This is a genomic window from Acinetobacter sp. YH12129, assembly GCF_013418685.1.
Lineage (GTDB): Bacteria > Pseudomonadota > Gammaproteobacteria > Pseudomonadales > Moraxellaceae > Acinetobacter > Acinetobacter amyesii.
The window spans coordinates 1-57,671 of the sequence record NZ_VPBP01000016.1 but is presented as its reverse complement, the minus strand read 5'-3'; the positions used below and the strand labels follow the sequence as shown (position 1 = coordinate 57,671).

The window sequence follows — 57,671 nt, the reverse complement described above, 5'->3', positions numbered from 1 at the left end:
TTGAACTAAAGCCGGTGTATTTGGCATGACACGAACAATACGCTCTGTGCCTAATAGTTTTGAAATCGTTGCAATTTCTGCACCTGCAACAATTGAAATCACCAACTTCCCTTCTAGCAAACCTTGTAATGGTGCCAAAACTTTTGCCAACACCTGAGGTTTAACCGCAAAAAGAACAATGTCAGCATCTCGAATTGCCGCAACATTATCATCGGTCACATGCAAATCTTTTTCAGCCAAAAGCTCACGTACTTTTTCTACGGGATCTGAAACTGTAATACGTGTAGTCGGGACACCACGTGCAATTAGGCCACCAATTAAAGCCTGTGCCATGTTGCCGCCACCAATGAAACTGATATTACAATTTAGAATTGCGCTCATGATTGAAGATCCGATATTGCAGATTTAGCGTTAAGAGATAATGTTGGTTGCCAGCCAGCTTGAGTACAAAATTCAGACTGCGCCAACCAAAAGCCCTGAGGCGTAAAGACGCCTAGCATAACATTATCTCGGCTTAATATTTGAATAGTATGACGTCGCCATGGAAAAATTTGCGCCTGCTGAATGGCTTTTTTCAACGGCCAACTTCCGACACGGCCATATAAATGAATTTTTTCACCGCCAAGGCGTGGGCGAATCTGCAGTTGCTGCCCCAATAATTCAGGTGATAAACCAACCTTTGAGGGTTGAATCACAAAATGGCCGGCAGGCAACTTGAGGCACTGACCTGCAACACAAGTTACAACCTCAACCTCTTGAATGGGTTCAGTTGGCAGATATTCCGCTTTGGCAATCCGATGAAGTTGCTGTTGAAAGCGCAGATAGTAAAATCCATTCCAGTGTAATGCCGCTTGCGAGTCTTCGCGTGAGCCAATCACTTCTGAAACTAAACGCTGTACCATTTCAAAACTTGGACGATATTGCCCCTCACCTTTCATCCAGTGCGATAACAACTGACGCTGACGTGCCAGACTGAGCTGTTGTAAAGCCGCCAAAGATAACACTTGCGATGAACCACAAGCCGCTAAATCTTGTTGCAACACCTCAAGTAAAATTTCATCAGCATCTTGCATCAAATAACTGGTTCGACTCAGAGCTTGCTGCATTTTAGGAAAACGCTCACTGAGTAGTGGCCACAAAATTTCACGACTCCACGCACGGTCATAGTCGGTATCAAAATTGGTGAGGTCTTGAATATTTTGCACATGTAGCTGTGCTGCCCATTGGCAAATTTGCTCACGTGAAAGATCTAATAGCGGACGCCATAAAGTAAAATCTTCACGTACATCGAATTTTTTCATCGCAGCAAGGCCATGGACACCCGCACCTGAAAGTAGCCGCAACATCAGTGTCTCGGCTTGATCTTGCTGATGATGCGCGAGTACCAATATTTCATCTGCTTGTAAATGTTGGGCAAAAGCTTGATAGCGGGCTGAGCGGGCTTGATTTTCAAGATTACCTTGCGCAACCTGAACTTTTTGTATAATGAATGGAAGATTCAGTGCTGAACACTGAGCGCGTACAAACTCGCCCCAAGCATGACTACACGCTTGTAGTTGGTGATCAATATATATCACCCGTATTTTTTCAGGGCACAAAAACGACATAAGATGCAGCAGCAACATGGAATCCATGCCACCACTACATCCTATTAAAAATCGGCTTTGTTCAGGCAGCGCCTGAATTTGACTTAAGCAGTCAGCCCTAAATTGTCGCTGCCAAACTTCATTAAACGCTGATAACGCGCTTCGCATCGTTCGTTTGCATCCATTGGTTGTAGTTCTTCTAGAGCTTGCTTCAAGACCACTTTCAAATCCTGCATGACTTTTTCAGGGTTTAAATGTGCGCCTTCCGCTTCGTCCACCACGTATTCTACAATGCCCATCTTCTGCAATTTATCCGCCGTCAATGCCAATGCTTCACTTGCTTGCTCTGCTTTTTCTGCAGTTTTCCACAAAATAGATGCACAGCCTTCCGGTGAAATTACTGAATAAATACTGTGAGATAACATAATCACACGGTCAGCTACGCCAATACCCAGCGCACCACCCGAACCACCTTCACCCAATACCGTTGCCACTACAGGCACTTTAAGTGAAGAAAGCTGAGCCAAACTGGTTGCAATCGCTTCAGCTTGACCACGTTCTTCTGCACCCACGCCTGGGTACGCACCCATGGTATCAATAAAGGTAAAGACAGGCAGATTAAAACGCTCCGCCATATCTAATAAACGCTGTGCTTTACGGTAACCTTCTGGGTTACTCATACCAAAATTATGCTGTAATTTTTCACGTGTACTACGACCACGGTGCTGACCTACGATCATCACAGGCTGACCATCTAAACGAGCCAAACCACCAATCATCGCGCCGTCATCACCAAATAGGCGGTCACCGTGCAAAGCATCGAACTCTGTAAAAATTTCGCCAACATAATCCAAAAACTGCGGACGTTCAGGATGACGTGCGATCTGAACCGTAGTCCAGGCTTTAGATTGAGCTGCTTTATTTTTCATAGGTCGATCATTATCCCTAACTTAACTGGTCTGTTAATTGATAAATTGTTCCGACTGGATATTCAGTTCAATATCCCAATGCTTAAATTGCACTTGCTCATCATGCAAGTCTGCAACCAACAAAGGCCACTGTTTGGCATCACCAGAAACACTAAGTTGCCATTGTTGCGCATTGTCCACGCTTAATTCAATGGCAGGAAGCATCTCATCGCTGCGACTATGATTTAATAAAACTGCTAAACGAAGCAATAGACATAAGTAAACAAGTTTGTTACCACCGACTTTCATCACATCGACACGTGCATCACTGCGCAACTTACGACGATGATGCGCCACTAAATGTGACAAATGGTTTTGATCAATTTGCGAGAAACCCGGAATATCCGAATGTTGCAACAAATAGGCACCATGACGATGGTAACCACTATGACTAATCGCTAAACCAATTTCATGCAGATATGCCGCACGACGCAGTAAATCACTGTCATCACTGGTCAAATTCAGTGCGGTCGCCACACCATTAAACAGTTGTTGCGCGGTATTGACTACACGCTCAGCTTGTTTCACATCTGCGTTGTAGCGACCCATCAACGCATGTACAGAACGATCTCGAACATCTTCATGTTGGAAACGACCCAAGAGGTCATACATCACGCCTTCACGTAATGCGCCATCCGAATAGACCAATTTATCGATATTCAGCACATCAAAGACGGCATATAAAATGGCAATACCGGCTGGCAAAACTGCTCGACGGTCTTCTTTTAGACCATCAAATTCCATTTCATTGACATGCTTATATTTAAGCAATTTATCTTTGAGTTTAAATAGACCGTCACGTGTCAGTTCTTCCTGATCGTTACTCCAGCCCATATTGACACAAATCTGACGACACGCTTTGATCGTACCGCTTGAACCGACAACAGTATCCCAGCCCGCAGCTTTATAAGTGTTAGCAATACCTGCAATTTCCTTGCGAGCAGCATTTACCGCTTTATCAAAACTTTTCAGGTTAATTTCACCATCGGCAAAAAACGCTTTGGTAAAAGCGACACAGCCCATTTGCACGGATTCAGTATGAATCGGTTCAAACTCTTCACCAATAATCAGCTCTGTAGAACCCCCACCAATATCAATCACTAGACGACGACCACTGTTTGCCATGGTATGTGAAACTCCCAAATAAATGAGACGGGCTTCTTCACGACCAGCAATGATTTCAATCGGCTTGGGTAAAATTTCAGCGGCTTTTTGAATAAATTCATGACCATTTTTTGCTTGGCGCAAGGCATTGGTCGCCACAATACGTAAACGGTTGGCTTGGACAGGATTTAAACGCCCTACAAAACGTGCTAGGCAGGCTAATCCTCGTTGCTGTGCGGCTTCGGTCAAATTTTTATTTTCGTCTAGACCTGCGGCAAGCTGTACTTTTTCTGACATTGATGCAACTTTTTTCACTTCACCATGGTCTACACGTGCGATAGCCAAGTGGAAGCTGTTCGATCCCATATCGATAGCAGCAAGTAATTCTTCATCAATCAAAAAATCAGACATTATTCAAAAAAACCTGTTCAGAATTGTGCTTAGATTAATTCACATACATGCAATTTAAAAGCCATTTATGAGCAGTTCGAACGGAACTTATCGTTTTTTTATCTGAAGCAATGATAGTCATACACGATCATCGGCATCGTGATCATCCATTAGACAAACTGACCATTCAGGTCGAAAATTTACATAACCCCCTACATTGTTATAGTTGGCTATGTAATACTTATAAGCATAGAGTCAACTTAAAAATTAAATCCGGAGCAAAATCCATGTCTGGCAATATCGTAAATACAACTGATGAAAACTTCCAAGCCGATGTACTAGAGTCTGATACTCCTGTACTTGTAGATTTCTGGGCAGGTTGGTGTGCTCCTTGTAAAGCCATTGCACCTGTACTTGAAGTACTTTCAACTGAGTTTGAAGGCAAAGTTAAAATCGTTAAAGTAGACGTAACTTCTTGCGAACAAACAGCTGTAAACTACAACATCCGTAACATTCCTGCATTATTAATGTTTAAAAACGGCGAAGTTGTAGCAACCCAAGTCGGTGCAGCACCAAAATCTAAATTGACAGCTTTCATCGAAGAAAACATCTAATATTTTTCCGATAAAAACACTCGAAAATACGCTGTTTTACACAGCGTATTTTTTTGGTTGATAAATTGACAAATGCTGTGTTCTCTCTTATATTGTTTACTCAAGAAATTAAGGATCTCAAATCCTGTCATTTTCTTACAACACAACACATAAAATGCCGCTCGGCAACAGAATTGTTTTTCACATCTCTCTTCATATAACGAATCAGATCTCTGAATTGTTTTGTGCAAACCAATTGCTATCGTTTCTTGCATGATCGCGGCACATTTGTTGCTCCCTTTTCCAACCTGTACCTCAGAATTTTAGATTCTATCTGACCACCTATGAACTTAACCGAACTCAAGAAAAAACCGATTGGCGAACTCATCAAGATTGCCGAGTTTATGGGCCTCGAAGGAATGGCTCGTAACCGTAAGCAAGATATTATTTTCGCCATCTTAAAGCGCCACGCAATGAACGGCGAAGAGATTTTTGGTGATGGCGTTCTAGAAATTCTGTCGGACGGCTTTGGTTTCTTACGCTCTGCAGCGGGTTCTTACCTAGCCGGCCCTGACGATATCTATGTGAGCCCATCACAAATCCGTCGCTTTAACCTTCGTACTGGTGACACCATTACAGGTACGATTCGTCCCCCTAAAGAAGGCGAACGTTACTTTGCATTATTAAAAGTTAATCAAATTAACTACGACACACCCGAAAACTCACGTAATAAGATTCTTTTCGAAAACTTAACACCTTTATTTCCAACCGAACAATTGGTAATGGAATTAGGTAATGGTACAACAGAAGACTTAACTGCGCGTGTCGTTGACTTGGTTGCTCCGATTGGTAAAGGTCAACGTTCAATTATCGTTGCACCGCCAAAAGCGGGTAAAACCATGTTGTTACAAAACATCGCTCAGTCGATTGTTCGTAACAATCCTGAATGTTTCTTGATTGTCCTTCTGATTGACGAACGTCCTGAAGAAGTAACAGAAATGGAACGTACTGTTCGTGGTGAAGTGGTTGCTTCAACATTCGATGAATCACCAGCTCGTCACGTACAAGTTGCAGAGATGGTGATTGAAAAAGCGAAACGTCTTGTAGAACACAAAAAAGATGTAGTGATTTTGCTTGACTCAATTACTCGTTTAGCCCGTGCTTACAACACCGTGATTCCGTCATCTGGTAAAGTTCTTACTGGTGGTGTGGATGCCCATGCTTTAGAACGTCCAAAACGTTTCTTCGGTGCAGCACGTAATATCGAAGAAGGTGGTTCACTGACAATTATCTCAACTGCGTTGATTGAAACTGGTAGTAAGATGGATGAAGTGATCTACGAAGAATTCAAAGGTACAGGTAACCAAGAAATTACCCTAGACCGTCGTATTGCTGAAAAACGCGTGTTCCCTGCGATGAACATCAAAAAATCAGGTACACGTCGTGAAGAGCGTTTGATGTCTGAAGATAACCTACGTAAAGTTTGGATTTTACGTAAATTGCTTCATACACAAGACGAACTTGCAGCGATGGAATTCTTGCTTGATCGCATGAAAGAAACCAAAACCAATGATGATTTCTTCGATCAAATGAAACGTAAAGCATCCAACTAAGTTGAATGTTTGACTGAAAAGGCCATCTATAACGATGGCCTTTTTATTTGGTTGACTTTAGTTACACAAAGAAACATTTAATAGATCTCCATGTAAACTTATTTTCAAGTTGATGATTATAAAAAATATATGTTAAAAAACCCTATTCTTTTTAGTAGTTTATTTGCTATTTCGCCAATATAAAACTTTCTCTTAATTGTTATTTTCTGTTAAAAAATGGCCGTTTTTCACCTATTTTTAACGGTTTTTTCAAAGTCACTAGTAGCATTTCAAAATACTCAGTGATAGCATACACGCAGACCAGTTAGACTGCTCTATGCATTTTTAATACCTATTCAAATTAGGCATAATAAAAGCACACAACAGACTAACGCAGGTTATTTTTTAATCTCATATTTTAGAGAGTGATGCCATGTTATTCAAAAAAATCGCTATTGCTGCTGCAGTTGCTACTACTTTAGCTTTCGTTGGTTGTGCTAAAAAAACTGAAGAAGCTGCTCCTGCTGCTGCATCTGAAGCTGCTGCTTCTGAAGTAGTTGCTGCGTCTGACGCTGCTGCTGTTGAAGCTTCTGCTGCTGCATCTGAAGCTACTGCTGCTGCTTCTGAAGCTACTGCTGCTGCATCTGAAGCTACTGCTGCTGCTTCTGAAGCTCAATAATCTAACCGATTATTCAGCACAAAAAGAGAGCCCTATGGCTCTCTTTTTTATTGCCTCAAACTTTAAACCCTAGTTCATAAAAAGAGCTAAAATTCAAAATACTAAGCCTATGCTTATTGAAAAATAAAAACTGACAATTTAGCTAAAGGAAAGCCACAATCAACCTCTACGACAACTCAACTCAAGTATATCGTCTCACTTTAAAACGAATATTCTTCAACATGAATTGTGCGATAGATGATGAGCACTGCGCCTCCTAAATCAAAGAAAAAAAAGCAGATCAATTGATCTGCTCATTTCCAACACGTTGACGGAATTTTTGTCCCGCACGGAAGGTCACTACACGACGGGCAGAAATCGGAATTTCTTCACCCGTTTTCGGGTTACGGCCTGGGCGTTGACGTTTATCACGCAACTCGAAGTTACCGAAACCTGAGAGTTTAACTTGTTCCCCAGAGATTAGCGCTTGGCTAATCTCATCGAAGAATAACTCGACCATTTGTTTTGCTTCACGACGGTTTAAACTCGTGAGCTCACTTAAATGATCAGCCATTTCTGCTTTTGTTAATGCTGTCATGAAGCCCTCAATGTCGCCTGGTAAGTGTTTTCCAACACCTGAAGTATGTTATCCATACCGGTTTTGATTTCAGCATCTTCTAATGTACGTGTTGGATGTTGCCATTGAATTGCAAATGCCAATGAGCGCTTGCCTTCTTCGACACCTTGACCAGTGTACACATCGAATAACCAAACTGCGTCTAAAAGCTCACCGCCTGTTTTTTCGATAAGTTGCTGAATTTCACTAACATTAATCTTATCACTAATTAAAAGCGCAATATCACGTCGAACCGACGGAAAACGTGATAATTCTGTAAAATTAGATACATAAGTTTGCAAAACAGCCGATTGATCTAATTCAGCGACCCAAGTAGTCGCCAAATCCAACTCATCTTCTAAAGAAGGGTGTAAACGACCGAAGTAACCAATTGATTGACCATTGACTAAGATTTCAGCAGATTGACCTGGATGCAACCACGTACGCTCTGAACGTACATATTCAACATTTAAACGTGCAGAATTTAAAATCTCTTCTACATCGCCTTTAAAGTCAAAGAAATCCATTGGCTGTGCTTTACCATGCCAAGATTCAGTCGTACGCGAACCTGTTGCAACCAGTGCAAATGTTGGGATCTGTTTAAGATCATGAATGCTGTTCGCACCTTGATAATCAAAACGTAGACCAAGCTCATAGAAACGCACACGGTTTTGTTGACGGTTCACGTTGTATTGCACACATGGGATCAAACTTGATAATAAGGTTGAACGCATCACTGCAAGGTCGCTAGAAATCGGGTTTGCAAGCGCTAGTGGTTGAACCTGTGGATTCAATTGTTTCTCTAGTTTCGCATCTGCAAAGCTAAAGCTAATCGCTTCTTGATAACCCAAAGCCACTGCAGTTTGACGTAACTGAACCAATTCAAATTGGTCTTGGTATTTCGCTAGTTTGACATCAATCACCGGCAAGCTAATTTGAATATTGTCGTAACCGTGAATACGTGCTACTTCTTCGATGAGGTCTTGATAAATCGCCATGTCAAAACGATGTGATGGTGGTAAAACAGTCCACTCACCTTCTGCTTTCACAGTGACATTGCAACCCAAACGCGTTAAAGCATCGGTAATAAATGCGGATTCAACTTTATAACCAAGCAGTTGATCGACTTGCGCTTGGTTCAGTTCAATGGCTTCACGTTTTGGTAATAGCTCTACTTTTTCAGCAACAGTAATTGGACCAAACTCACCACCAGCTAAATCAGCGATAAGTTGAGAAGCACGGTGCATTGCCGTCATCGGCAATTCAAAGTCTACACCGCGTTCATAACGCTGAGATGCATCAGTATGCAAACCAAAACTACGTGCACGACCTGCGATATAGAGTTGATCAAAGAACGCCGACTCAAGGAAAATTTCAGTGGTATCATCAGAAACCGCTGAACTTAGGCCACCCATGATTCCTGCAATCGCCAAAGCTTTTTGATCATCCGCAATCACCATCACGTTTTCAGATAATTCAACTTCTTGTTCATTCAACAACGTTAATTTTTCTGCTGCTGTTGCTTGGCGTACACGAACAGAACCTTCAACTTTACCGCCATCGAATGCATGTAAAGGTTGACCCAATTCCATTAAAACGTAGTTGGTAATATCGACCAAAATACTGTGCTGACGAATGCCTGCACGAGCTAATGCACGCTCCATCCACTCAGGAGTTGGTGCTTTGGTATTGACGTTTTTGATCACTCGACCTAAATAGCGTGGGCAACCATCAGTTTCAACAACAATTTTCTTCTCATCAGTAATTGTTGCAGCAACTTCTGTAATCACTGGTGCAGTCACAGGGAGTTGGTTAATCACACCAATTTCACGTGCAATACCACGAATACTGAAGCAGTCACCACGGTTTGGCGTGATGCTGATATCAATCACATTGTCATCAAGATCTAAATATTCACGCACATTTACACCAACAGGTGCATCGGCAGGAAGCTCTAATAGACCGTCGATTTTGTCTTCAAGATCAATTTCAGACGCACCGCACAGCATGCCTTGCGATTCAACACCACGAAGCTTGCCTTTTTTGATTTTGAAATCGCCCGGAAGTACTGCACCAATGGTTGCTACAGGAGCTTTCATGCCTACACGTACGTTTGGAGCACCACAAACGATTTGTAACGGCTCGCCTGAACCGATGTTTACAGTAGTGACACGTAAACGGTCAGCATCGGGATGTTGAACCACTGTTAAAACTTCACCGACTACTACACCAGTAAATGGTTTTGCAGCAGGAGATAAATCATCAACTTCTAAACCTAACATGGTCAGTTGGTCAGAAAGTGTATCGCTATCAATGGCTGGGTTAACCCATGTACGCAACCAATTTTCGCTAATTTTCATTGTATAAAAACCTATTAATTCTAAATTTCTAATCCCCTCTAGCGCCCCTTTAAAGAAAGAGGACGAACCCTAAGTCATGATGGACACCCCCTCTCCTTTTAGGAGAGGTTAGGGAGAGGTATAAAACTGTTTAAGCAAATTGGCGTAAGAAACGCACATCATTTTGGTAGAACATACGTAGGTCATTAATGCCATAACGCAACATGGCAAAACGCTCTACACCTAAACCGAAGGCGAAGCCTTTGTATTTTTCTGGGTCGATGCCAGCGGCTTGTAAAACGTTTGGATGCACCATACCGCAGCCCAAAACTTCCAACCATTTACCACGTTCATCCATGATATCCACTTCCGCACTTGGCTCTGTGAATGGGAAATAAGATGGACGGAAACGTACTTTCAAATCTTTTTCAAAGAATTCATTTAGCAAGTTCACCAACAAACCTTTAAGTTCTGCAAAGCTAGTGTTTTCAGCCACATACAAACCTTCGATTTGATGGAACATTGGAGAATGCGTTTGGTCCGAGTCACAGCGATAAACACGACCAGGACACACAATACGGATTGGTGGCTGACTCGTTTCCATGGTACGAATTTGCACGCCTGAGGTGTGCGTACGAAGTAAATGATTCGCATCAAAATAGAAAGTGTCGTGCATCGCACGTGCAGGGTGATGACCCGGAATGTTCAATGCTTCAAAGTTGTGATAATCATCTTCAACTTCAGGACCAGTTGCAACGGTAAAACCAGCTTTGGTAAAGAATTGGCAAATACGTTCTTGAACTTGAGTCACAGGGTGAATACTACCCACCGTTTGACCACGGCCGGGTAAAGTAATATCAATCGTTTCGCTAGCAAGCTTTTGTTCTAATGCAGCTTTTTGTAATTCAGCTTGACGAGCAGTCAGTGCGCCAGTAATCGATTCACGAACGGCATGAATTTGAGCACCAAAAACTTTACGTTCTTCTGGGTCCATTTTACCGAGCGACTTCGATTGTTCCGCGAGCTGGCTTTTCTTCCCTGTAAATTGCACTCGCACTTGGTCGAGTGTAGCAAGGTCCTCTGCTGCTGCAATCGCAGCGAGCGCTTCAGTGGTCAGGGCTTCCAGTGACATAGTAACTCTCAAAGCAACAATTTAAAAAAATAATATAAACCCCTTATTCTAACAGTTTTTAGCCGTTATGATGAAGCGCATTCACAAGTTAAAATTGCATTAGCATCAAGTTTTAAAAAAAGTATAAGATAAACACAATATCAATGGGATCCAATCTTTATGGCACTCGATCCAATCTGGAAACAACAGCTCACACTCGTCACTTATGGCAATGAATTTCTCAACCAAGGTTTGAGTTTTCAACGTTGGTTGAATCACCACATTTTTGATCAGCACAGTTTCCATTTTCGTGATTTGCTATCACAGCATTTATTGGCTCAACATTTCCAAATTTGGCTAGAAGGCTTAAAAAAACACGGGGTACAACGCTTAAGCTTACATAGCTCTAGCTTGCTAAATGATGAACAAAATCCGAATGCTAACGTTGAACTTCTTCCCTTTGCCCATTTTATTGTGAGCCACGAACAAAATAAAAAGCAGGCATGGATTTTTGGTAAAGAACTTGCCGAGTGGTATAACGCAGAAAATGACTATGAAGCACCTGTATCCCAACAACTACAAATACGTCGCGAAACTTTTTGGCGCTATGAGCTGAACCATAAACTCATTAAACGCATCGAAGCGGATATGCAGTTACCAAAATGGGATGATATTCATAACTTCACTGAAGCAGAATTATTTTTGCAAAAACCGGCGGAAGGTTTTATTGAGCCGGAGGTGTTAGGCACACCTTATTATGGTACGCAGCCTGATCTAAGCAGCGAATCGAATGAATCCGCAAAACTTGCACTCTTGCCAACGGATGCACAAGCGGATTTCGCACATGACAGCTTACATCGCCTAGAAGCATTAAACCGCCATATTCAGTCTAAAATTCAGCATCCCTATCACACAGATGGCAGCATCTATACACCTGAAGAACAGTTAAATTTGCGACATTTTGCTCAAAAAACTGAAGATTTAACGGCAAAATTTATTGTGAAAGTCGCCAATCACTATAAAACTGCACGCTTAACTCCTGTGGTCGAAAGCTCTCCTCTGGATGGTTTTAAAACTGAGCAAAGAAAATCAAATCCTCAGCATGCACACACGCCAAATCCAACCCATAAACCCGGTGCAGGTGGAGTGATTACCTTAATTATTATTACGGTAGTGATTTGCTTATTGGCTTATTACTTCGGACTTTAACTGTATAAATGTGATCAACACTAAAAAGCCCTTCTTATGGAAGGGCTTTTTTTATGAACATGCTTATGTATAAAAGACCTCAAAATTATGAGGTAATTAAATAATTAAATGGACGAATTTCTAATCGAACGCGATGCTGATCGGCATGTTGATTAATATAATGACTGACAGAGACCACTTCCCCCTCAAGCTCTGCATCTGCACCATACATGATTTTGACCGACTCACCTTTGCGGGGGATCATTTCAAGTTCTACTGTAATGCTACCTTGACCCATACCAACTATTTCAGCCAACATTTTATTTTCCTTTTGTTCTTTTCTATCCATACATTAGGCATGGCGCAAAGCGAGGTATAAAGATTATTTCTGTAACTTAACTGCACTTTTTATTGATAAAACATCAAAACTTAAACATCAAAAACATAAGAGTCCAATTGTTCTAAAAATGCATCAACTGCATTTGCAGACTTTAAACGAATCCATTGAATATGTTGATATTCAGGTGCATTCATCATCTGTAGATATTTTTCACGATTCGTTTTATGGGTTTTAATCATCCACCAGACAATGGAATCTCGACCAAACATCCGCCACAAACTTTCCTGATTATTTGAATCTGGCCAAAGATCTTGTTTGGACTTAGCCCGAGAAAATGCGCGCTTTACAGAGCGGTATAAATTGACTGGAAACGGAAGGTCTAACCATATCACCGTATCTATTTCAGACCATTTAACAGGAATCGCCCGAGTATAATTGCCATCAATAACATAACCATTTTTCGCTTTAGCAATTTCAGCTCCGATACGTGCAAAAAAGATTTCGTCAGGACACTCCTGCCAATCATCCAACCAAAATAGATTATCCAGTTCTATATAATTTAGTCCTAATTTGTCCGCCAAAGCTCTGGAAAAGGTTGATTTTCCAGTGGCCGATGTACCGACTACATTTATTCTTTTCATTGCCATGATGATCTACTTGAGTCTGGTGAATCTACTCCAAGATAACAGCATTGGATCTGTAGGTTAACTTTTATTCTTCATGATAATCCAAAAGATCTGCATCGATATTGATAAAGTCAGGTTCAATTGCAGTATAAAAACACACTTTTCACAGACTATATTGATCCAATAATTTTTCAGTTGGTATTTATCCATTCATTTATGGCCGTCCCCCCTATCTGCACGCCTTATAAAAAAAACAGATTCTAGCTGTCCCCAGATGAATGAATTAATTCTGCCCGCAATTATGATGAACATGCGCAATATAAATACCTTCCCGTTCTGAGCGAAAAGCACCGTGTGCATGTGCGGGCCTTCAACTGAGCATTAAACAAACCGGCCAGGCAACAAGATCGAAGCTAAACATTGAAATCACGACATAATACGCACAAACCGTGGCTCGGGGCGCAGCACCTACCTAGCCTATTCATTTTCAGATATAATTTAGCGCTAAGCATCGATCAAATATTCAAAATTTAAATATAGTAACCAAACACTTAAATATAAAATTTCAACATAATTATTATGAGACTTTATGAAAACAGAATTTGACATTTATGCTAAAAAACCGCTGATTTCATGGCCAACAATTTTAATGCTTATTTTACTAGGCATTGCGATGGTCTTTATTATACCTTTTTTCAAATGGTTTAGAGATCAAGCTCAACCGCTTAACGTCAGCATAGTGATTGAATACCTGCAATTCACCCTAAAAAATTTCCCGATTTACAAGCTGCAAGCCGATCATGCCCAGCTGATCCTGCTCTACATCGTATCTATAATTGTCATTGATTACTTAAAAACGCAGATTAAATTGGTCATTACGCCTGATAAAATTTATTACCGCTTGTGGAAAATACCTCTCAGCACATTCATTCAGCGGCAGGAGGTAGAATACTGTCAATTTGCCATTCTTGGTATAAAACGCCCAAAACGGATCTCATGGCTGCAGCGTCCTATTTATCAGACTGCCAACAAAGAAAATCCACAGCTTTTATTCTTCCCCCTTAAAAATGTTCAATCTCAACTGCACCTTGCATGCTTAAGTGAACATGAAAAAGGGCAGCTGATTCAAATACTCAAACAATATTATAATTTTCAGGATGAGATTGCGGCGCTGACGCTTTCTCAAGAAGATCTGCAAAATTTAATTCTGCAAACCAAGATCAGCCCGCGGATCGCCTACCTGATTATCGGCAGCGTTCCTATTGGTATTTTGGGCTTATATTTAAACGCGCAAGCGCAGTTCTTTTACATTTCCAATTATCCGGTTTTGCTGTGTTTGGCCATTATTTTTCTGCTGATTTTCATTCCAAGCGTATTGTGGATACAAAAAGATATTCCCAAAATGGCGTTTACAGGAAGCGTGCTGTCCAGTACATTTTTAACGCTGAGCCTGAGCTTTTTTCTAATGCCGGTATTGCATAGTTATTATGCTTTGCATTTTGGCACTCATAAAATGACCGATGCGCAATTACTCTCAATGGATGCAGATGGTCAGAAATGGTTGTTATTAGACAACCAGCAAACTTTTCATATTTTACCCAAAACACCTTTCTACAACACGCACTTTAAAATAAATGCAATTTATGAATTTCCCATTTATTATCATTGGCATAACTATCATTTTCAGCACCGAGACCTTGCTTATGTCCAGCTTAAAACAAAAACCGATTAATATTGGTTAAGCTTACATAAGAATTTAAAGCCCAAAAAAAGACCGCTAAAAGCGGTCCCTTTTTAAGTCATAAAGACTTATGCAGCTAATGCATCTTTAGCTTTAGAAGCTAAAGCAGCAAACGCAACTGCGTCATGCATAGCGATGTCAGCAAGTACGCGACGGTCGATAATCACTTGAGCTTTTTTCAAGCCAGCGATCATACGGCTGTACGACAAACCATTTTGACGAGCACCGGCATTGATACGCGCAATCCATAGAGCACGGAATTGACGTTTCTTTTGACGACGGTCACGGTAAGCATATTGACCTGCTTTGATTACTGCTTGGAACGCTACGCGATATACGCGTGAACGAGCGCCGTAGTAACCTTTAGCACGAGCAAGAATTTTTTTATGACGGCGATGAGCCTGTACACCACGTTTAACACGAGCCATTTATAATCTCCTTAGATGTATGGGCACATACGGCGAACTGAAGCAACGTCACTTACGTGAACCATTACACAGCCGCGTAATTGACGGATACGCTTAGCAGATTTTTTGGTCAAAATGTGTCGTTTGAACGCTTGGTGACGTTTAAAACCGTTTGCAGTTGGCTTGAAGCGTTTAGCTGCACCACGGCGAGTTTTCATCTTAGGCATAAGAACCTCTTTTGAACACCTGTTCGGCACGTCTGCACCATTGCAAAGACGCCCTGCAGGTAAGGGAGCGAGTATTCTAAAGCATCTTTGCTCAAAACAAAAGCGAATCTTTCTACCGAATATCGAACTTAATTAATTTTCTGATATAGATTTTCCGATGATTTTATAAGCGATGCCCAATAAGGCTTATATAATGTCGGCACGCCAACTATTAATGTCCATTATGAAACCTGCACAGGATGCTTTTGCAGCCCTACGTTATCGGGATTTCTCGATTGTTACGCTTAATCAATTTTGTCTGACCTTAGCCATTTTGATTCAAGAAATTATTGTTGCTTACTCACTGTATCAAATCACTAAAGACCCGCTAACACTGGGCTTAATTGGTTTAGCTGAAGCAATTCCTTTTATTGCTCTCTCTTTGTGGGGAGGATACTTTGCAGATCGTTTCAATAAACAGACCATTATGAAAATTTGTCTGTTTTTTTCTGTACCTATGCCACTAATTCTTTGGGGGTTATTTCACCAATATGGTCTCGGCCAAATTGATGTCACCCAACTGTCTTGGGGAATTTATGCGGTCATTTTTGGGCTTGGAACGATCCGTGGTTTCTATAATCCCTCGGCAACGTCGCTTAAACCTTTTTTAATCCCGCGGGAGCTCTATGCCAATGGTGCAACATGGACAACGATTGGTTGGTAAAGTGGGGTGATTATTGGGCCAATGCTTGGCGGTTTTATGTTGGCATTTTTAGGCCGTGAAACCAGCTTACTCAGTGTTGCGGCGCTACTAACGGTCTGCTTCGTTCTCATTAACCTACTCAATAAACGCAGTTTTCCTAAAATTGAATCTGACAATTTAAAAGATAGTTTAAGTGAAGGTTTTCGATTTATCTGGAAAACCAAAATTGTCCTTTGGGCGATTTCACTCGATTTAGTTTCTGTGCTTTTTGGTGGCGTGATTGCCCTCTTACCGATTTTTGCCGAAGATATTTTAAAAGTGGGGCCTGAAGGTTTAGGCTACTTACGGGCAGCACCGTCTATTGGCGCCCTGATCACTATGATTGCATTGACCAAATTCCCTCCAACTCATCATGCATGGCGTAATATGTTATTGGCTGTAGCGGGTTTTGGTGTATTTACCATTTTATTCGCATTTTCAAGCAATCTTTGGTTATCACTCTTTGCACTGGCAATGACTGGGGCATGTGACAGCGTGTCTGTGGTGGTTCGTCAGACCATTTTGCAACTTTATCCACCTGAAAATATGCGAGGTCGTGTTGCTGCGGTGAATGGCATGTTTGTTTCTAGCAGTAATGAACTTGGAGCTTTTGAATCGGGACTTGCAGCAAAATACATGGGCACGATCATGGCGACACTTTTTGGTGGTTGTATGACCATGGCTGTTGTTGCAATCAGCTGGGCAAAAACCCGTGACTTGTTTGGGATCGACATTACCCATCAGTCAAAAAAATAATGGCATATTTTCCATTTAAACCTTGCCAGTATTTCCAATACAGGAAATACTGCGCAGCAATATCGACGCATTCATCACTCACATTGTGATCTTAGAATAGACTTATGAAACAATATCTGTGCTTAACCCTTTTGGCCTGCGCTCCATTTTCTACAGCGTTTAGTGCTTCAACCAAAACCCATCAACTTCCGGCACAGAATATTGAAGTTGCTCCTGCGCATTTAACCACGCGTTTAAATTGGTCGGTTTTTCCAAAACCAGTATATGCCAATGAAGACCTCAAGCAACGTGACCGCGCGGCCATTATTCGTGTCACAGCGAATGCAAAAGGTACAATTACCGATGCAAGTGTTGAAGAAAGTACAGGTGTCGATCAACTCGACCGAATCTTAATTTCTGCTGTCAAAAAAGCTAAAGTCAAACCACATTTAGAAAATGGTGAAGCCAAAGCCATTATTGGCTATCAAGCGTTTAATTTGAGAGTTAAAGGCAATACACCTGAATGTGATTTCAACTTTGATTCAAAAGTTTGGAATGCACAAAGTGCAGATAAGAAAACGCCATTCCAATATGTATCTCAACCAAAATTAGATCTCACTAGTCATGAGTTGAAACAGCATGATCGTAAAGTCAAATTTAACTTTAAAGTGGATAAACACGGACAAGTAAAAAAGGTCAAGATCAAGCAAGGCTCTGGCATTTATGCACTCGATCAGAAAGTCGTTGAAGCACTAAGAAATAGTCAGATCTCGGTTAAACGTACTGCGAGCACCCTTTGGATCTATAAAAAGTCGAACTTTAAAGATGAAATTCAATTTAAAGTGAATGGCTGCTCATAATCTCAATTTTTAGCGGCATTAAAATAATGAATTGGCGTGCCGCGCACTGATGGAATGACTATGTTGAAACAATATACAGCAATAGGTCTAATGCTCTGTGCAAGCACAGTGATGTGCACGCAGTATGCTGCCGCTGAGACTGCGCCCGCCAGCGAAGTAAAAATATTGCAAGACAGACCTGTCAGCTGGATGCGCGCACCCAAAGTTAAATTTGAGCCAGGAGATCTGGAAGGACGCCCTAGATTTGTCAATGTCGCAATTGATGCAGACAACTCGGGCAACATTACCGCAGTCAAAATCATCACCAGTTCAGGCTTGCCAGATTTGGATGATATGGTCATTAACGCGGTAAAAAAGGCACGCTTCAGGCCTTATATAGAATCGGGCATCAGCTATCCCTTCCGAGCGACGCAGCCATTTGAATTTAATGCTGATGACTATTCATCGACACGTAAAACACCAAAAAGAAAGCCCATCAAAACCTGCTGGGCTGATTTTGAGCCCGAGGGCTTGCAGCTCCAACAGTCTGGCCAACATAGAACATTTCAATACAAAGACGTCCCCGCAATGAAGCTGCCGATGACGGAATCTGAAGCAAAACAATTCAGCATAGATTTTAGTTTTAGCGTAGATCGTAAGAACCAAATTTCCGATATTCGTTTAATACAAAGTCCAAGTGATCCAATTGCCCGCTTGCTATTAAAGAAATTTGAACTGGCAAAAATCGAAGCGCCACGTAAGTTTTATCAGATCTTTAAAATTCAATTTAAAGAGCGCATTCAGCTGAAAAATATTCAATGTAATTGAAAAAATAGCCCGTAGATAAACAGATAACGTCCAATTTTGGCGATACTGACCAGTGTGAAAAATCGCCAGAAGTTTTCTTTCATTAAACCCGCGATTAAAGTAATTGGGTCTCCAATAATCGGCAGCCAACTCAGTAGCAAAGACCAATAACCATATTTGTGATAAATACCCTGTGCCTGCTGCATTTTCAGCTCTGACACGGGAAACCATGTTTTATTTTTATAATGTTCTATTTTTAAACCGAGCCACCAATTTACACAGGAACCGAAGATATTTCCGATACTGGCCACCAAAATCAGCAGCCATGGATTATGTTGACCATAGGTCAGCAAGCCGAGCAATACGGCTTCGGACTGTAAAGGAAGTAAGGTCGCAGCCCCAAATGCCGCGAAGAATAAAACTAAAAATGACCACATCGAAACGAATGCTTAGAGACCTAATTTTTTCTTCGACTTCAAATATTCAAAATTTGACCAAAGCACTGCTGCAACAATTACAACGATTCTCGACCATTTATATTGTGAAGAAATCGGTTCAATCGCAGCCCGCATCAAGTTTTGATCTTTGGTATGTAAATCTGCAAGAATATTTTGAACATGCACAATTTCAGCGACAAATAGCACTAAGCAGCCTGCAATACCAAAAATAATACTCCAATAGATTCTTGGGTTATTTTCAACAATACGGGTAAAATTTAAGAAAAAGTCTTTCATCGCAAAATCGTCCAACTAAGCCGTCAACAACGCGTTCTTTTCGGCAGCGCCGCATTCTAACACAGCGTTAGAATTTTCTTCCGTCCTATCTAAAATCTTAAGGGGAGTCTTTCCGCACTTTACTTTTATACATGAGACTTCTAATCTGCCACGCAAATATTGAATAATTTTAACTCACTTTATGAAAAAAATTCTTTGCTTAAGTTTTATCGTGTTATTACAAATTTTGACCGCTTAATATGCACAAAGTCCTTCTGAAATTGCCAAACAACACTTGATTACACAAGATCAAATGATTTGGAAAAAGCGACCTATTTTTAACTTCAACAATGACGATCTGGGCAATCAAAATCGTGACCTCAGTTTCAAACTATATGTTTTAGCCACCGGCGAAGTTCAAAAAGCTGAATTAATCAAAAGCTCTGGACTTACACACATTGATAAGCGGGTTGAGCAGTCACTTTTACGTGCCAAGTTCAAACCTTATATCGAAAATGGTGTAGCCTCCCCCTTTGTTGCCGTACAGCCCTTCTCACTCAAGACCCTGAAAGAAAACCAAAGACCTTGGTGGAAAAAGCTTCTATTTATTTCGTAAAAAAAGAGCATGTTTCCATGCTCTTTTTTTAAACGTGTATTGCTAAGGCTTTTTGTACCGCTGGACGGGCCGTCAGTCGATCGATATAGTCTTTCACGTATGGATAATCTTCCAGCTGAATTTGCTGCCATTCATGACGCAGTGCCCAAGGCAGAATAGCCATATCTGCAATCGAATACTCTCCAGCCACAAATTTTTGACCAATCAACTGATGGTTCAAAACTTTATATAAGCGTTTAGACTCATTTACATAACGTTCAGTTGCATACGGAATACGTTCAGGTGCAAAACGACTAAAATGATGATTTTGTCCTAACATGGGCCCAAAACCACCCATTTGCCACATCAACCATTGTTCAACTTCAACGCGCTCAAACTCATCTTCTGGATAAAACAAACCTGTTTTACGTCCAAGATATTGCAGAATCGCACCAGACTCAAAAACTGAAATCGACTCTCCTCGTGGGCCATTCTGATCCACGATTGCAGGGATTTTATTGTTCGGAGAAATTCTCAAAAAGTCTGGCTGAAATTGATCATTTTCCAAGATATTAATCGGAAAAATTTGGTATTCCAAACCCATTTCTTCTAAAGCGATGGTAATTTTATGTCCATTGGGTGTACCCCAATAGTAGAGATCAATCATCTATATTCCTTTTTAATTTTCAGTAAGGCAGTCTCATTTTGCTTTATGTATAACATGTTTAATCCAGTGAAAGCTTGTCAGTTTTTCTGAAAAGTAACGTTAAAATGTGAATTATCACTTTGCTTTTAAAATCACTTAAGGTACAAAAATTCAAAAAATATAATTTTTTTATAAAAATCCCTTGAAAAAAATCAGCACAGACCGATATTGATACATGTACAAGGATCAAACGATCTTGTTAGTGAACAGTGGATGCCAAGCATCACTGAACATTTCTTATTGTTACAACTTTGCTTATTAAAGAGAGTTCTAATTATGAGTAGTTTAAATCTTAACCCACTTTTCCGTCGTAGCATTGGTTTTGATCGTTTCAACGATTTATTTGATTATGCCATGCAAAGCGACACACCAAATTACCCGCCATACAATATTGAAAAAACGGCTGAAAATAGCTATCGCATTGTGGTGGCAACCGCAGGTTTTACAGAAGATGAACTTTCGCTAAACTTAGAAAATCAAGTGCTAAGCATTTCAGGTAAACCAACTGAAGCGCAAGATACAACTGTGGAATTCCTGCATAAAGGCATTGCTCGTCGTACATTTAAACTGTCTTTACGCTTAGATGAACATATAGAAGTGCAACAAGCCCTATATGAAAATGGTTTATTGACAGTGGACTTACAGCGTATTATTCCTGAAGAAAAACTACCACGCCAAATTCCAATTGGCAAAAAGGCATTGATAGAAAGTCCTGTCCAAGAAAATAGCGCTGAGTAAACCCTCATAAAAAAAGACCCTTCGGGGTCTTTTTTTTGAAAAAATAGTTAAATTCGTAACATGATAAAAAAGAATTAAAATCATCCCATCTCAAAAATATAGTGTCTAGATTGCAAATTTTATGTTCTGATTTTTTATTCCAAACTAAATACTCCATATAGGTGTTTTTAATGAATCCTTGGTGGGTCTGGCTTACAAGCTGCTCATCTACTCTTTTTAAATTTTGGCGTATCTTGCAAAAAATAATCCTACTCTGTATTACTATCTATTTATATGAAATGTACTTTGTTCTGATTGCTTTTATGACATGGAATATACGACCTAATATTACCAAGATGAAAATCTATTGGAGGGTACTGAAAACCCCTATTTCACGGCCTGTTTTATGTAAATAGATCTCACATAGTTAGCTCAATAAAAAGCTTTGCTCACTTTATACCTACATTAAAACTAAATTAAAGCATTTCAAAACGTCTGAATCGAAACAACGATTGAATATCAATTAAAATATAATCAAATTTGTCTTTCTTAAAGAAACTTACTTAATACTCTCAGACATAAGTTCGCATTCATGAATTTTGCTCTATTTTCCAATCAATACGCAGCAAAAATTATTTGTGCCCTTGAACATCATTGAGATTAAAAACCAAAATATAGGCAAAAAAAAGCACTGCAAATGCAGTGCTTTTTTAATGGATACTTACTTTTTCTTTTTAGGACCAAGTAGCATACCCATTTGACGGCCTTCCATTTTTGGTGTTTGTTCAACAACACCATAGTCAACCACGTCAGCTTCAATTTTTTGCAATTGAGCCAAACCTAACTGTTGGTGTGCCATTTCACGACCACGGAAACGAAGCGTGATTTTTACCTTATTGCCTTCTTCAAGGAACTTGATAATGGCACGTAGTTTAACGTTGTAGTCACCAACATCAGTACCAGGGCGTAGCTTGATTTCTTTCACCTGTACTTGATGTTGTTTTTTCTTCGCTTCTTTTTGCTTTTGTTTTAGATCAAACAAATGCTTGTTGAAATCCATGATTTTGCAGACTGGTGGCTCAGCATTAGCAACAATCTCAACAAGGTCAAGATCTACTGCTTCTGCAGCACGCAAAGCGTCAGCAAGAGATACAATCCCTTTTTGCTCGCCATTTTCGTCTACTAGACGGACTTCTTTTGCACGAATTTCATCATTCAAGGCAGGACGGTTTGACTTTCCGCCCTGTTGATTACGGTCAGGCTGTTTAATCGCTTTTACTCCACAATGTACCGGCCGCGTTCGGCTACGGCTGCTTTTACTAAGTCAATGAATGCATCAATTGACATAGTACCCAAATTTTTTCCAGAGCGAGTACGGACGTTTACAGTACCTTCCTCAACTTCACGGTCTCCAAGAACCAATAAGTAAGGAATACGCTCTAAAGTACGTTCACGAATCTTAAAGCCGATTTTCTCATTTCTCAAGTCTGAAATCGCGCGGATACCGCTTTCTTTAAGTTTAGCGACGACTGACTCACATGCTTCAGCTTGTGAATCAGTAATGTTCATCACACATGCTTGAATTGGAGACAACCAAGGTGGCATGAAACCAGCATAGTGTTCAATAAGTATACCAATAAAACGCTCGAAACTGCCAAGTATTGCACGGTGCAACATTACAGGCTGATCACGGTCGTTATCTTCAGTCACATAAGATGCGTCAAGACGTTCTGGTAAGTTAAAGTCACATTGAATTGTACCGCACTGCCATACACGACCTAAGCAGTCTTTCAATGAGAATTCAATTTTCGGACCGTAGAATGCGCCTTCACCCGGTTGAAGTTCCCACTCTAGGCCTGCAGCATCTAAAGCATCTGCTAAAGATTTTTCCGCCATGTCCCAAAGTTTGTCATCACCCACACGTTTTTCTGGACGTGTAGACAACTTCATTTGTACTTCTTCAAAGCCGAAGTCTTTATATACATCTAATGTCAGTTTAATAAAGTCTGCAACTTCAGTACCGATTTGTTCTTTGGTACAGAAGATATGCGCATCATCTTGCGTAAAGCCACGTACACGCATAATGCCGTGTAATGAACCTGATGGTTCGTTACGGTGACATGAACCAAACTCAGCCAAACGAATTGGAAGATCACGGTAAGATTTCAAACCTTGGTTGAAGACTTGCACGTGACATGGGCAGTTCATTGGTTTTACTGCATAGTTACGGTTCTCTGAGTGAGTCGTAAACATGTTTTCAGCATAGTTTGCTGCGTGACCTGATTTTTCCCAAAGCGTGAAATCAACCACTTGCGGTGTACGGATTTCTTGGTAACCGTTGGCTTGTTGAACTTTACGCATGTATTGTTCAAGCACTTGGTAAATCGTCCAGCCGTTTGGATGCCAGAACACCATACCCGGCGCTTCTTCTTGCATATGGAACAAGTCTAACGCTTTACCAATTTTACGATGATCGCGTTTTTCAGCTTCTTCAATACGTTTGATGTAGGCAGCTAACTGTTTTTTGTCCGCCCAAGCTGTACCGTAAATACGTTGTAGCTGTTCGTTTTTCGCATCACCGCGCCAGTAAGCACCAGAGATTTTAGTCAACTTGAACGATTTTAAGAATTTGGTATTTGGAACGTGCGGACCACGGCACATATCCAAGTAGTCTTGATGGTAGTACAAGCCCATTTCAGTTTCTTCAGGCATGTCTTCGATCAGACGCAGTTTGTATTCTTCGCCACGTGCAGTGAACTCTTTAATCACTTCATCACGTGGAGTCATTTTTTTGATGACATCGTAGTCTTGGTCGATGAGCTTTTTCATGCGCTCTTCGATTGCTGCCATGTCGTCTAAAGTAAACGGACGTGGCATCCAGATGTCATAGTAGAAACCTTCTTCAATGACAGGACCAATGACCATCTTTGCTTCTGGGAACAATTGCTTAACGGCATGACCCACCAAGTGCGCACAAGAGTGACGAATGATGTGAATACCATCTTCATCTTTAGGCGTGATAATTTGTAGGCTTGCATCTTCTGTAATTAAATCACACGCATCAACTAAACGATCGTTTACACGACCCGCAACTGTATTTTTTGCTAGACCAGGACCGATGCTTTGAGCAACTTCCATCACAGACACGGCATGATCAAATTCTTTTTGATCGCCATTTGGCAAAGTGATAATTGGCATATAAAAATCCTTAAGGAGTGATGCCCCGTACAATGGAGCATGTCACCGCGAGATTATGATCGAGGGAGACCCCCCAAAAGATAAAAACGGTGGATAAATAAAATTCGACCTAAATTTTACACGCCCTGCCAACTTTAATAAACCTCTAATCCCATGGAAGTTGATTTTTCTACCGCCTTTTACAAGACTCCTGATAATTCAAGCAGATTTCAACTGAAATGCGCTTTATGCTGTCAACATAATAATCACGTTCTCATTTATAACTGATGTTACGCACGTAAAAAAAAATTGCGAAACAATTGAACCAAAGAACGTAAGGACGCTTTTTTATTCTCTGAATGTCTCTAAGGCGATCAATTGATCTGATTGATACAACCAAAGCTGTGCAAATTGAGGGATGATCATTTCACTTTGCGCAGGGCGTAAAAAAATATAATCATCTATGTCTATGCTACTTGTCTGCGGAATTTGCACAAGTTCCTGATTACTACTTCGACCATATAATGCATGGGGCTGACTGCCTTGAGGATAAACATAGTCCCCTCGCCAATAGCCTCCATAAATAAACACAGCCTGAGATTTTGCCCAACGACTGAGCCATTCTAACTGTGGTAATTCAGTCCGCGGCAACACTTTTAACACTGGTGTGGCGAGCCACAAGGCACTTTGGAAAGCTTGTAAATTTTTCAGTTCAAAATCTGCGGGTTTTAATAACATCGAGCCAAACGAGACTTCGTTACAGACGCTCTGCTGATAATGAAAACTAAAACTAGGACTACCACCACCATTCCAACAGGTGTGTTCATCACATAAAGTTGGATAGCGCTGTTGTACATAAGCTTTGAATTGTTGATAACTTTTCTGGGATTGTTGATAAGTCTGTTCAGCAGATTGAATCAGTCGTGGAATCTTCGCCACATGTGCGTCATAGCCCATCAATCCTGAAAATTTTAAATGTTGAGGATGTTGAACGATTACATCCAAAACAGCCTTTAGCTCATCGATCGTTTTCAGACCTCCACGGTGTAGCCCCACATCGATTTCAATATTGATGCGTAGACACAGTTGATGCTGCTCAGCAAATTTGAGGTATTGGGCTAAACGCTGTTCACTATCAATCAGCCATTGCACTTGCGATTGCGTGGCCTGCAAAACTGCCTTGTCTGCATGCTTCAAGGCCTGAATTGGCATCGGTTTTCCAAACAACACATCGGCTTGTGGCATCGACTCGAAAAGTGTTTTCAGATGTGCAAAATGAAATAGCATGAAACGCTGTGTCTTGAGCTGTGTAGCACAGTGTTGAAGCAATGCCATGCACGCCAAGGATTTCACTACCAAGCGCGGATGCAGACTATGTGGTATTTGCTGCTGAGTGATCACCAAGTTGTGATTTAATGCATCAACATCCACGATTAACTGGGGCATCCCCGTCCCGTTTTGCTTTAACAGCGTATTCAACTGTTGAAAATATGCATCCATGCCATCCCCTTTTTCATATCGTTCAATTGGTCTTCAGTGTTTAACCTTCCACGACGCTTATTCAATCAGTAATTGCTGTAGCTCTGGACTGAGCCACTTTTGCTGAGGATCTAATTCTTGTCGAATATTCAAAAAATCTTGCCACTTGGGGTACACATTTTGAAGCTGCCGCGCATTTAGGCTATGCAATTTCCCCCAATGCGGACGCCCGCCATATTTTAAAAAAATCGGCTCCACGAGCTTAAAGATGACTTGATAATCTTGCTTATAGAACTGATGCACCGAAATTGAGGCCGAATCTTGCTGATAAAACGGACTGAGCCAAATATCATCCCCACGTACAAGTCGATATTCTAGCGGGAAAAACATCGGAACCTTATGTCGTCGAAGGGTATGCAAAATTTCTTCTAAACAATTCATCCCGTGTTGCAGCGGAATCTGGTATTCCATCTCATTAAATTTGGTACTTCGAGCAGAAGGAAAAATTCGACTTGACCAGTCTACGCTCATCGAAGGTTTGACAAAAACACCTAATAATTTTTGTAGCCATGGATTCAGTGGTGGAAAAATTCGCGTCAATTCTGCACAAAGTTTGAGTAATACGTCGTCATCTAACCACTGTTCTTTTCGAGGTTGAAGGTTATCTTCCGTCTCATCTAAGGTTTTTAAAATGACCTGATCAGCATGACTAAATGCCCAGAACTCAATATGTCGATGTTTATATTGCCATTGCTGCATATTCTGCATGACATCTTTCAGCGGACATAATCGCGTCTGTTCTTTAAGTTTATACATCGGCCGATTTTGCAGCTGTACATGCGTCAGCACGCCTAAACTCCCGAGTGAAACACGCCCTGCTTGGAAAATTTCGCTGTTCTGTTCAGCACTACATTGTAGTAATTCACCCTGCGCGGTTAATAATTCAAACCTCGTAACCAATGCCGATAAACACGGTAATTCGAGTCCGGTACCATGCGTCCCTGTTGCAATAGCTCCAGCCAAACTTTGACGATCAATATCACCTTGATTAATCAGTGCCTGATCAAAAGACGCGAGCTTCTCACCCAAATCAAATAATCGTGTGCCAGCTTGGACGGTACTTTGGCAGCGTTCAGCATCGATATCTAGAATGCCTTTGAGATGATCTAAACGTACTAAGGTATCTGTGGTTTTTGCCAAAGGGCTAAATGAGTGCCCTGCGCCAACCAAGCGAATCTTAGGATGGTATTGCACCACATCCATTAATTGCTCAAGATTTTGCGGTTGTATAAATGACTTCGGGATCGACTTCTGAGCACCTGACCAATTTTCCCATGCAATGTCGTGTTGAATTGTCATATTCATCCTTATCGCCATACTTTTTATTGTATTCAGCCGTATTGTTTTATTTTTGATTTCCGCTTTTGCAATGTTAATGCACAAGCCATCTTGATTTTTTACTTAGATTATACGAAGTTCAGCATCTTCTCAAATTTAAGTTTATTGTTATAAAACAGCAAATAAGCCACGATCAATTAAAGAAAAAATCATTCGTTTATACCCCCACACAGACTATTCAAAGTGCTCTACATTATTCGTTAAGCATCATTCAAACCTGATCAATAAAAAAGATCACACACGGAAATATCTGCCAAATCAGTATAAAAAACCAACAACATCTGTATATTTTTCAACTAAATTATTTATGCTAAAAAATCAATTTTGAGAACCATAGGGTTCATTTTCTTCACCTTACTGTTTTTATTTTATTCAATTTCAATCACTTAAAAATTTAGTATAAATACTCGACTAAAGCATAAATGCAGAGAAGCTAAGGACTGAATTATTGTTAAGTCAGATTTAAAACAAATATACATGGACTTGGAGTACCACGATGGTTAGCGCATACGATGAATTGCCACGGACCCCGGCAAATTTTGTGGCACTTTCGCCTCTACGTTATTTAGAGCGTGCAGCCTATATTTATCCTGATCAGAATGCCATTATCCACGGCAATCGTCATATTTCATGGCGCCAAACGTATAACCGCTGTCGTCAATTTGCACATCAGTTGCAACAATTAGGCATTGGCAAAAACGACACTGTGTCTGTGTTATTACCGAACGTTCCAGCTATGGTTGAAGCACACTTTGCCGTACCAATGGCCGGTGCTGTACTGAATACGCTAAATACACGTCTTGATGCGAAAACCATTGCCTTCATGCTGGAACATGCTGAAACCAAAGTCCTGCTGGTTGACCCTGAATTCACTCAAGTAGCCACAGAAGCTTTAGCTTTAATCGATCAAGACATTTATGTCATTGATGTGGCAGATGCTGAATTTGAAGGTACAGCACAACCGATTGGACAAATCGAATTTGAAGACTGGTTGGCGCAAGGTGATGCCAACTTTGAATGGCACTTACCTCAAGATGAATGGGATGCCATTAGTTTAAGCTATACCTCGGGTACCACAGGGAATCCAAAAGGCGTGGTGTATCATCACCGCGGCGCATATATCAATGCAGCGAGTAACATCATTGCTTGCGGCATGACGCCACGTGCAACGTATCTGTGGACGCTTCCTCTATTCCACTGTAATGGCTGGTGCTTTGCATGGACGATGGCAGCCAATGGCGGAACCAATATTTGTCTACGTAAAATCGACCCTGAACTGATTTTCAAACTGATCGCAGAGCACAAAGTAGATTATTTCTGCGGTGCGCCAATCGTACTTTCAATGATGATCAATACGCCTGAAGAGAAAAAAGCGCAATTTGACCATCGCGTTGAAGTGATGGTTGCTGGTGCAGCGCCACCTGCTGCGATTATTGAAGGGATGCGTAATATTGGTATCAATGTCACACATGTTTACGGTTTGACTGAAACCTATGGTCCATCAGCACTTTGCGCATCGCAAGCTGGTTGGTCTGATCTTTCCATTCAAGAACAAGCACAGTTGCATTCTCGCCAAGGTGTGCCATACCCGCTTCAAGATGGCATGAAAGTCATTGATCCTGAAACCATGTTACCTGTTCCGCATGATGGCCAGACCATGGGTGAAATCATGTTCCGTGGCAACATCGTAATGAAAGGCTATTTGAAAAACCCAGAAGCAACGGCTGAAGCCTTTGCCGGTGGCTGGTTCCATACCGGCGACTTAGCAGTCTGCCAACCTGACGGTTATGCCAAAATTACTGATCGCTCTAAAGATGTGATCATTTCAGGGGGTGAAAACATTTCATCGCTCGAAGTAGAAGAAATTCTATATCAACACCCTGCTGTACTGACCGCTGCAGTGGTTGCAAAACCTGACCCTCGTTGGCAAGAAGTGCCTTGTGCCTTCATTGAATTGAAAACAGGCAAAGAGGCAACACCTGAAGAACTGATCGAATTCTGTAAACAACATCTTGCACGTTTCAAAGTGCCAAAAGATGTGGTGATTACCGAAATTCCAAAAACCTCGACAGGTAAACTTCAGAAGTTCGTTCTCCGTGAATGGGCTAAAGAGCGCGCTGTTGGTGAATTTGGTTAATATTAAAACTCAAAAGCCAAGCTTGAATTTTTCAACACTCAAACAAAAAAAAGCGACCTGATCAGGTCGGTTTTTTGATGTGAAGTCTATAACTTCACATTTGCATCAATGATCAGATCATGTTGAAATCTCTGATCATTGAGCTATCTAAGCACTTGGCTATCTAATCATGCATTAGTTATCAGACAATAAAGCCACTTGTTGAATGTAGTTAAACAATTTCAATTTCGACGCAGTCAGTTCTTCTTCACTTACATTTTTTGCCATATCACGTTGAATACGCAAAATATGCTGACGAATAGGATGATGTTCAGCAGCATTATGCGCTTTCATGAACTCTTTAATGACTGGATCACCTTGGGCAATCATACGTTCAGTCCAGCGTTGAAGCTGCGCTGTTTTTTTCGCACCTTGCTGCGGAGTCAAATAAGATAAAATCATGGTTTCATCTTCATTACGCAGCAATTTACCTACACGTTGAAACTGACGACGTCGTGCTTCATGTGAAGTAATGGTTTGTGCATCAAGTAGTGCTTCGATCAGACGCTCTTCAACAGGAAGATTTTTAATCTGTTTAGGATTCAGTTTTGCAAGTTCCTCGCCCAAAGCAGCCATACGTTGTACAGCTTTCTTTTGCTCAGTTTTACTTGCACGTCCTTCTAAGGATTCAAAGTCTTCTTCGGTATAGCGGTTCGGTCGACGTGCCACGTTTAATCTGCCTCGTAAAATTTTGCTGCAAACAGTGCTTGAATTTCAGATAAAGCTTTTTCTTCATCTGCACCTTCAATCACTAAGCGTAAAGTTGTGCCCTTGCCTGCGCCAAGCATCAGCAAAGACATAATATTTTTGGCATCTACTAATTTTCCACCCTTACCAATTTGAATCGACGAGCGAAATTTGGTCGTGACTTCGATTAGCTTGCCAGATGCACGCGCATGTAAACCCAGTTTATTAATTACGTCAACAGTTGTGTCGATCATGACCAGTGCTTCATTTCTCTATGTAGAACCTGAATAGACCATTTTGCCTCAAGTGCTTTTTTTAGTCTATCTACGATATATACCGAACGGTGTTGCCCACCTGTACAACCGATCGACACCGTCATGTAATGACGATGTCCTTCGGCAAATGCCGGCAGCCATTTATCCAAGAAATGATAAATATCTTGGAACATTTCATTGGTTTGTTCACTTTGTTGTAAAAACTGACGAACTGGCTCATCTAATCCTGAATACTTGCGTAATTCCATATCCCAGTGCGGATTGGGCAAATGACGGACGTCAAAAACATAATCTGCATCGAGTGGAATACCATGCTTATAGCCAAAAGACTGTAAGATCAAAATTAAATTATCTGCCTGTCCAAGTTTAGACAGCAAGGTATGTTTTAAATCATGTACACTCTTATCTGTAGTATCAATATGTACTGTCGAACGTAATTGAATCGGCAACAGTAAAGATTTTTCTTCCTGTATGCACTCATTTAAACTTTTGAAACGACTTGCCAACGGATGGGGACGTCGAGATGAACTGAATCGCGCAATCAATTCCTGATCACGCGTGGTCAAATAAATAATATCGACTGAGCCATGGCGTTGTAGCTGTTGAAAAACCAAATCGAACTCTTGTAAATCTGCACGTGTACTGCGGACATCCACACCCAGTGCCAGTTGTTCAAGATTATTTTCTGAATCGAGTTTTTCAACAATTTCGGGGAGTAAGGCCAATGGCAAATTATCGATACAGTAATAACCCAAATCCTCAAGTATCTGTAATGCAGATGACTTTCCAGATCCAGATTGTCCTGTAACAATTAAAATGCGCTTCATCGCTTGCTACCCCATAGCCGTTTTAAACTGCAGTATATTTAACCTGCATATTATCAATAAGACGTGTTGCGCCTAATTTAGCCGCAATAAACAACACCACGTCTTGATCAAATTCTTCAATTTTCTGTAATTCAGGTGTACGTGCTTCAACATAGTCCACAACAAAACCCGCTGCTGTCAATGTTGCTTTAATATTCGCTAACACATCTGCCAGTTGAGTTCCAGCATGTAATTCTGCCTCAGCCGTTTTCAAGCTTTGGTAAATCGTTGGTGCAATCGCACGATTTTCCGCACTTAAATAACCATTACGTGAGCTCAATGCTAAACCATCTTCGGCACGAGTAATCGGCACACCAATCACTTCTAGTGGAATATTTAAGTCACGTACAAACTGACGAATCACTGCAAGTTGCTGGTAATCTTTTTGCCCAAAGAATGCAAAATTCGGTTGAACAATATTAAAGAGTTTTGTCACAACAACAGCAACACCGTCAAAATGACCCGGACGCTGTTCGCCACACAAATCATTGGTAATGCCGCCCACGCTAATATTGGTTAAGCGCGGTTTGTTGCCATACATTTGTTCAACAGTCGGCGCAAACACGATGTCACAACCCACTTCAGCCAATAAGTGCTGATCTTGTTCCAAAGTACGTGGATAGTTGTCAAAGTCTTCATTTGGACCAAACTGAATTGGGTTAACGAAAATACTCACCACCACGACATCACACAGTTTACGTGCTTCACGAACTAAATTAAGGTGACCTTCATGCAAGTTCCCCATCGTTGGTACAAAACCAATGATTTTGCGCGCAGCACGTGCTGGATTTAGCGATGCACTTAAACCTTGAATCGTTGTTTCAGTTTTCATGTCTTACAGCTCAATTTGGAATGTATGTTCTTTGGCAGGGAAGCTACCATCTAGTACGGCAGCATGATACGCCTTAAACGCATCCACAATTGCCGTTTCCCCTGCTTGCTCTTTCATAAAGTTGCGAACAAATTTCGCCACGTGACTAAACGTCAGTCCCAACATATCTTGTTGAACCAAGACTTGAGCATCCGTATCTGCACCGGCACCGATCCCAATCACAGGTGTATTTGGGAATAATTCACTAATTTCTTTACCCACTTGGGCAGGAACACATTCCAAAAGTAAAAGTGCTGCACCTGCATCAACCACAGCTTTACAATCTGCAATGAGTTGATCCGCGGTTTCGCGTGTACGTGCTTGCACTTTATAACCGCCAAACACATGAACCGATTGCGGAGTTAACCCTAAATGCACACACACCGGAATACCATTACGGGTCAATACTTCAACTGTTTCTGACAACCATGCGCCACCTTCCAATTTGACCATCTGCGCGCCTGCTTGCATCACGATCTTTGAATTTACTAAAGCGTCATTCAAAGTGGCATAGGTCATAAAGGGCAAATCAGTCAAAATAAAAGCATGTTTATTGCCACGACGCACTGCTGCAGTGTGATATACCATATCTTCAACAGTGACAGGCAAAGTTGAGTCATTCCCTTGAATGGTCATCCCCAATGAATCACCAATCAGAATACTATCGACTTCAGCAACTTCCATTGCTTTTGCCATGCTCGCATCATAGCAAGTCAGGCAGGAGAATTTGCGGCCTTCCGCTTTAAATTTTTTCAAGTCACTTAGACTAATCATTTCAATATTCCTCAGATGACGGCTTTCTCAAGTGGTCATACAAAAATTAAAGATGGGCCCAGTTTCCTGCATCCAATACAGTTAAATTTGGATTATTCAAAATAGGTAAATCTTTTAATGGTTGTCCTTTAATCTGTAGATTCTCATCTAAATCCAACAAAGGTTTCAACACAAAATCACGCTCTAAAACACCAACATGAGGCACCGTCAAACGTTCATTTTGAATGTGCTGTTCACCATAAATCAGTAAATCTAAATCAAGTGTACGCTCCCCCCAATGACGTAGGCGTACACGCCCCGACTCTTGTTCAAAGCGTTGCAATTCATCCAACAAAGCCAAAGGCGCTAGATGAGTTTCTAATGCAACCGCTGCATTTAAATAATTCGGCTGATCTTGTGGCCCCATTGGCGGGCTTTGATACAGTTTTGAGACTTTCACTTTTCCGAGTGTTGCAAGTTTATGCACCGCTTCACTAAGGATCTGTAGAGAATCACCTAAATTACTGCCTAAACCAATATATGTCAGCGTCATTGTGTTGGCCCAAAAATAACCTGAGTCAAATCTCGTTTCACACGTTTACGTTTTAAAATCGGATGATCTGCACCAATTTCACCACTGGCTGACGCTGCCACGATTGACACTGTCGCTGGACTGTTGGCATGTGATTTAGGCTTACGTTGACGGCGACTTCTGCTTTCTGGTTCATTCACCAGCGGTTCAATTTCAACTTGCTGATGAGTAGAAGTTTTGGCTTCCACATCTTCATGCGCCGCTTTACGACGACTCTTGGCACGTTGACGATTGTATTGGCTAATTGCCAGTTCTTTTTCGTCAGTGCTCATCTGCTGATAAGCATCCCACCACTGGCCCATACCTTGCGTGCTTGTATCGCCCGATTTTTCACGCAGCAGCAGAAAGTCAAAGCCTGCACGGAAACGCGCATGACCTGATAGTGCTTCAATTTGCTGTGGTTTTGGATTCAGCAAACGGGTTTGCATTTCCCAAACTTCACGAATAAATGTTTCTGCAAAGCGTGGAATAATGGTTCGTGTAGCCTGACGTTTCAATACATCTAAACCAGCTTGAGCACGCGCTTCAGCAGGAACTACACCTTTATTCAGATAGAACGTACAACGTTCTTGGAACGGGATCCACAATAACACGGCATAGAAAAATGCAGGGTTAATGGTTTTCCCAATCGAAATACGTTGATCGGTATTTTTTGCAGCCAACTCAATAAATGGGGTTACGACCGGTTTGATATCTGCAAATAATTGATACCAAATACCAAAATCGATCAGCATCGGTAAGACGCGATTGAGATGCCCCATGGTAAAGAGCTTTTGTGACTCATCGTATAAACGATGTGGAGACACATCACGCAGCAATTGAGTGAGTTCTGGAGTAAAAACATCCAGAATTTTTTCATCAATATTAAAGTTTAATTTGGCTGCAAAACGTAAAGTCCGAAGCATCCGCACAGGATCTTCTTCAAAACGTAATTGTGGATCACCCAATAAACGCAACGTTTTATGCTTAATGTCATCTACTGCATGACAAAAATCTAGCACTTCACCTTTGCGTGGTTGGTAATACATTGCATTGATCGAGAAGTCACGACGTGCAAAGTCTTGCTCAATCGTACCCCAATTATTATCACGTAAAATCATGCCCGCAGCAGAAGTCACGGCTTTTTTAGGTGGCGCACGAAAGGTCGCAACTTCGATCAGTTCACGTCCTGAGTAGACATGCGCCAGCTCAAAACGACGACCAATAATTCGGCAACGTCGCCCGAAGACTTCTTTCACCTGAGCTGGTGTCGCATTAGTTACGGCATCAAAATCTTTAGGTGCATAACCCAACATTAGGTCACGGACACCGCCACCCACGATATAAGCTTCATAGCCTGCCTTAGTTAAGGCATCAATCACATCTAAAATGGAAGAAGGTAATTGTGCGGTTGATAAACCACATTTGGACGCGCGCAAAGTTTGCAAAAGACGCTGTCTCCTACGTCTGAACGTAAAATTCTTAAGATGTCGCTAATGATATCTCTAACACAATCAAAGGGCAATTTGATTATCTCGATGCTCAAGCTGAGCTTAACCTAATTCTTTTTTTTACACTTCACTTAAAGTGCCAATTTTGCTTTATTTTTAGCAAACAGCGCAGGACCGATGCCCTTAACCTGTTGAATATCATCAATGCTTTTAAATAAGCCATTACTTTTACGATATTGCACAATGGCTTCTGCTTTTTTCTGACCAATCCCATGTAATGTTTGCAGTTCATCAACTGAGGCTGTATTTAAGCGTACTTGATCTGATCGGCTATTTTGCTGAGTGCTGGGTCGTGACAAATAATAGTTGGTATTGCTCGGTGCAGTTGTCGCTTTGGACTTAGTGGCCTCAGATTGCTTTTTTAATTGCTGATCTTGAGCTTGCTGCATGGCTTTCCATTCCGCGTAGCCCGAAGGGCTTTGAGCATAAGTCAAATCTGCCATTAAACCCAAAACCAAGACAAGTAGTTGCGTAAAGTATTTATTCTTTAGGATGCGGTACATATTTAGCCTGTTGTTTTAATTGTTGTTTTGCCTGTTCCCACAACTGATCCATTTCAGTCAGAGACAGGTCTTCTACATGTTTTTGTTGTAATGTGGCTTGTGCTTCAATATAAGCAAAGCGGCTTCTAAATTTATGAATGGTACTTAAAAGTGCCATCTCACTTGAGATGCCAATCTTACGTCCAACATTCACCAGAGAAAATAAGCAATCACCAAATTCATCAAATATTTCGTCGGATTTTTTGCCTGCCAAAGCCTCTTTTAATTCCCCCAGCTCTTCCTCAAGCTTGCCATAAGCCCCTTCAATATCTGGAAAATCAAAGCCAATTTTCGCCACATTTTTTTGAATTTCATCTGCTTGGCTTAATGCAGGAGCATGTTTAACCTCATCTAATCTTGATGCTAATTTCCCTCCTTTTTCTTGTTGTTTAATCTGTTTCCATAGTGTTGCCACATCATCCGCATTGAGTGCTGAGAACTGCTCTGCCTGAAACACATGGGGATGACGGCGAATTAATTTATCTGTAATGGCTTGCACCACATCTTGAAAATCAAACGCGCCTTGTTCGCTATACATCTGCGACTGAAAAACCACTTGCAGCAACAAATCCCCCAGTTCATCTCGCACATCGTCAATCTGACCTGAACGAACCGCCGCTTCAACTTCATAGGCCTCTTCTATAGCATAACGAGTCAGACTTTCTGGGGTTTGCTTTTGATCCCATGGACATTTTTCACGTAATTCTTTCATCACTGCTAATAATTGTTCCATGTGAACTCCAGCTATTTACTCATCAGTACATTGTTTCGATTACAGAATTTGATATGCTCAAAATTCACTCAGGGAATGAGCAACTCAATTCAGGGAAGCATAACATGCAAAGTATTTTTATTAGCGGTGCAGGACAAGGGATTGGCGCAGCAATTGCACGACTGTTCATACAACAAGGCTATAAAGTTGGGCTCTACGACATTAACCAATCTCAAGTCACCTCATTAGCTGCTGAACTCGGTAGCCATGCCAAAGCTGGGCTTTTAGATGTGACACAACCAGAGCAATGGCAAAGCGCTTTAGCTGAATTTGTTGCATGGGCAGGTCAGCTGAATATCTTAGTCAATAATGCCGGAATTCTGTATTCAGGTAGCTTTGAACATACGGAACTGTCTGCACACCACCGTACGATTGATATCAATGTCAAAGGGGTGATAAACGGTTGCTATGCGGCATTTCCCTATTTAAAACAAAGCAATTTTGCTCGTGTGATTAACCTCTCTTCGGCTTCAGCAATTTATGGACAAGCGGATTTAGCCAGTTATGCTACATCTAAATTTGCTGTCCGCGGGTTCACTGAAAGCTTGGATATTGAATGGCAAAAATACAATATTCGCGTTTTAGATGTGATGCCTTTATTTGTTCAAACCGCGATGGTGCAAGACATGGATGCACAAAGTGTTAAGAAAATGGGCGTCAATCTTCAACCGAGCGATGTCGCTCAGCAAATTTATGCCTTGGTACAAAAACGGGATTCGGTCTTAATGGCCACACATACACCTGTAGGGATGAAAGCTAAATTTTTATTTAATTTATCGAAGTTTAGCCCGCAATTTGTCAACCGCTTAAGTAATATTTGGATTGCACAAAAACCCAAATAGCAACGTGTTACTAATCATTTAATTTTGCAATCATATTTGTACGCAAATTACACAAAGTTACACAATTGTCACATTTTAACAGGACAAAATTCCTTTTTTTGAATAATATTCACCCGCCCATTACTTTCGGGCGTTTATTTTCTAACAATAAAAGTGAATTATTTCATGAAAAAATTACTTGTTCTTGCAACTGTTACTTCTATTTCAATTTCTGCTTTTGCTACAACTCAATTCGCATCTTCAGAATTAAAAGCGATGGATTGTGCAACTCTTGCTGTTGAAAAAGCGAATGCTAAGCGCTCTTTAGAAGCTGCTGACAAAAACATTGCAAACATCCAAGCATCTGCTCAAGCGCCAGGCAAATCATTGAGCAAATTTGCTGGTTTAGCGGGTGGCGCTCTTGCTGCTTTCGGTGGTAACTCTGAAAAAGCTGCTCGTGCAGGCAACATTGCAAACAGCTTGGCTGGTGAGCAAGATACTTCAGAAGCAGGTAATCTTGAACTTCAACAAGCGAACAAATCTGCTGCTCAAGCAAACATCGACAACATTGGTATCTACCAAGGTTCTAAAAAATGCAAAATCTAATCTAAAGCCAGTTTAGATTAATTTAAAAAAAAGCCCTGTTCAGCCAGAACAGGGCTTTTTTCATGATGATTTTATTTCATACCGATTTATAAGACATTCAACTCAATATTAGGCAAATGAAAGCCTCGGCAAGATTGTTCACTTTGCCATGCCACCGTCAACATCACATGCGGCAGTTGAATATTCTGATAAGCAAAAGTGCCAATAGCGGGGTGACTACACATCCCTACATTGTGCTCAGGATGACACTGCGTATTCAGTTCATTCAGGTTCACTCGGATCCCTAAACCTGATGCTTTAAGTACCGCCTCTTTAGTGGTCCAAACTTTAAACCAAAAATCAGGATCATGCTCACAACTGTCCCAATTAAGCAATTCTTCGGGATGAAAGCTGTGTTGAGCCATCGCTTCAAAACGGACTTTTCGATTTAAATCCTCAATATCCACACCAATATTGGCGATTTTTTCACTGCTGGCCAAAACATAATGCTGCTGGCTATGACTATGATTAAAATGAAAGTGTGGAAACTCAGGAAGAAAAGGCTTACCAAACGCAGACTTTGAAAAATCTGCATTTTCAACTGACTTATTTAACTGCTGCCCAAGTAATTGATTGCGATATTGGTAAATGGCTTGTTTACGCACGGCAATTACCTCTTGACGACTCAAGCCATGCGGCTCCACAAAGAAGTCAGTAATTGCACTATATTCGAGCTGAATTTTCGCCATAAGTTATTGATCCAATATCTTTTACACTACATCCATGACGCTATATTTTATGCGATTCACCCAAACAAAATACACCACAATACAGATGAGCGCATCGGTCCTTTGACTCATCGAGATTTTAAAACTCAGTTTAAAAATATTTAAAACCACTTAAGAAATACTTAATATTATAAATATATTCAAATACTTAAGTATAATAAATATTTCAAATACATCTTCAATTAGATAAAATACTCTAGATTCTTATAACTTTAATTTAAAATTCGGGGTAAACCAGATGCTAAGAAAAATCACGTTAATCAGTTCACTTTGCGTCCTACCATGTTTCGCTCAGGCAGGATTATTGGATGCAGCCGTTGCAGTAATGGGTGCCAAAAATGGCGCGATTATGGACCAAGCTGAAGCGCGTATGAATCAAAGCCGTCAAGAAGCTGCCTATGCCGTAGCTCAAGCAGACCGTGGCTATGCCTCAAATTTCAATCAAGCTAACCAAACCAACAATAGTGTTTATAGCACCAGTTATTTAAAAACCTTAGATTGCACTGATCTGAGCGTTGAACGTAAAACTTTCGAACGCACATTGGAAGCATCGCAACTGGCATTAAGCCAAGCGTCTGCACAGCAAAATAATCAAGTTTCAAAATGGGCGGGGCTTGCTGGCAACGCGCTATCCGCATTTTCAGGTCAATCTGAAACAGCCGCGCGTATGGGACAATTTGCGACAGCTTTTTCTGGCAATAAAAATACACAACAGGATAGCAGCAGCGCACAGCAAGCCATGGAAATTGCTCAAACTAATCTGGATAATATTGATATTTACCGCCAAGCTAAAAAGTGTAAAAACTAATTTCTACATCTTTTTAGATAAATAAAGTGAAATAAAAAAGCCTGCATATCTGCAGGCTTTTTTTGTTCATCTAAACTTAGCGTTTGAATTTCTTTTCCGCCTTTTTGAACTTCTGAACATAACGGCGTTTACGTGCAGCCGTACGCTCATCGATTTGGGATTTACGACCTTCAAATGGGTTATCAGAGGTTTTAAATTCAATTTTGACTGGCGTACCTTCAAGTTTATAAACTTTACGGAACACGTTTTCTAGGTAACGACGATAGTCATTTGGCGTTTTATCGACTTTGTTACCATGAATCACAATCGTCGGTGGATTTTGTCCGCCCATATGCGCATAACGCATTTTGATACGACGACCTTGAACCATTGGTGGTTGGTGCGCATCAGTTGCATCATTCAAGATCTGAGTGATTTTCGCAGGTGATACTTTCAAATGCGAAGAATCATAAGCACGGTGGATCGATGGATAAAGATCACCAACACCTGTACCGTGAAGTGCAGAAATTAAGTGAATTTTTGCCCAAGGAATAAAGTCAAAACGACGTTCAACATCTAATTTACACTGTTTACGGTCGTAGTCAGACATGTTGTCCCATTTGTTGATGGCAATCACCATCGCACGGCCTGCTTCAAGCGCATAACCGATCAAATGCAAGTCTTGCTCAACGATCCCTTCACGTGCATCGACAACAATTACCACAACATGCGCATCTTTCATCGCTTGTAAAGTTTTCACAATCGAGAATTTCTCGATCATTTCGTCCACTTTACCTTTACGACGTACACCCGCAGTATCGATTAATGTGTATTTACGACCATCACGTTCAAATGGAATATAAATTGAGTCACGTGTAGTACCCGGCTGGTCAAATGCAACCACACGGTCTTCACCCAACAAACGGTTCACTAAAGTCGATTTACCTACGTTTGGACGACCAATAATCGCTAAACGTAAGCCAGTGTCTTTATCGTGTTGTTCTTCACTTTCATCTTCAGGCACTTCAGCTAACACTTCTTCAAGCATTTGCTGAACACCACGACCATGGCTGGCAGCCACTTGAAGTGGTTCACCCATACCCAATTTGAAGAATTCAACTAAAGCTGCTTCGGCATGAACACCATCAACTTTGTTGGCAACAAGATAAACTTTTTTACCTAGCGTACGTAAGTCACGTGCAATTTGCTCATCAGATGCCAATAGGCCTGCGCGCGCATCAACAACGAAGACAATAATATCTGCTTCATTAATGGCAGTTTTTGACTGTTCTGCCATGTACGAGTCGATACCACCTTCAGTTTCGCCAATACCCCCAGTATCAACGACGATGAAAGATTTATTTTGATAAGTCGCGTCACCATACTTACGGTCACGAGTCAGACCGGCAAAGTCAGCAACGAGAGCATCACGGCTCTTGGTTATCTGGTTAAACAACGTTGATTTTCCGACGTTCGGACGACCAATGAGCGCAATTACGGGTTTCATAGATTAACCTTTATTCCAGATCAGCCAGTTTGGTCTGGTCTGAACATCAGAAAGCTTAGGAAGAATGGAAATAGGATAAATGCCTAAAATAAATAAAAACACGGGGCATTGATGATTCAATCCCCCGCGTTCAAAAATACGGTTTGGCTTATTTTAACATAAGCCGCAGAAAAATTAACGGTTCTGCCAAATGCTTAATGCACCCTTACGTGTCGATACATATAATTGGTTGTCAATTACACGTAGTGAACGTACTTCACCACTGGTTTTAGAACGACCAACCAACTCACCTGTCGCTGGGTTGATTAAGTGAAGTACACCATCCAGATCACCAACCACAAGGTCTTGACCTAACATCACTGGGTTACTCAAATTACGATTAAGCAATTGGTCATTTTCCCACAATGTTTGACCAGTGGTAATTTCGTAAGCCACAATTTTACCATCAGTTTGTGTCACAAAGACACCATTGCCCGCAACTTCAGGACGCTGAATGCTGCTCGCATCATTGCTCCAGATCACTTGTTGTGAGGCAAGATCAAGCGCTGTCACTTGGCCTTGGTAACTGGTGGTAATTAAAAATTGACCTGCTACAGTCGGTTCACCGTCAATATCAATGAGACGTTGTACATCTGAACGACCGTCTGACACTGCAACACGACGCTGCATTTTCGGGATACCGCTCAATGCATCAATCACATAAATATAGGCATTTGAAGAAGCGATGAGAACATGACGCGCATCGAGTGATACCGGTGCTGCCATACCACGTAAACTAAACTGCACATTTGGCAAGTTATAGGTCCAAGTTTGTTGACCCGTTGCCACATCGTTTGCGTATACCGTACCATCATTGGTGACTGAAATAACACGACCTGCTTGAATCAACGACGGTGAAAGTAACGCGCCAGTTAATTGTGCAGTCCACTTTTGCTCACCTGTTGCCTGATCTAATGCAAATAATTGACCTTTTGCATTACCGACAACCACGATACCGTCAGCAGCTTCAACACCTGCAGTCAAACCTTGCTTAGAGATTTTCTTCTGCCATAAACGCTCTTTACCTTTGTAGGCTTGAACTTCACCGTTAGGGTTTACGCTAAAAACAACGCCATTATCTGCATCCATACGTAAACGCAGTGGATCTGCTTCTTCAGTTGAAGCCACACTGTTTGAAAATACAGGTGCTAAAGTTTTTGCCTGTTCCAATTTTGGTAAAGGATTTGGTTTTACTTTTTCTACTTTTCCTTTATTTGCACAACCAGCCAAAGCAAGTGTTAAAACTGTCAGCGCACAGGTAATTTTGTATTTTCTATTCATTCAGTTGCTTCCACTTGTGTATCTATAATCGGACGTTCAATTTCAGGATCATCAACTAAAACGCCTACACTTTCGAGTTTAATTTGTAAAATTTGACGTTCTTCTTGTCGCTCAACCAAAGCATCCCATGCACTTTGATAAACTTTCTTTGCATTTTCGATATCATTTTTCGCAACATAGACGTCGCCACGGGCTTCATCTGCAGTCGCTTGAAAAGCAGGTTCTTTAACTGCTTCTAAGGTTTTTAATGCTTCATCAAATTTCTTTTGCGCCAATTGTGCATACGCTAAACGTAATTTCACCAATTGAACTAAGCCTGCATCGTCAACTTTCGAATTTTCAACTTTTTTCAAAGCTTTTTCAGCGTTGGCATAATCTGCTTTATCATACGCCAATTTTGCCATAAGCAACTGAGTTTGAATGGCTTGTGGCGAATCTGGCGCTTCTTTTACAATTTTATCTGCAGTCGCAGAAAGTTGTGTAAAAGCATCGCCAGTCGCCGCCTGAGCATCATCCATTAACTGCTGTACTTTGGCTGTTTGCATTTGCGATTCAGCCAAAGTTTTCTTCTGCCAGTATTCCCATCCGAAAAAGGCAATCAACGCAATTAAAATGCCGCTAACAATGGCAGAGCCATATTTTTTAGCAAACGATTTTAAATTATCAAGTTGTTCTTCTTCACTCAATGCGCTCATGAAATTACCTTTTCCTTATGTTATAGGGATTATTTTGAAGAAATTTTTCCGATAATGAAGGCAACAAAGTCTGCCACATTCACTTCGTGTTGTTCTGCAATCGCTAGCTCTTTTACCAGCACTTGCCCTGCTGCTTGCTCACGTTCACCATAAATCACAGCAAATAAAGCACCCGATTGGTCGGCTTTTTTCATTTGCGATTTCATTGAACCTTGTGAACCAACTTTTAAGCGAATGTTGCTACCCGCTGCTTCAAGTTGATCACGAATTTGTTCAGCAAGTACCAACGCTTTACCTTGAGTTGCAGGATCTGAAACCAAGAATAGCTCACAGTCACGCACTGGGGTATTGTCTTCCACTTGTTCAAGTAGAAGAAGCAAACGCTCCATACCCATTGCAAAACCAACAGCGGGCACTGACTGGTCTGCTTTACCTTTAAGCTGACCGACTAAACCGTCATAACGACCACCAGCACATACTGTTCCTTGAGAACCTAAGTGTGTAGTTGTCCATTCAAAGACCGTTTTATTGTAGTAGTCGAGACCACGAACCAATTTTTGATTGATCACAAAACCAATACCAGCATCAGTCAAATACTGCTGCAATTGGGCAAAGTGAGCCAACGTTTCTTCACCCATAAAGTCGTGAAGTTTTGGCGCATTTTCCAAAATGCTTTGTGTTTTTGCATCTTTAGAATCCAAAATACGCAGTGGATTCGTAGTTAGACGACGCTGTGAATCTTCATCTAAGTCATTTTTATGTGACTCTAAAAATTCAACCAATGCTGCACGATAAGCTGCACGTTCATCAGACTCACCTAAAGTATTGAGTTCTAATTGAACTTTATCTGCAACGCCCATGCGTTTCCACAAACGCGCAGTCATTAAAATCAATTCTGCATCTTGATCTGGTGTTGCAACACCAAAGGTTTCTACGCCAAATTGATGGAACTGACGGTAGCGACCTTTTTGTGGTTTTTCATAGCGGAACATTGGGCCGACATACCATACACGCGGTGTAGCACCACGAAGTAAGTTATGTTCAAGCATTGCACGTACACACCCTGCTGTTCCTTCTGGACGCAAAGTCAAAGACTCAGGCGGATTACCTTTGTCTAAGAATGTGTACATTTCTTTTTCAACGATATCCGTTGCATCACCAATAGAACGTTTGAACAGATGAGTCTGCTCCACAATCGGCAAGCGAATTTGCTGATAACCATAAGCATCCATCAGGCTAGATAGATGCTGTTCTAGACGTCTCCATGCAGGACTTTGCGTAGGGAGAATGTCATTAAAACCTTTGATTGCGACGATTGAACTCATGATCTACTCAGAAAAACTTGTGCGAATAATCTCTTTAGCTTTAGCGTCTTCAAGATCGCTAACACGTTGACGAACCATCGCTTCGATTTCGTCAACCAACTGATTTGTGTCAATTAAATGGCTCTTTTCGCCATTACGATACACCAGTGAACGCGGACTTGCACCTACTACACCAATATCGGCTTCTTTGGCTTCGCCCGGACCATTTACTTTACAACCAATCACCGATACATCCATTGGGGTACGAATATCTTCTAAACGCTCTTCCAATGTTTGCATGACTTTGATGACATTAAACTCTTGGCGTGAACAACTTGGGCATGCAATAAAGTTAATGCCGTTTGAACGTAAGCCCAATGATTTTAAAATATCAAAGCCAATTTTGATTTCTTCTTCAGGCTCTGCTGCCAATGAAATACGCATGGTGTCACCAATGCCTTCCATCAACAAACCGCCTAAAGCGATAGCAGATTTGACTGAACCCGTGCGGTAGACACCTGCTTCAGTCACACCTAAGTGTAATGGGTTATCAATTTGTGCAGAAAGTAATCGGTAAGCATCCATAGTCAGGAATACATTCGATGCTTTGACTGACACTTTAAATTCATGGAAATTTAAACGGTCTAAAATATCAATATGGCGCATTGCAGATTCAAGCAAAGCCTGACCTGTAGGCTCACCATATTTCTTTTGAATATCTTTTTCGAGCGAACCTGCATTGACACCAATACGCATAGAGATGTCATTATGTTGTGCAGCAGCTACCACTTCACGGATTTTGGCTTCAGAACCAATATTACCCGGGTTAATACGCAAACAATCTGCACCAAGGTCTGCAACACGTAAAGCAATTTTATAATCAAAGTGAATATCGGCAACCAGTGGCACTTGCACACGTTTACGAATTTCACCAAAAGCTTCAGCAGCTTCCATACTCGGTACAGAAACACGCATGATGTCCGCACCGACGTCTACACAGCGCTGAATCTGTGCCACGGTCGCTTCGACATCACAGGTTTCAGTATTGGTCATACTTTGGATGCTGATCGGCGCATCACCACCGACATACACCGAACCTACTTTAATTTTACGCGTTGGACGGCGCTTAATTGGATTTTCAATCATTGTTCAGTCTGCTCTGTTGTCCCTTAACGTGATAAACGGAAATCTGCTTTGCCGTTTACGGTATATGGTGACAATGAAATATTTTCATTATTTAAGCTTAATGACACTGCTGTTGCATCATCCAAACGAATTTGGAATGGTGTTTCACCGTTTAAGTTGAGCGTCGATGCTTGACGACCTGTCGCCAACACCTTACCCGTAGAATCCACAATATGTACTGAAGTTGGGCTACTGAAGGTCAATGTCAATTGATCGCCACTGACCGCTGCATTTCCGCCATTCATGTCGAGGACTTGAACTTCTGAAGCGACATCACTGGTCACAGCGTCTTCATTATCGCTGCCCGAGGTCATGCCTTGAATCGCTGCCACGATCGCACCAATGACCACCAACACCGCCAATGCAATCAAACCACGTTTGATCCATTTACGATTACGGTCACGGTTAGAACCGGGTAATTTACCCATAATTTTAATCGGTGAATTATTTAACGCGTGATTTGGCAACAATCCCGTATCGTTGGCATAAATATCATCAAAACGTTGAATGATATTGGTTGCATCAACTTTTAAATATTTGGCATAAGTGCGGTAGTAACCTTTAATAAAGGTCGCTTCAGGCAATGACTTATAATCATCTTGCTCAAGTGCAGTCAGTGTTTTTAATGGAATATTGAGTTCTGATGCGACAGCTTCAAGTTCCAGTTTTTGCGTAATACGTACTTGACGTAAATACTCACCTGGGCGTTGTACATTTCCTAATGCATTTGGAGCTACGCTCGAACCATTCGATTGCGGTGAATTAGGATTTACTTCCATACGGCCTCAGTACTGTACTGTAATTGCAAATAGCGTTGGTATTCAGGACTTTCTGGGAATAAAGCACGTAACTGGTTAACCAGTACTTGCATACCCAAATTGTCGCCATTGGCACGCGCTGTTCGAATGCCAATCCAGAGTGCACGCGCACCCTGATTTTTTTGTCCTACTGCACGTACAAATTGTTCATACATTTGTGTGGCAGCAGGGAACTGCTGATTCAAATAAAAGATTTCAGACAACTCTAACATTGAAACATAGGAATCACGATTAGCCTGCAAAGCTTGTTTGAATGATTTTTCAGCATTCGCCACATCCCCCACTTTCAGGTAAATTCGACCTAAATTTTCCAATGCTTTGAAACGTTGATCATAACCTAAAGTTGAACCTGCGATGCTGAACTGTTCAATCGCGTCATTATAGCGCTCAACTTGGTATAAATACGTACCGTAGTTGTTACGTGCTTGAGAATTTTTTGAGTCTACTGAAATTGCACGCTTAAAATAACTATCTGCTTTTTCTAAGTTGGCTGGGCTGCCTTCTCGTTGTAGTAAGACACCCATCATCATATTGGCTTGGGAATCGCGAGAATCCACCTCTAAAGCCTGATCTAATGCACGTTTAGCAGAGTCCAAATCCCCTGCTTTCAGATGTTCAACAGCCAATTGCGTTCTGATTTTTACGGCTTTCTCTGGGTCTTTTTTCCCAATCTCAGGCGTTTGACATGCTGTTAATGCCAAAACCGATGCACATAAAGCTGAAACGAAAGTGAACTTATACGTTAACTTTTTCAATTGGCTGCCTCTTTATTATCCTTGTGAGCGCAGTATCTCATTTTGCTGCGCAACTTTCTTTTTCCATTGCTCCGCACGACGAGTACGGTCAGCAACTTGCCCCACGAGTTGTCCACACGCAGCGTCGATATCATCACCACGTGTCTGACGAATCGTACACACAAAACCGGCATCAGACAAAGTTTTTTGGAAAGAAATAATACGGTTACGGCTTGAACGACCGTATGGCGCATGCGGAAACGGGTTAAACGGAATTAAATTAATTTTGCTTGGGAGGTTTTTCAACAGCTTTAACATTTGCTGTGCATGTTCAGGATGGTCATTTACACCATCTAACATCACGTATTCGATAGTCACGTGTTTACGCGAACTTTCATTACCATCTTTGGCGATATAACGCTGACACGCTGCAATCAACTGTTCCAACGGATATTTTTTATTGATCGGAACAAGTTCGTTACGTAGTTCATCATTTGGCGCATGGAGTGAAATTGCCAAGGCTACATCAATGTCTTGTGCCAATTGGTCAATTTTAGGCACCACCCCTGAGGTTGATAAAGTCACACGACGCTTCGACATGCCATACGCAAAGTCATCCAACATGATACGCATTGAATTCAATACGGCATCATAGTTCAACAGTGGCTCACCCATGCCCATCATCACCACGTTGGTCACTGAACGCTCACGATCAGCAACTGGCACATCTTCCATATAAGAGAAGTTCGCCATCCAAAGCTGTCCAATAATTTCAGCTTGGCTCAAGTCACGTTGAAAACCTTGTTTCCCAGTTGAACAGAATGAACAGTCCAGAGCACAGCCCACTTGTGATGAAATACACAAGGTCTTACGTGCGCCGGTTTTATCTTCTGCAGGAATGAGCACGGTTTCAACCAATGAACCAGCACCATCACCTACACGGAACACCCATTTACGAGTACCGTCTTTTGAATAATTTTTATGCACCACTTCAGGCGCTTTAATTTCACAAATCTTTTCTAGTTTTTCACGCAATTTACCAGAAATATTGGTCATTTCAGCAAAATCAGTCACGAAGAACTGATGAATCCATTTCATCACCTGCCCAGCACGGAACTTTTTCTCCCCCATTTCTTCGAAGAATTTTTCCATTTGCGGACGTGACATGCCCAGTAAATTCACTTTCTCCACAGTATTTTGCTGCGTCGGAGCGGATGGAGATTGTTGCTGTGCATCAGAAACAGCTGATGTAGCGACTACTTCAGTACTCATGTGTAATTACCTAAACCATGTCTAAAGATCAAAGGAGAAGCTCAGTTATTGAGCAAAGAATTATTCAGAGAATAAAAAAACCAGACAAGCAGTATACCACTTATCTGGTTTGAATACTTCGAATTAACGAGTACGTGGAGCGATCTCAGTTTGAGCGAAGAAGTAGTTAACTTCACGATCAGCAGATGCTACAGAGTCAGAACCGTGAGCAGCGTTTTCGTCGATGCTTACAGCGAAGTCTGCACGGATAGTACCAGGAGCAGCTTCTTTAGGGTTAGTTGCGCCAAGGATTTCACGGTGAGCAAGAACTGCGTTTTCGCCTTCAAGAACTGAAACTACAACTGGACCAGAAGTCATGAATGCAACTAGGTCACCAAAGAAACCACGTTCTTTGTGCTCAGCGTAGAAGCCTTCAGCTTCAGCTTGAGTCAAGTGTTTCATTTTAGTTGCAACGATTTGAAGACCAGCTTTTTCGAAACGAGCAAAGATGTCGCCGATGTGGTTTTTAGCAACTGCGTCTGGTTTAACGATAGATAAAGTACGTTCAATAGCCATGAGAGGCTCCTTAAGTCAATTTGACGTGAAAAATTTGCCGCATTATACCGAATAATGCGCTATTTTCTGCTTTTGCTATACAAAAAAATTGCTTTTTTCGATGTAGGGATTAACTTGCCTCATCAATCCAGGCCATCTGAATTCCCTCAAGCAGACCTTCAGTCGACTTTTCAGGGTCATCAGTGAAATTTGGCAATGCACATACCCATGCATGTAGGTCAGTAAAGCGAATCCATTGCGGATCAACATCAGGGTGAGCTTCATACAGCTCAATTGCGATATCAATGGTATCTGTCCAGCGTAAACCCATGGGTCTTCCTAACATCGTCTATAGAATGATGGCTTACTTTAACAAATTTCGGCAATTGGACGTGATAAACCCTTTTAATTTTTTTATTACCAGATTTTGCAATTAAGATCTCCACATCAAACTATAAAACCAAACCTAAAAGAGGTGCACAGAGAATCATTGCGGCACCCACTGCAGCGCCTATTGCAGCACCGACGGCAACATCACTCGGGTAATGCAATCCTAAGATCATGCGGGATAATGCCACCAATAAGCTAAAGGGCAACATTAAGACCAACAGCATGGGTTGAATATAGCCCAGCACAGTTGTTGCCATCACTGCATGTAGAGTATGCCCTGATGGAAAACTAAAATGATCTAGAGGGCGTTCACCTAAGCGAATCACTTGATGCACTTGATACGGTCTTGGGCGCACAGTTTTCTTTTTGAGGAGTTTATAGATCGAGGTGCCGACGAAACCACCCAGTAATACATAGACGATTTGCACACTGTAGGAGATGCCCTGCACGATCCAAACCGTCACCAACATGACATACCAAAACACACCATCACCAAGTCGACTCACCATTTTAAATATGTCAGCGACAACTTGTTGATGTGAAAAATGATTGAGATAAATACAGCCTTTTAAATCGAGATGCAGCATTCTTGTTTTTGCATTTTTAAAATTCATCGCTAATCTCCTATCTACAGTCAAAGTCTGACTATGTTGGGGTTGAGCTAGATTTGTGTTGTTATTTTTACAAGTTTAGTTCTGTGTTTGACTCAGCTTAAGTTGTCTTTTTGACAGTGCAATGATGCTTTGATGACAGTTCAATGAATATTGGTTATGAGGATGCTCAACCAGTATATAACCAATAGCGCTAGCTCCATTGGCTCATCATGGCTTGATCCACCACGCGATATAGCGCTTGCTCAAATTGCTGTACGGGATATTGCCATCCAATTTTAGCAGCGTCTTTTGCCGCCTCGATGCCCATGGTTTTTAATTTAGCGCGTTGCGGCAATTGCTGCATAAGACGTATAAATTTATCGGTTCGAGATAAATGACATAACCATCCCGTTTGCTGATTTCTCACGTGCAGTTGGGCACATGCAGCATTATATGCAATCACAGGCAATCCGCTAGCCATCGCCTCCAAAACCACATTACCAAAGGTCTCAACCTGACTTGCGAAAACAAAAACATCCGCACTGGCATAGGCTTCCGATAAAGCCTGACCACTTAAACTTCCCATAAAAATAACATCTAGGGATTTTGCCAGTTGCATTAGTCGTTCACGATCAGGCCCATCACCCACAATGACCAATTTCGTTCGTGCATCCATAGCCAACATCGAACGATAGGCAGAAATTAAAACATCCACTTCTTTTTCAGGAGATAGCCGTCCGACATAGAGCATCACGCGGGTATGTTCATCTGCTTGCCACTGTTGTCTCAGTTTTGCTCGATAATGTGAGGGAGAAAATCGACTATGGTCCACACCTCGTCCCACCACCACCAATGGACAACTAAAACCTAATCGATGCAAGGCATCTGCAGTATCTTGGCTCGGTACACAGGTAAGTTGAGTATTGTTATGAAACCATCGTAAATAATGTTGTACAGGCTTCATTAAAAACGCTAAATCAAAGAAGCGACTAAAATCATGAAAGGCCGAGTGAAAGCCACTGGAAACAGGAATCTGTAATGAACGCGCCAGTTGGAGCATAGCAAAACCCAAAGGCCCTTCAGTGACTATATGCACAATGTCGACTTGGGCTTTTTTTAAAGCTTTACTGAGTTTGATCAGTTGCGGCCAGCCAAATTGTAAACCTGAATATTTAGGAATCGACTGCGCTCGAACCAAACACTCTTGATCAGGTCGAAAATCCTGACAACTTTCGGACTGTTCTGGGCGTATTAAAAAAATGGAGTTGCCTTGTTGCTGCAAGCCCTTACACAGTTGCAATAAAGAATGTGCAACACCATTAATTTCTGGCGCCCACGTATCTGTAACAATGGCGATTTTTAGACCTGGACGGATTAATGTTGAGACCGTTTGCACATCCATTCGTGATTGCATATGCTTAAATTGGAACTGAAAGCGTGCAGGTTCATCCTGTATACGCCCCAAATTGATAGCCGATTCTGTCATGATCTTACACGCTTCTTATAAATGTTTATCCACAGTTTAAGCAGCAGTTTTTTGCATTTTGATGATTATTTGATGACAGTTTATTGAAAGAAATTATCTTATTTCTTCTACAAAATCATGGTTTATCCGTAATTTTTAATCACTTTTAAAATCGTCTGACCCACACGAGAAGTGATTTGCATATCTGCGTTCATCAGCTCTAAACGCCCACTCCTACTACGAAGCCCCACACTCAAACCGGCTTGATTGACCAGATCCACATCAAACCCCACGCCATTGTCTTCTACTTCCATTACCAATGCCGTGTTTTCATAATAAATTCGGATCTGCACCACGGTCGCATGACTATGCTTCACAATATTGGTTAATGCTTCTTCAGCTACACGCTGTAAGCTTAGACATTCCAATGGGGTAACATCCACTTCCCATTTTGCAGGAACTGACCATTTAGCGTGTATATCGAGCTCATCAAATAACTGATTAAAACGGTGTCTAAAGGATGCCATCCATAACAAAGGGGTTTCAGGCAGTTTAGTGCCTAAACTAGGACCACTATCAATGATCTGTCGTAAATCATCTCTTAAAATTTTCAACATCGATAAAAATTGTGGATTGGTCAGATCTTTGGCGCTCTGCTCAGCCTATGCCATTAATCGCAATGATCGAGCTGAGCCATCATGTAGGTCATGTGCTATTTGAATACGCTCTTGCAAGCGAATATTTTCCATTTCCAACTGATAATGATTGTGTAAAATGTGTATTTACTCTCATTTGTTTGTGCGACCAGTGTGGCCAAAGTGCCATTAAATTTTTCAATTCGTCTTACACTTTTAGTCAAGCGTAGTGCAAAAAAAATCGCCACACCCAAAGTAGTTTTCGGGGAAGCATATGCTGAAATCAAATTTCCTTCATTTCTGACTTTATATGCATAGCAGAAAATTAAGCTACTTAGATTAAAGCCCAAGATTCACCTAAATATCTATCATCAAGCTTCAATCTAGCGGTATGAACGAAATCAGCACTCCGCATATAATCACCTTGGGCTTGAAATAAATTTTGTCGCTAAGCAACTCAAAACACCATATTTACAAAGACTGTATCGCGGTAGATTCCTGCTGGTGTCGTTGCATTCACTCGCTCCACCAAACGCACAGCAATCACATAGTTATTTTTGCCAGCGCCTTGCTCGGTAGAAACATTCCACAGATTTTCCATCGCACCTGAAACAGTCATCCGTGTTTTGAGCTTAATCGGGCCATTCGTCACAAAACTACTGCCCGAAGTATCCTGCAAATTACGGCTATTAAAGCGTATGCGGTATTTACCGGAACAATCGACACTAAATGAACTTGCCGCTTGACTATTATAGTAATTCGCCAAGTGCATATTGGTTTCACTGATTCGTCCCATTTCACAACGACTCGGCGCTGCAAATGTCATTGAACTAAATAACGCTGCTGAGATGAGTAAAATACTTTTCATTGGAAATACTCCTTTATTTACACTGCAATGTAATTAATTCAGGAGTTTGGTTTTCTACCTTTTTCGGCACTGTTAAAGCTGTTTGGCAAGATCGACCACCACTGGTCCTCACCGTCAACTTGTAGTAGCCTTCAACCAAACCATATAACATTACCGTGCCATCTGAACCCACTGGATAAACATCAGCTTCTGGGGTATCAATTGCAACTTCACTTCCTGCCACAAATTGATGACCTTGTTCATCCAATATTTTGACCAATATTTGTTGTGTATCAAATACTGAAAAATTAATGTTATAACCACGCTGTCTTAACGCAACTAAACGATGTGCAGCATTCGGAACTTTGCTTTCGATCGGTAATTGATTTTCATCAAATGAAATATCGTAATTAATATAAGGAACGATATCGTGTACAAAGGCATAGCCTTTTTTATTGGTTTTCGCGACTGGAGACATTGAACGCATGACATCAATATCTTCACGACCACCAACATTCACTAAAGCAAAGGCATTATCGACAAAACTGGTCAATGCGTATTGACCACCCAACCACACCATAGCGCCACGGTAGCCAACCTGTGTTGTTGAATCATTTTCACTATAGAGATGACTTAAGGTTAAATCACCAACATCAGTGGACAAACCACCATAGGCATTTAATACCGTTTCATCATTACGATAATCCACACCGAGCGCATAATTTGCACCATATTCACCGAATGCATTTTGAATGAAACGGACACCGCCGGATTTATTGGTACCCGCATCAGCCTGAATACGCTTACCACCACCAAAATTATAAGAAAATGTAATAAAGGCACCTGAGTCATCGCTATCTCCAAATTCTTGGAAATAGTTGGCGGTATACATTAAATTCGGTGTAATTTCGCGACTCACACCCACAGTGAGCATTTTGCGATCCTCTAACTCAAATAAAGGATCATTAGATTCATACTGGGTTTGTTCGATATAGTTCAGATTTAAATTTTGAAAGAATGGAAAATTAGCAAAACTCAAATACGCCATATTTTCAAATTTTGGAAAAATATGATTATCTTCATAACCTAACGCCCGATAATCATTTGTAGCGTAGCGTGAACTCACACCAAAATTAAGTTTCCCGAAATTACGACTGATAGCCAAACCTGCAGAATAGCCATCGTCATTATCGGTTTTACTGCCTAAAAAAATACTGTCTAAAACAAACCATCGATTGACCGCTTGCGTCCATAGCAGTCCTGCATTTTTTACTTTGTCACTATAGGTAGCACTTGCACCCAACGTGGTACGACTGTTGACACCTCTACGCCAATAGGCTGAACTGAAAAAATCGCGATAATCACTATTTTCTTCGTCATAACTGAAGCGTAGTTTCCCTAATGAAATGTTGTAATCATTTAAGTCTTCTTTGAGCAATTTACTACTAATTAATACCGGGAAGCTTCGAACAGTGGTATTCCCCAATACATCTTGTACAACCATTTGCGCTGTACCGGCACTTTCAATATTGGCACCTGTTTGTAAGTTATAATCTCCAGGTGAAATCTTTTTCTGATATATATTTACGCCATCAATATATAAATCAACAGTCGAAGGTAAAACCGCACTACCTTTTAGACTTGGAATATTCCAATACACAAAATCTGGACGTGATGTATAGTCTGTACCAAAACTCAAACCACCAAATCGCACACCATGAATTAATGCGCTATAGGCAGAGGTCGTATCACCAATAATCAGCTTGGTCGCACTTTTAGAGAAGTCAAACTCAAGACTACTATTTAACCTTACAAATTTTTCTTCACGATAATCATCCCCTTTATTATTTCGATAAAAGGCATTATTTCTTAAAATCCAATTGTCTTTAAACACCCCAAGTTCAGGCAGTACACCAAAATTATTATGTTGAGTGTTATTTTCAAAGTGCATTTCATAATTGAGAAATGCACCAAAATTTGCAGGCATCGGCTGACTGATTAAGGCATCCGTTTCTAGCCCAAAGAAATATTTTGATGGAAGATTAATTTTGATAGCTTGCAATTGAGGATCAAATCCAGACTGAATATCTTGATCCGTTACCAAACAAAATGAATTTTTAGTTGCATGTCGTTTCAGAATTTCTACTTTGATTTGCAGCTTATCAAGATCTGCGCACTCTATATAAAACTTGTTATTTTCAGTCAGTAATAATACTTCGCTCTTGCGGTCTACTTCGTTTACCCAAATACTGGTTGGAAACAAATCATCAGGCATATCAACGGCTTCTGCATGAGCAGAATTAGCACATAAAATACAATATAGAAGCAATGTAATTCTATTCATAGCCACTACTCAACTAAATTAAACTCCAAAGGAGTGTCACCTTTATCAGTTTCCACAACGACTTTATAATTACTAGCGCCTTGTAAAGAAACATTCCCGATGTCGTATTGGTTTTTACCTAATGCCAATAAATATTTCATATCGGAAGATTCAGCGACTGTTTTCTTGCTTTTATCGATGACATAAAGTTTTTGGATTTGAATGTGTGATTTTGCTAAATTTTCAACCTGAATAATGGTGCGACCATTCGATTTTTTGGCAATAAATTTCAAATAAGCGGGTTCTTGTTTGCCGACAAAAAATGGCACATTAATACTTAATAACAGTGCAATTTTCGATTCAGAGTTCGTCACTTGTGGTAGCTCAGTATAAATAATACGCCATGCTTCTTCTTGTTGTAGATTCATACTTTCTACAGATTGAGTAAATCCCACACGAACCATTTGTTTTGAATTTGGTTTTAAAATAAAGTTTTTCGGATTGATAATAATATTGGATTCAGGTGAAAGAACATCTTCGCCTGCAGCATTTTGAGTCCATTTAAATGCTTGAGCCTCAAAAATACGTGGTGTCTCATCATCCCCTTTCGACTCCAAAGTAAATGTCGCACTACGTTGTTTAGATTTATCGGTTAAATATAACTGCACAGGGCTAATTGAAATACCTGCAAATATTTGAGGACTCAATAAGCAAGTCATTAAACTAAATGAAACGACTTTGAATAAACTTTTCATATACCCACCCCAGTACATTTAAATATTATTATCAATTCAAAAATAAAAAGAAGTTGACCCTAACTGTGTAGAATCAACTCCCTAAATTTGGATTAGTAAGCTACTTTGATATATAAAGTATCTTTGTATGTACCAGCACGTTGAGTACCTGAAATTGTATTTTTTGGAGCTACAGATACAGCAAAGTTATCAACGCTCATACCAGTTACAGGTGTAGAACCGATTGGATAATTCACACCACCTTTTGAAGTCGTGATTTTTGTAAATACTTTGTCACTAGTGGTTTCATGTTTTACAAAAGTATCTGCACTTGAACCCGCGTTTAGCGTAGATAGATTTAATGTATATGGAGTGTTCGTTGTAACTGTAAAGCCACTAGCACCCCTATAACTGTCTTCAACGAGTTTGATGTCTTTACCTACCAAAAGCTCACATGCTTTAAGAATCTGTAACTCGATGTCGATTTCGCCTTCACACGGCGCACCGCCACATTGTTTAGATTCTTTTTTACCACCAGCGATTGCAGATGTTGCTGGAAGTGCTACGAACAATGTTGCAGATAGTACTGCGGTTAAAATTTTAGATGTAGACATTTCACTTCTCCATTCTCATATGAGATTTATTAGTATGTGCATCAAAGGATATTTGTTAAGAAAAACTAATTAATCTTACTTTCCCTAGGTGCTGATTCATTCTTAATCATGTGGAGAAAAAAAGAACCTAATGTGGAATATTCACACGAATATTAATGTAATATTATTTTTTACGAAAATTTAAATTATGTGGCTGTAATATATTAAATATTTTTAATTTTTATATTTTTATTTAATTTTTCTCTTTATCCCAAATTTTGGGGATTTTTTTCATATCCCTATTTTTTGGTATAACATATCTTATTGTTTTTATTAAATTTAGTAACATTAAAAATAATATAGGCTGTTACATATTTCACCAAATATTTGTGAAATAGTTCAAAATAATTTTCAAACAAACCAATACTACGTGAATATTCAACTATATTAATAGTAAAGACCGATTAAATTTAAATTTTAAATAGAATCTCGAATGTATAATCACCACTTTCAGGTATGTCTTTTGAAACGCAATACAAGAATTACGTCACCAAATACTGAGCCTTTGTATTAAATTACAGGTTTTGAAACACGTCTTAGTTTCCAATGTTAAGCTTTTGTAAATCATATTTTCTTTCTTGAAATTTCAGTTTTTGTTTTTCAAATTTTTAGAATCTCATTTATTACGTGAATTATCACATATATAGATGTTAGCGGCAGTGTAAAAATGACCCCCTAATGGCATTTAAAAACTGACCCCCTTGGTTAATATAGCGGTCATTTTGGACTGCTCAACATGTTAACTTTGGAGCAAGCAGTGACAATCCAAATACTTCATCAACAAGGTAAATCTATTAAAGCCATTAGTCGTGAACTGGGGCTATCCAGAAATACCGTACGTAAATATTTACGGCAAAACACCACACCTCAGTATCAGCGTATACAGCCTAGAATAAGTATCCTTGACCCATATAAACCCTATTTACTCCAACGTGTAAACGCAGCTCATCCTGAATGGATTCCTGCTGTCGTGCTCTACCAGGAAATTTTAAGGTTGGGATATCCAGGAAAGATCAGGATCTTGAGGGAATATCTTGCAACATTAAAACCAGTTGCTCAACCGGAACCGATCATTCGTTTTGAAACCCAACCTGGCCAACAAATGCAAGTGGATTTCACCACGATTCGACGTAACAACACGACTTTAAAAGCTTTTGTCGCAACATTAGGGTATTCCAGAGCGACTTTCGTGAAATTTTATGATCATGAACGTACCGATGCATGGATCGATGGTCTAGAAAATGCATTTCAGTTCTTTGCAGGAGTACCTCAGGAAATACTGTT

The 57,671-nt window shown here is 40.8% G+C and carries 59 protein-coding genes and 1 pseudogene (1 of these 60 running past the window's edge); 15 read left to right on the top strand and 45 right to left on the bottom strand.

The window, feature by feature from the left end; genetic code table 11:
- The 4 genes in view from proC to ppx are tightly spaced (at most 33 nt apart) and all read right to left on the bottom strand, a layout consistent with a single transcriptional unit that may run on beyond the window.
- On the bottom strand, positions 1 to 381 hold the 5' portion of the coding sequence (gene proC / locus FTU65_RS09785) for a pyrroline-5-carboxylate reductase (RefSeq protein ID WP_168378486.1). Its footprint begins 450 nt before the window's first position; the window shows 381 of its 831 coding nt (coding positions 1-381); its start codon is at positions 379 to 381; its stop codon lies off the left edge, out of view.
- Positions 378 to 1,754, bottom strand: a complete 1,377-nt coding sequence (gene tilS / locus FTU65_RS09780) for a tRNA lysidine(34) synthetase TilS (protein ID WP_180065859.1) — start codon at positions 1,752 to 1,754, stop codon at positions 378 to 380. Before tilS ends, proC begins: the two co-directional genes overlap by 4 nt.
- Positions 1,691 to 2,515: an acetyl-CoA carboxylase carboxyltransferase subunit alpha gene (locus tag FTU65_RS09775; protein ID WP_078189570.1), complete on the bottom strand. Its 825-nt coding sequence runs from the start codon at positions 2,513 to 2,515 to the stop codon at positions 1,691 to 1,693. Before FTU65_RS09775 ends, tilS begins: the two co-directional genes overlap by 64 nt.
- 33 nt (positions 2,516 to 2,548) lie before the next feature.
- Positions 2,549 to 4,069 carry an exopolyphosphatase gene (gene ppx, locus FTU65_RS09770; protein ID WP_078189571.1) on the bottom strand — a complete coding sequence of 507 codons (1,521 nt, stop codon included), beginning with the start codon at positions 4,067 to 4,069 and terminating at the stop codon, positions 2,549 to 2,551.
- A gap of 266 nt (positions 4,070 to 4,335) precedes the next feature.
- Here ppx and trxA point away from each other — a divergent pair, with 266 nt between their 5' ends.
- The 3 genes from trxA to FTU65_RS09755 all read left to right on the top strand — a co-directional run bounded on the left by trxA (position 4,336) and on the right by FTU65_RS09755 (position 6,912).
- Positions 4,336 to 4,662 (top strand): thioredoxin, encoded by a 327-nt coding sequence (trxA, locus tag FTU65_RS09765; RefSeq protein WP_078192629.1) that lies wholly within the window; start codon positions 4,336 to 4,338, stop codon positions 4,660 to 4,662.
- A gap of 323 nt (positions 4,663 to 4,985) precedes the next feature.
- On the top strand, positions 4,986 to 6,254 hold the full coding sequence (gene rho / locus FTU65_RS09760; RefSeq protein WP_067731074.1) for a transcription termination factor Rho: 1,269 nt from the start codon (positions 4,986 to 4,988) through the stop codon (positions 6,252 to 6,254).
- Between the two features lie 412 nt (positions 6,255 to 6,666).
- Positions 6,667 to 6,912: a hypothetical protein gene (locus FTU65_RS09755; protein ID WP_078192631.1), complete on the top strand. Its 246-nt coding sequence runs from the start codon at positions 6,667 to 6,669 to the stop codon at positions 6,910 to 6,912.
- Positions 6,913 to 7,192: 280 nt separating this feature from the next.
- On the opposite strand, the gene FTU65_RS09750 is transcribed toward FTU65_RS09755, so the two are convergent.
- The 3 genes from FTU65_RS09750 to pheS all read right to left on the bottom strand — a co-directional run bounded on the left by FTU65_RS09750 (position 7,193) and on the right by pheS (position 10,978).
- On the bottom strand, positions 7,193 to 7,489 hold the full coding sequence (locus tag FTU65_RS09750; RefSeq protein ID WP_004783565.1) for an integration host factor subunit alpha: 297 nt from the start codon (positions 7,487 to 7,489) through the stop codon (positions 7,193 to 7,195).
- Positions 7,486 to 9,867 carry a phenylalanine--tRNA ligase subunit beta gene (gene pheT / locus FTU65_RS09745; RefSeq protein WP_180011785.1) on the bottom strand — a complete coding sequence of 794 codons (2,382 nt, stop codon included), beginning with the start codon at positions 9,865 to 9,867 and terminating at the stop codon, positions 7,486 to 7,488. The genes FTU65_RS09750 and pheT overlap by 4 nt, the downstream gene beginning before the upstream one ends.
- 130 nt (positions 9,868 to 9,997) lie before the next feature.
- Complete coding sequence (pheS, locus tag FTU65_RS09740; protein WP_078189575.1) at positions 9,998 to 10,978, bottom strand: phenylalanine--tRNA ligase subunit alpha; 981 nt, start codon at positions 10,976 to 10,978, stop codon at positions 9,998 to 10,000.
- A gap of 159 nt (positions 10,979 to 11,137) precedes the next feature.
- On the opposite strand from pheS, the gene FTU65_RS09735 reads away from it, so the two are divergent.
- On the top strand, positions 11,138 to 12,166 hold the full coding sequence (locus tag FTU65_RS09735; protein WP_180011784.1) for a hypothetical protein: 1,029 nt from the start codon (positions 11,138 to 11,140) through the stop codon (positions 12,164 to 12,166).
- 85 nt (positions 12,167 to 12,251) lie between these two features.
- Here the strand turns inward: FTU65_RS09735 and FTU65_RS09730 are convergent, their stop codons facing one another.
- Positions 12,252 to 12,464 (bottom strand): hypothetical protein, encoded by a 213-nt coding sequence (locus FTU65_RS09730; protein ID WP_180011782.1) that lies wholly within the window; start codon positions 12,462 to 12,464, stop codon positions 12,252 to 12,254.
- Between the two features lie 110 nt (positions 12,465 to 12,574).
- Positions 12,575 to 13,126, bottom strand: coding sequence for an adenylate kinase (locus tag FTU65_RS09725; RefSeq protein ID WP_180011781.1), 552 nt, complete (start codon positions 13,124 to 13,126; stop codon positions 12,575 to 12,577).
- 574 nt (positions 13,127 to 13,700) lie between these two features.
- Between FTU65_RS09725 and FTU65_RS09720 the strand changes: the two genes are divergently transcribed.
- Entirely contained in the window at positions 13,701 to 14,843 is a 1,143-nt protein-coding gene (locus tag FTU65_RS09720; protein ID WP_180011779.1) for a hypothetical protein, read from the top strand.
- A 77-nt stretch (positions 14,844 to 14,920) separates the two neighbouring features.
- Here FTU65_RS09720 and rplT read toward each other — a convergent pair whose 3' ends face one another.
- Positions 14,921 to 15,280, bottom strand: a complete 360-nt coding sequence (rplT, locus tag FTU65_RS09715) for a 50S ribosomal protein L20 (RefSeq protein ID WP_004647525.1) — start codon at positions 15,278 to 15,280, stop codon at positions 14,921 to 14,923.
- An 11-nt stretch (positions 15,281 to 15,291) separates the two neighbouring features.
- A complete protein-coding gene (gene rpmI, locus FTU65_RS09710) occupies positions 15,292 to 15,486 on the bottom strand; it encodes a 50S ribosomal protein L35 (RefSeq protein WP_065994397.1) in 195 nt (64 codons plus the stop codon).
- Positions 15,487 to 15,709: 223 nt separating this feature from the next.
- On the opposite strand from rpmI, the pseudogene FTU65_RS09705 reads away from it, so the two are divergent.
- The 3 genes and pseudogenes from FTU65_RS09705 (at position 15,710) to FTU65_RS09695 (ending at position 18,609) form a co-directional block, all read left to right on the top strand.
- Positions 15,710 to 16,963, top strand: a pseudogene (locus FTU65_RS09705) (MFS transporter).
- Positions 16,964 to 17,067: 104 nt separating this feature from the next.
- Complete coding sequence (locus FTU65_RS09700) at positions 17,068 to 17,802, top strand: energy transducer TonB (RefSeq protein WP_180062967.1); 735 nt, start codon at positions 17,068 to 17,070, stop codon at positions 17,800 to 17,802.
- A gap of 60 nt (positions 17,803 to 17,862) precedes the next feature.
- Positions 17,863 to 18,609 carry an energy transducer TonB gene (locus FTU65_RS09695; protein WP_180020973.1) on the top strand — a complete coding sequence of 249 codons (747 nt, stop codon included), beginning with the start codon at positions 17,863 to 17,865 and terminating at the stop codon, positions 18,607 to 18,609.
- Here the strand turns inward: FTU65_RS09695 and FTU65_RS09690 are convergent.
- Together FTU65_RS09690 and FTU65_RS09685 are read right to left on the bottom strand one after the other, a co-directional pair.
- Entirely contained in the window at positions 18,597 to 19,025 is a 429-nt protein-coding gene (locus FTU65_RS09690; protein ID WP_180062965.1) for a YqaA family protein, read from the bottom strand. The two genes, FTU65_RS09695 and FTU65_RS09690, sit on opposite strands and share 13 nt — an antisense overlap.
- 12 nt (positions 19,026 to 19,037) lie before the next feature.
- Entirely contained in the window at positions 19,038 to 19,322 is a 285-nt protein-coding gene (locus FTU65_RS09685) for a hypothetical protein (protein WP_078192639.1), read from the bottom strand.
- A gap of 274 nt (positions 19,323 to 19,596) precedes the next feature.
- Here FTU65_RS09685 and FTU65_RS09680 point away from each other — a divergent pair, with 274 nt between their 5' ends.
- Positions 19,597 to 19,917 (top strand): energy transducer TonB, encoded by a 321-nt coding sequence (locus FTU65_RS09680; protein ID WP_168378473.1) that lies wholly within the window; start codon positions 19,597 to 19,599, stop codon positions 19,915 to 19,917.
- A 28-nt stretch (positions 19,918 to 19,945) separates the two neighbouring features.
- Here the strand turns inward: FTU65_RS09680 and FTU65_RS09675 are convergent, their stop codons facing one another.
- Positions 19,946 to 20,563, bottom strand: coding sequence for a glutathione S-transferase N-terminal domain-containing protein (locus tag FTU65_RS09675; protein ID WP_168378472.1), 618 nt, complete (start codon positions 20,561 to 20,563; stop codon positions 19,946 to 19,948).
- Between the two features lie 315 nt (positions 20,564 to 20,878).
- Between FTU65_RS09675 and FTU65_RS09670 the strand changes: the two genes are divergently transcribed.
- Complete coding sequence (locus tag FTU65_RS09670) at positions 20,879 to 21,340, top strand: Hsp20 family protein (RefSeq protein WP_168378471.1); 462 nt, start codon at positions 20,879 to 20,881, stop codon at positions 21,338 to 21,340.
- A gap of 700 nt (positions 21,341 to 22,040) precedes the next feature.
- Here the strand turns inward: FTU65_RS09670 and infC are convergent.
- The 4 genes from infC to FTU65_RS09650 all read right to left on the bottom strand — a co-directional run bounded on the left by infC (position 22,041) and on the right by FTU65_RS09650 (position 27,334).
- Positions 22,041 to 22,589, bottom strand: coding sequence for a translation initiation factor IF-3 (infC, locus tag FTU65_RS09665; protein ID WP_078192643.1), 549 nt, complete (start codon positions 22,587 to 22,589; stop codon positions 22,041 to 22,043).
- Positions 22,590 to 22,594: 5 nt separating this feature from the next.
- Complete coding sequence (gene thrS / locus FTU65_RS09660) at positions 22,595 to 24,517, bottom strand: threonine--tRNA ligase (RefSeq protein ID WP_180066740.1); 1,923 nt, start codon at positions 24,515 to 24,517, stop codon at positions 22,595 to 22,597.
- Positions 24,518 to 24,844: 327 nt separating this feature from the next.
- Positions 24,845 to 25,996: an alanine racemase gene (locus FTU65_RS09655; protein ID WP_180040912.1), complete on the bottom strand. Its 1,152-nt coding sequence runs from the start codon at positions 25,994 to 25,996 to the stop codon at positions 24,845 to 24,847.
- A 57-nt stretch (positions 25,997 to 26,053) separates the two neighbouring features.
- Complete coding sequence (locus FTU65_RS09650) at positions 26,054 to 27,334, bottom strand: D-arabinono-1,4-lactone oxidase (protein ID WP_180066743.1); 1,281 nt, start codon at positions 27,332 to 27,334, stop codon at positions 26,054 to 26,056.
- Between the two features lie 535 nt (positions 27,335 to 27,869).
- Between FTU65_RS09650 and FTU65_RS09645 the strand changes: the two genes are divergently transcribed.
- Positions 27,870 to 29,510, top strand: coding sequence for an acyl-CoA synthetase (locus FTU65_RS09645; RefSeq protein WP_180066739.1), 1,641 nt, complete (start codon positions 27,870 to 27,872; stop codon positions 29,508 to 29,510).
- 174 nt (positions 29,511 to 29,684) lie between these two features.
- Here FTU65_RS09645 and yjgA read toward each other — a convergent pair whose 3' ends face one another.
- The 9 genes from yjgA to mazG all read right to left on the bottom strand — a co-directional run bounded on the left by yjgA (position 29,685) and on the right by mazG (position 36,358).
- Positions 29,685 to 30,218 carry a ribosome biogenesis factor YjgA gene (yjgA, locus tag FTU65_RS09640; RefSeq protein ID WP_180065878.1) on the bottom strand — a complete coding sequence of 178 codons (534 nt, stop codon included), beginning with the start codon at positions 30,216 to 30,218 and terminating at the stop codon, positions 29,685 to 29,687.
- Between the two features lie 2 nt (positions 30,219 to 30,220).
- The gene (locus FTU65_RS09635) at positions 30,221 to 30,490 is read right to left on the bottom strand and encodes an HPr family phosphocarrier protein (protein ID WP_067763492.1); all 270 of its coding nucleotides are present in this window, start codon (positions 30,488 to 30,490) and stop codon (positions 30,221 to 30,223) included.
- Positions 30,487 to 31,338 (bottom strand): RNase adapter RapZ, encoded by an 852-nt coding sequence (gene rapZ, locus FTU65_RS09630; RefSeq protein ID WP_180011688.1) that lies wholly within the window; start codon positions 31,336 to 31,338, stop codon positions 30,487 to 30,489. Before rapZ ends, FTU65_RS09635 begins: the two co-directional genes overlap by 4 nt.
- Before the next feature lie 22 nt (positions 31,339 to 31,360).
- The gene (gene panC / locus FTU65_RS09625) at positions 31,361 to 32,209 is read right to left on the bottom strand and encodes a pantoate--beta-alanine ligase (RefSeq protein WP_078192648.1); all 849 of its coding nucleotides are present in this window, start codon (positions 32,207 to 32,209) and stop codon (positions 31,361 to 31,363) included.
- A 3-nt stretch (positions 32,210 to 32,212) separates the two neighbouring features.
- Entirely contained in the window at positions 32,213 to 33,022 is an 810-nt protein-coding gene (gene panB / locus FTU65_RS09620) for a 3-methyl-2-oxobutanoate hydroxymethyltransferase (RefSeq protein ID WP_180011687.1), read from the bottom strand.
- Positions 33,023 to 33,068: 46 nt separating this feature from the next.
- A complete protein-coding gene (gene folK, locus FTU65_RS09615; RefSeq protein ID WP_180011685.1) occupies positions 33,069 to 33,554 on the bottom strand; it encodes a 2-amino-4-hydroxy-6-hydroxymethyldihydropteridine diphosphokinase in 486 nt (161 codons plus the stop codon).
- Positions 33,551 to 35,020 (bottom strand): polynucleotide adenylyltransferase PcnB, encoded by a 1,470-nt coding sequence (gene pcnB, locus FTU65_RS09610; protein ID WP_180011683.1) that lies wholly within the window; start codon positions 35,018 to 35,020, stop codon positions 33,551 to 33,553. Before pcnB ends, folK begins: the two co-directional genes overlap by 4 nt.
- Positions 35,021 to 35,154: 134 nt before the next feature.
- Positions 35,155 to 35,586: a ComEA family DNA-binding protein gene (locus tag FTU65_RS09605; RefSeq protein WP_180011680.1), complete on the bottom strand. Its 432-nt coding sequence runs from the start codon at positions 35,584 to 35,586 to the stop codon at positions 35,155 to 35,157.
- Positions 35,564 to 36,358, bottom strand: coding sequence for a nucleoside triphosphate pyrophosphohydrolase (gene mazG, locus FTU65_RS09600; RefSeq protein ID WP_180065877.1), 795 nt, complete (start codon positions 36,356 to 36,358; stop codon positions 35,564 to 35,566). Before mazG ends, FTU65_RS09605 begins: the two co-directional genes overlap by 23 nt.
- A gap of 104 nt (positions 36,359 to 36,462) precedes the next feature.
- Between mazG and FTU65_RS09595 the strand changes: the two genes are divergently transcribed.
- Together FTU65_RS09595 and FTU65_RS09590 are read left to right on the top strand one after the other, a co-directional pair.
- Positions 36,463 to 37,239 (top strand): SDR family oxidoreductase, encoded by a 777-nt coding sequence (locus FTU65_RS09595; RefSeq protein WP_180011676.1) that lies wholly within the window; start codon positions 36,463 to 36,465, stop codon positions 37,237 to 37,239.
- A 165-nt stretch (positions 37,240 to 37,404) separates the two neighbouring features.
- A complete protein-coding gene (locus tag FTU65_RS09590; protein WP_180007221.1) occupies positions 37,405 to 37,824 on the top strand; it encodes a hypothetical protein in 420 nt (139 codons plus the stop codon).
- A gap of 86 nt (positions 37,825 to 37,910) precedes the next feature.
- On the opposite strand, the gene FTU65_RS09585 is transcribed toward FTU65_RS09590, so the two are convergent.
- Complete coding sequence (locus FTU65_RS09585; protein ID WP_180065875.1) at positions 37,911 to 38,552, bottom strand: 4'-phosphopantetheinyl transferase superfamily protein; 642 nt, start codon at positions 38,550 to 38,552, stop codon at positions 37,911 to 37,913.
- Positions 38,553 to 38,829: 277 nt separating this feature from the next.
- On the opposite strand from FTU65_RS09585, the gene FTU65_RS09580 reads away from it, so the two are divergent.
- Positions 38,830 to 39,399: a hypothetical protein gene (locus tag FTU65_RS09580; RefSeq protein ID WP_180065873.1), complete on the top strand. Its 570-nt coding sequence runs from the start codon at positions 38,830 to 38,832 to the stop codon at positions 39,397 to 39,399.
- A gap of 76 nt (positions 39,400 to 39,475) precedes the next feature.
- Here the strand turns inward: FTU65_RS09580 and der are convergent, their stop codons facing one another.
- The 17 genes from der to FTU65_RS09495 form a co-directional block, all read right to left on the bottom strand.
- Positions 39,476 to 40,885, bottom strand: a complete 1,410-nt coding sequence (der, locus tag FTU65_RS09575) for a ribosome biogenesis GTPase Der (protein ID WP_078189606.1) — start codon at positions 40,883 to 40,885, stop codon at positions 39,476 to 39,478.
- A 174-nt stretch (positions 40,886 to 41,059) separates the two neighbouring features.
- Positions 41,060 to 42,205, bottom strand: coding sequence for an outer membrane protein assembly factor BamB (gene bamB, locus FTU65_RS09570; RefSeq protein ID WP_078189607.1), 1,146 nt, complete (start codon positions 42,203 to 42,205; stop codon positions 41,060 to 41,062).
- On the bottom strand, positions 42,202 to 42,900 hold the full coding sequence (locus FTU65_RS09565) for a tetratricopeptide repeat protein (RefSeq protein WP_180065871.1): 699 nt from the start codon (positions 42,898 to 42,900) through the stop codon (positions 42,202 to 42,204). The genes bamB and FTU65_RS09565 overlap by 4 nt, the downstream gene beginning before the upstream one ends.
- 29 nt (positions 42,901 to 42,929) lie before the next feature.
- Positions 42,930 to 44,225, bottom strand: a complete 1,296-nt coding sequence (gene hisS, locus FTU65_RS09560) for a histidine--tRNA ligase (RefSeq protein ID WP_180065870.1) — start codon at positions 44,223 to 44,225, stop codon at positions 42,930 to 42,932.
- 3 nt (positions 44,226 to 44,228) lie between these two features.
- Positions 44,229 to 45,350, bottom strand: a complete 1,122-nt coding sequence (gene ispG, locus FTU65_RS09555) for a flavodoxin-dependent (E)-4-hydroxy-3-methylbut-2-enyl-diphosphate synthase (protein ID WP_180011668.1) — start codon at positions 45,348 to 45,350, stop codon at positions 44,229 to 44,231.
- A 23-nt stretch (positions 45,351 to 45,373) separates the two neighbouring features.
- Complete coding sequence (locus FTU65_RS09550) at positions 45,374 to 46,168, bottom strand: RodZ domain-containing protein (RefSeq protein WP_180025979.1); 795 nt, start codon at positions 46,166 to 46,168, stop codon at positions 45,374 to 45,376.
- The gene (gene pilW / locus FTU65_RS09545) at positions 46,159 to 46,962 is read right to left on the bottom strand and encodes a type IV pilus biogenesis/stability protein PilW (RefSeq protein ID WP_180065868.1); all 804 of its coding nucleotides are present in this window, start codon (positions 46,960 to 46,962) and stop codon (positions 46,159 to 46,161) included. The genes FTU65_RS09550 and pilW overlap by 10 nt, the downstream gene beginning before the upstream one ends.
- Positions 46,963 to 46,977: 15 nt before the next feature.
- Positions 46,978 to 48,213, bottom strand: coding sequence for a 23S rRNA (adenine(2503)-C(2))-methyltransferase RlmN (gene rlmN, locus FTU65_RS09540; protein ID WP_078189613.1), 1,236 nt, complete (start codon positions 48,211 to 48,213; stop codon positions 46,978 to 46,980).
- A 123-nt stretch (positions 48,214 to 48,336) separates the two neighbouring features.
- Complete coding sequence (gene ndk, locus FTU65_RS09535; protein ID WP_078189614.1) at positions 48,337 to 48,768, bottom strand: nucleoside-diphosphate kinase; 432 nt, start codon at positions 48,766 to 48,768, stop codon at positions 48,337 to 48,339.
- A gap of 109 nt (positions 48,769 to 48,877) precedes the next feature.
- Positions 48,878 to 49,078 (bottom strand): Fe-S cluster assembly protein IscX, encoded by a 201-nt coding sequence (iscX, locus tag FTU65_RS09530; protein WP_078189615.1) that lies wholly within the window; start codon positions 49,076 to 49,078, stop codon positions 48,878 to 48,880.
- 121 nt (positions 49,079 to 49,199) lie between these two features.
- The gene (locus tag FTU65_RS09525) at positions 49,200 to 49,751 is read right to left on the bottom strand and encodes a phosphatase PAP2 family protein (protein ID WP_180065865.1); all 552 of its coding nucleotides are present in this window, start codon (positions 49,749 to 49,751) and stop codon (positions 49,200 to 49,202) included.
- Positions 49,752 to 49,941: 190 nt separating this feature from the next.
- On the bottom strand, positions 49,942 to 51,219 hold the full coding sequence (locus tag FTU65_RS09520) for a glycosyltransferase family 4 protein (protein ID WP_373683470.1): 1,278 nt from the start codon (positions 51,217 to 51,219) through the stop codon (positions 49,942 to 49,944).
- A 119-nt stretch (positions 51,220 to 51,338) separates the two neighbouring features.
- Positions 51,339 to 51,812 (bottom strand): sensor histidine kinase, encoded by a 474-nt coding sequence (locus FTU65_RS09515; RefSeq protein WP_180011662.1) that lies wholly within the window; start codon positions 51,810 to 51,812, stop codon positions 51,339 to 51,341.
- A 475-nt stretch (positions 51,813 to 52,287) separates the two neighbouring features.
- Positions 52,288 to 52,698 carry a hypothetical protein gene (locus FTU65_RS09510; protein ID WP_180011660.1) on the bottom strand — a complete coding sequence of 137 codons (411 nt, stop codon included), beginning with the start codon at positions 52,696 to 52,698 and terminating at the stop codon, positions 52,288 to 52,290.
- 13 nt (positions 52,699 to 52,711) lie between these two features.
- On the bottom strand, positions 52,712 to 55,021 hold the full coding sequence (locus tag FTU65_RS09505; protein ID WP_180011658.1) for a fimbria/pilus outer membrane usher protein: 2,310 nt from the start codon (positions 55,019 to 55,021) through the stop codon (positions 52,712 to 52,714).
- Between the two features lie 5 nt (positions 55,022 to 55,026).
- Positions 55,027 to 55,755 (bottom strand): molecular chaperone, encoded by a 729-nt coding sequence (locus FTU65_RS09500; protein ID WP_180011656.1) that lies wholly within the window; start codon positions 55,753 to 55,755, stop codon positions 55,027 to 55,029.
- A gap of 92 nt (positions 55,756 to 55,847) precedes the next feature.
- The gene (locus FTU65_RS09495) at positions 55,848 to 56,348 is read right to left on the bottom strand and encodes a hypothetical protein (protein ID WP_180011654.1); all 501 of its coding nucleotides are present in this window, start codon (positions 56,346 to 56,348) and stop codon (positions 55,848 to 55,850) included.
- Positions 56,349 to 57,123: 775 nt separating this feature from the next.
- On the opposite strand from FTU65_RS09495, the gene istA reads away from it, so the two are divergent.
- A partial coding sequence (gene istA / locus FTU65_RS09490; protein ID WP_180011653.1) for an IS21 family transposase occupies positions 57,124 to 57,671 on the top strand: 548 nt, incomplete at its 3' end.

What these genes read in the sequence shown, in the direction of transcription:
- tilS (WP_180065859.1), bottom strand. Translation starts at nt 1,754, where the DNA reads ATGCGAAGCGCGTTATCAGCGTTTAATGAAGTTTGGCAGCGACAATTT.
- FTU65_RS09775 (WP_078189570.1), bottom strand. Translation starts at nt 2,515, where the DNA reads ATGAAAAATAAAGCAGCTCAATCTAAAGCCTGGACTACGGTTCAGATC.
- ppx (WP_078189571.1), bottom strand. Translation starts at nt 4,069, where the DNA reads ATGTCTGATTTTTTGATTGATGAAGAATTACTTGCTGCTATCGATATG.
- trxA (WP_078192629.1), top strand. Translation starts at nt 4,336, where the DNA reads ATGTCTGGCAATATCGTAAATACAACTGATGAAAACTTCCAAGCCGAT.
- rho (WP_067731074.1), top strand. Translation starts at nt 4,986, where the DNA reads ATGAACTTAACCGAACTCAAGAAAAAACCGATTGGCGAACTCATCAAG.
- FTU65_RS09755 (WP_078192631.1), top strand. Translation starts at nt 6,667, where the DNA reads ATGTTATTCAAAAAAATCGCTATTGCTGCTGCAGTTGCTACTACTTTA.
- FTU65_RS09750 (WP_004783565.1), bottom strand. Translation starts at nt 7,489, where the DNA reads ATGACAGCATTAACAAAAGCAGAAATGGCTGATCATTTAAGTGAGCTC.
- pheT (WP_180011785.1), bottom strand. Translation starts at nt 9,867, where the DNA reads ATGAAAATTAGCGAAAATTGGTTGCGTACATGGGTTAACCCAGCCATT.
- pheS (WP_078189575.1), bottom strand. Translation starts at nt 10,978, where the DNA reads ATGTCACTGGAAGCCCTGACCACTGAAGCGCTCGCTGCGATTGCAGCA.
- FTU65_RS09735 (WP_180011784.1), top strand. Translation starts at nt 11,138, where the DNA reads ATGGCACTCGATCCAATCTGGAAACAACAGCTCACACTCGTCACTTAT.
- FTU65_RS09730 (WP_180011782.1), bottom strand. Translation starts at nt 12,464, where the DNA reads ATGTTGGCTGAAATAGTTGGTATGGGTCAAGGTAGCATTACAGTAGAA.
- FTU65_RS09725 (WP_180011781.1), bottom strand. Translation starts at nt 13,126, where the DNA reads ATGAAAAGAATAAATGTAGTCGGTACATCGGCCACTGGAAAATCAACC.
- FTU65_RS09720 (WP_180011779.1), top strand. Translation starts at nt 13,701, where the DNA reads ATGAAAACAGAATTTGACATTTATGCTAAAAAACCGCTGATTTCATGG.
- rplT (WP_004647525.1), bottom strand. Translation starts at nt 15,280, where the DNA reads ATGGCTCGTGTTAAACGTGGTGTACAGGCTCATCGCCGTCATAAAAAA.
- rpmI (WP_065994397.1), bottom strand. Translation starts at nt 15,486, where the DNA reads ATGCCTAAGATGAAAACTCGCCGTGGTGCAGCTAAACGCTTCAAGCCA.
- FTU65_RS09700 (WP_180062967.1), top strand. Translation starts at nt 17,068, where the DNA reads ATGAAACAATATCTGTGCTTAACCCTTTTGGCCTGCGCTCCATTTTCT.
- FTU65_RS09695 (WP_180020973.1), top strand. Translation starts at nt 17,863, where the DNA reads ATGTTGAAACAATATACAGCAATAGGTCTAATGCTCTGTGCAAGCACA.
- FTU65_RS09690 (WP_180062965.1), bottom strand. Translation starts at nt 19,025, where the DNA reads ATGTGGTCATTTTTAGTTTTATTCTTCGCGGCATTTGGGGCTGCGACC.
- FTU65_RS09685 (WP_078192639.1), bottom strand. Translation starts at nt 19,322, where the DNA reads ATGAAAGACTTTTTCTTAAATTTTACCCGTATTGTTGAAAATAACCCA.
- FTU65_RS09675 (WP_168378472.1), bottom strand. Translation starts at nt 20,563, where the DNA reads ATGATTGATCTCTACTATTGGGGTACACCCAATGGACATAAAATTACC.
- FTU65_RS09670 (WP_168378471.1), top strand. Translation starts at nt 20,879, where the DNA reads ATGAGTAGTTTAAATCTTAACCCACTTTTCCGTCGTAGCATTGGTTTT.
- thrS (WP_180066740.1), bottom strand. Translation starts at nt 24,517, where the DNA reads ATGCCAATTATCACTTTGCCAAATGGCGATCAAAAAGAATTTGATCAT.
- FTU65_RS09655 (WP_180040912.1), bottom strand. Translation starts at nt 25,996, where the DNA reads ATGGATGCATATTTTCAACAGTTGAATACGCTGTTAAAGCAAAACGGG.
- FTU65_RS09650 (WP_180066743.1), bottom strand. Translation starts at nt 27,334, where the DNA reads ATGACAATTCAACACGACATTGCATGGGAAAATTGGTCAGGTGCTCAG.
- FTU65_RS09645 (WP_180066739.1), top strand. Translation starts at nt 27,870, where the DNA reads ATGGTTAGCGCATACGATGAATTGCCACGGACCCCGGCAAATTTTGTG.
- FTU65_RS09635 (WP_067763492.1), bottom strand. Translation starts at nt 30,490, where the DNA reads ATGATCGACACAACTGTTGACGTAATTAATAAACTGGGTTTACATGCG.
- rapZ (WP_180011688.1), bottom strand. Translation starts at nt 31,338, where the DNA reads ATGAAGCGCATTTTAATTGTTACAGGACAATCTGGATCTGGAAAGTCA.
- panC (WP_078192648.1), bottom strand. Translation starts at nt 32,209, where the DNA reads ATGAAAACTGAAACAACGATTCAAGGTTTAAGTGCATCGCTAAATCCA.
- panB (WP_180011687.1), bottom strand. Translation starts at nt 33,022, where the DNA reads ATGATTAGTCTAAGTGACTTGAAAAAATTTAAAGCGGAAGGCCGCAAA.
- folK (WP_180011685.1), bottom strand. Translation starts at nt 33,554, where the DNA reads ATGACGCTGACATATATTGGTTTAGGCAGTAATTTAGGTGATTCTCTA.
- FTU65_RS09605 (WP_180011680.1), bottom strand. Translation starts at nt 35,586, where the DNA reads ATGTACCGCATCCTAAAGAATAAATACTTTACGCAACTACTTGTCTTG.
- mazG (WP_180065877.1), bottom strand. Translation starts at nt 36,358, where the DNA reads ATGGAACAATTATTAGCAGTGATGAAAGAATTACGTGAAAAATGTCCA.
- FTU65_RS09595 (WP_180011676.1), top strand. Translation starts at nt 36,463, where the DNA reads ATGCAAAGTATTTTTATTAGCGGTGCAGGACAAGGGATTGGCGCAGCA.
- FTU65_RS09590 (WP_180007221.1), top strand. Translation starts at nt 37,405, where the DNA reads ATGAAAAAATTACTTGTTCTTGCAACTGTTACTTCTATTTCAATTTCT.
- FTU65_RS09585 (WP_180065875.1), bottom strand. Translation starts at nt 38,552, where the DNA reads ATGGCGAAAATTCAGCTCGAATATAGTGCAATTACTGACTTCTTTGTG.
- FTU65_RS09580 (WP_180065873.1), top strand. Translation starts at nt 38,830, where the DNA reads ATGCTAAGAAAAATCACGTTAATCAGTTCACTTTGCGTCCTACCATGT.
- der (WP_078189606.1), bottom strand. Translation starts at nt 40,885, where the DNA reads ATGAAACCCGTAATTGCGCTCATTGGTCGTCCGAACGTCGGAAAATCA.
- bamB (WP_078189607.1), bottom strand. Translation starts at nt 42,205, where the DNA reads ATGAATAGAAAATACAAAATTACCTGTGCGCTGACAGTTTTAACACTT.
- FTU65_RS09565 (WP_180065871.1), bottom strand. Translation starts at nt 42,900, where the DNA reads ATGAGCGCATTGAGTGAAGAAGAACAACTTGATAATTTAAAATCGTTT.
- hisS (WP_180065870.1), bottom strand. Translation starts at nt 44,225, where the DNA reads ATGAGTTCAATCGTCGCAATCAAAGGTTTTAATGACATTCTCCCTACG.
- ispG (WP_180011668.1), bottom strand. Translation starts at nt 45,350, where the DNA reads ATGATTGAAAATCCAATTAAGCGCCGTCCAACGCGTAAAATTAAAGTA.
- FTU65_RS09550 (WP_180025979.1), bottom strand. Translation starts at nt 46,168, where the DNA reads ATGGAAGTAAATCCTAATTCACCGCAATCGAATGGTTCGAGCGTAGCT.
- rlmN (WP_078189613.1), bottom strand. Translation starts at nt 48,213, where the DNA reads ATGAGTACTGAAGTAGTCGCTACATCAGCTGTTTCTGATGCACAGCAA.
- ndk (WP_078189614.1), bottom strand. Translation starts at nt 48,768, where the DNA reads ATGGCTATTGAACGTACTTTATCTATCGTTAAACCAGACGCAGTTGCT.
- iscX (WP_078189615.1), bottom strand. Translation starts at nt 49,078, where the DNA reads ATGGGTTTACGCTGGACAGATACCATTGATATCGCAATTGAGCTGTAT.
- FTU65_RS09525 (WP_180065865.1), bottom strand. Translation starts at nt 49,751, where the DNA reads ATGAATTTTAAAAATGCAAAAACAAGAATGCTGCATCTCGATTTAAAA.
- FTU65_RS09515 (WP_180011662.1), bottom strand. Translation starts at nt 51,812, where the DNA reads ATGTTGAAAATTTTAAGAGATGATTTACGACAGATCATTGATAGTGGT.
- FTU65_RS09510 (WP_180011660.1), bottom strand. Translation starts at nt 52,698, where the DNA reads ATGAAAAGTATTTTACTCATCTCAGCAGCGTTATTTAGTTCAATGACA.
- FTU65_RS09505 (WP_180011658.1), bottom strand. Translation starts at nt 55,021, where the DNA reads ATGAATAGAATTACATTGCTTCTATATTGTATTTTATGTGCTAATTCT.
- FTU65_RS09500 (WP_180011656.1), bottom strand. Translation starts at nt 55,755, where the DNA reads ATGAAAAGTTTATTCAAAGTCGTTTCATTTAGTTTAATGACTTGCTTA.
- FTU65_RS09495 (WP_180011654.1), bottom strand. Translation starts at nt 56,348, where the DNA reads ATGTCTACATCTAAAATTTTAACCGCAGTACTATCTGCAACATTGTTC.